Genomic DNA, 55,853 nt, shown 5'->3' on the forward strand with positions numbered 1-55,853 from the left:
CTTCTGGGTATTCAGGTCGACAATCATTGCACTGCCAGAGGCAATTTCAGGCTGGGCAGCGGTCGTGACAACGGCCGGTTGGGTACGCGCAACGGCCTGATTCAGCATGCCCTGAGCAGAGAACAGCAGAACCACACTTAATAAAGACAAACGAATTTTTGCAGGCATCGTAAACTTCAAGGCTGATAGTGGAGGGTGTGGAGGCCACACACCGCTTCCCGCGTCATTACGGGGGCTGGCGTACGCATAATACGTCGGATGTTAAGGATTTTCCTACAGGTTATTCGTTTCCGGGCGTTACCAACAGACCGCCGGTTTCCCGGCGGTACAGGCGGTCAGAAAAGCTGATAGCCATAGCCCCAGATCACCACGGTCATCGCCAGTAACACTTCAAACACCAGGATGCCAATGGCCAGCGTAGAGCCGGAAAGCCGCAGACTCTCTTCACGGTCAATACTCAGAAACAGCGGGATACCGACATACAGAAGATAGCCGGTGTAGGCCAGCGCCAGCGCGCCGACCAGTACACAGAGCCACACCAGCGGATAAAGAGCCACCAGCCCGCTGATAAACAGCGGCGTGGCCACATAGCCGGCAAACACCCGACAGCGCGAGAGCGAGGGTCGCTGCGGGTAGTCCCGCGCCATCCACCAGATAACCCTCCCCATCACCGCCACCCCCAGCAGGATCAGGGCATAAAACAGCACAGCCAGGGAAAAAGCGGTGGACAGTGACAGGGGGATAGTGCGTTCAATCCCAATATCCCAGCCGATCTGTGTGGTACCGATAAAGGCGCAGAGCACCGGGATCAGCGCCATCAGCAGGACGTGGTGAGTGTAATGGTGCGAGAGCGTTTCATTCTCTTGCTTAATGTCGCGCATCTCCCGACCCGGATGCGCAAGCAGTCCCCAGACATGGTTCATAGCGTCACTCCTCTGTACGACGGACCGCCAGCAGGCACTGTTCAGGGCGGCATCTCTTCAAGTATAAGCGGCTCTGCATAGTTTGTTTTTTAACCCGTGATGAAATGTATTAAGCACTTCATTACATGCAAAAAATAAAGCGCCTGACAGCACTGAGGCTGCAAGATTTGTTAAAAGGGTTAGACTTAGCGGCACAAATACACTGAGGAGTACCGGTTTTCTGATGGATGTGAATGCGCTGATTTCCCAGTATGGCTACTGGGCATTATTTATTGGCTGTCTGGCTGAAGGCGAAACCTTTACCCTGCTGGGCGGTGTCGCTGCCCATGAGGGGCTGCTGCGCTATGGCTGGGTGGTGCTGGTGGCGATGTGCGGCGGAATTTTGGGTGATACAGCCCTGTTCTTTATTGGCCGCCGCTACGGGGAACCGATCCTCCAGCGGTTCCGGAAACATCAGCAGCAGATCGATCGTGCTAACCGCTTAATCCGCAAACGCCCGGTTCTGTTCGTCATCGGCGTACGTTTTATGTACGGACTGCGCATTGTCGGGCCAATTATCATTGGTGCCAGCAGGCTGTCGCCGCGTAAGTTTTTACTGTTTAACCTGGTCGGCGCGGCGCTGTGGGCGGTCATTTTTGTCACCCTCGGCTATCTGGGCGGCCGGGTGATTGCCCCCTGGCTGCATCAGCTCGATCATCACCTGAAGCATCTGTTCTGGCTGCTGCTGGCGGTGGTCGTCGTGTGGGGAGTCCGCTGGGCGGTGAAACACCGCAACAAAACGCATAAACAGTAAAGATTAGCGACGCGGGATCAGGGAGATCAACCGCTCCCCGGCAGGTGCCGGAAAAAGTCCGCATAGGCCGGTGCCCTGACCTGTTCAAGCACTTCCGCCAGCTGTGTCAGCGGCGCATCCGACCAGTCAACGCGCAGATCAATCTCCGCATAAGGCCGTGTGTCCCACACTTTCAGCGCCGCAGAGCGGATACCCCGCTCATCCCCTCCGGCCTGCTGCGCTGCGTTTAGCGCCGCCAGCATCCGATCGGCCAGCGGCAGGCTGGCGGCGCGTTCAAACGCCGTCTGCATGGATACCAGCACGCGATCGCCTGCCAGCATATTGCCCGCTACGGCCAGTTGCCCCCCCGCCACGCTGCTGAACCAGGCCCCGCACAGGCTGCCGCTCCAGTGCGCTGTTGCCCCGGCGTTATCAACGATCAGTAACTGCCGCCGCTCGCGCGCCTCATCTTCTTTCAGCAACAGGTGCAGCGTCTGCTCCGCACTCAGTCCCGCCGTCAGCAGCTCCAGACCGCGAATACCGTACAGCGGATTCGTCAGGGCCTGAGTTGCGATTGCCCCGGTGCGGGCCCGGCCGTGGATCACCAGCGCCCCTACCGCCGGGCCGCCCGTAGCAGCGGCCGCCGCCAGCGCGCCGCTCTGCGCATCGCGTGCCACAATGGAAAAGGTCATTGCACCCTCCTTCTGTCAGGCAGATCAAATTTATATGGATAAATTATTGCACTTAACCCTATTTATACGCATAAATAACAAACAGGACAAACTTTGTTCATCCGCATGTCACACTGGTGCGGTGATCGCTCTGCTTAACGAGGACCGCTATGTTCAAATCGCTACGCACCGGGTTGCACTGTCTTACCGCCTGCCTTGCCCTGCTGACGCTGGCCCCCCAGGCCGGGGCTGAGTCGCCTCCCGGCGTGCTGGTCGTAGGCCAGGTGGCCGAACCGCAGTCGCTTGATCCTCAGGTGGCGACCGCCGCTAACGATTCACGCATTCTGGTGAATATTTACGATGGTCTGGTCCGTAATGCCCCCGGCTCACTCACCATTGAGCCGTCACTGGCCAGCCGCTGGGACATCAGCCCGGACGGGCGGCGTTATACCTTTCACCTGCGTGAAGGCGTGACCTTCCAGGATGGCACGCCGTTTAACGCCGGGGCGGTGAAATTTACTTTTGAACGGATGCTCAATAAGCAACATCCGTACTATCACACCGGCCCGTTTCCGCTGAGCTTCTTCTTCTCCTCCATCGATACCATCACCACGCCGGATGCGCAGACGGTAGTCTTTACGCTGAAGCAGCCTTTTGCTCCGCTGCTTTCCAATCTTGCCACGCCCGCCGGGCTGATTGTCTCCCCGGCCGCCGTGAAAAAATATGATAAAGACGTGGGCCGCCATCCGGTTGGCACCGGGGCCTTCCGTTTTGATGAATGGCAGGCGAATCAGCGCGTCGTCCTGACCGCGAATAAAGATTACTGGGACGGTGCGCCAAAGCTGGAAGCCGTGGTATTCCGTCCGATCACCGACGGCAACACCCGCACCGCAGAGATGCTCTCAGGGGGGATTGATGCCATGGTCGAGGTGCCACCGGATACGGTGAACACCTTTGCCGGTAATCCCCAGTTTCAGCTCCACCAGGCCGTCGGTCCGCACGTCTGGTTTCTGCTGCTGAACACCCGCGAAAAGCCGTTTAACGATAAACGCGTCCGCCAGGCGGTGAACTACGCGGTCAACAAGCAGGCGCTGGTCGACAACGTGTTGCAGGGGTCCGCGCAGGTGGCCGACGGCCCTATCCCGTCGGCGTTTACATGGGCCGCGAACAAAGACGTCAGTCCTTATCCGTATGACCCGGCCAAAGCCCGCGCGCTGCTGAAGGAAGCCGGAGCCGAAGGCGCCACGCTGAACTTCTTTGTCACCGAGGGCGGATCAGGCATGCTGGATCCGGTGCCGATGGCAACGGCCATTCAGGCCGATCTGAAAGCCGTGGGGCTGAACGTGAAGATCCAGACCTGGGAATGGAACACCTACCTGGCGAAAGTGAACGCCGGGCTGACGCCGCAGACCCAGATGGCAGAGATGGCGTGGATGACTAACGACCCGGATACGCTGCCCTTCCTGACGCTGCGACGCGACGCCTGGCCGGATAAGGGCGGCTTCAACTCGGGTTACTACAGCAACCCGCAGGTCGACACCCTGCTGGATGAAGCCCGCAGTACCAGCGATCAGCAGAAGCGTGGAGCACTGTATCGCCAGGTGCAGGCCATCGTTCACGACGACGCCCCCTGGCTGTTTGTCGCCAACTGGAAACAGAACGCCGTCACCACCCGCCAGGTGCAGAACTTTGCCCTGCAACCCAACTTCAACCTGATCCTGCATCAGGTCAGTAAACCCTGACGGAGGAGGCCTGCTATGTGGAGCTTTTTATTACGGCGTCTGATCGGGGTGATCCCGGTAATAATCGGGCTGTCGCTGATTGTTTTTCTGTTGATGGCGATGATCCCCGGCAACCCGGCACAGGCGCTGCTGGGGGCCTTTGCCACCCCGGAAAACGTCGCCCGCGTCAGCGCCGAGCTGGGTCTGGATAAACCGCTATGGCAGCAGTATTTTATCTGGGTTAACAACCTGCTGCACGGCGATTTCGGACGCTCCTACGTGCTGAATCGCCCGGTGATTGATGAAGTACTGGAGCGTCTGAACGCCACGCTGCTGCTCGGCGGCTGCGCCCTGCTGTTAAGCGTTGTTTTCGGCCTGCTGGCGGGAGTGACCTCCGCCGTACGTCAGTTTGGCTGGGGCGACAGAATCATCACCCTGCTGGTGCTGATCGGCATTTCGCTGCCCTCTTTTCTCATCGGCCTGCTGATGATTATGCTGTTTGCCGTCAGCCTACGCTGGTTCCCGGCCTCCGGGATGTTCGCCATTTACGGCGGCGGCGATGTGCTGGATCTGCTGCATCATCTGACCCTGCCCGCCATCACCCTGGCCATTGTCGCGACCGGGGTGATCGCGCGCCTGACACGTACCGCAATGCTGGAAGTCCTGCGCCAGGACTATATCCGCACCGCCCGTGCCAAAGGCGTCAGCGAGCGCCGGGTGATCTGGCGTCACGCCTTTCGCGTGGCTCTGGTGTCGGTGATCCCGGCCATTGGCATTCAGGCCGGGTTTGTGCTCGGCGGGGCGGTGTATATCGAAACCGTGTTTCAGTGGCCGGGCCTGGGGGCCATGCTGGTTAAAGCGGTCTCCACGCGCGATCTGCTGCTGGTGCAGGGCGGCGTGCTGGTGGCGGCCATTGCCTACGTACTGATTAATCTGCTGACCGACATCGTTCAGGCCTGTCTTGACCCGAGGGTAAAATCATGACTGTTAACACCTCCCCTCCCGCACGACGCACCGGCTGGTCGCTGTTGCTGCATAACCGCCTGGCGGCGCTGGGACTGCTGCTGCTGATTATCACCATCACTGCAGCGCTGCTCGCGCCACTGCTGCCGCTGCCGGACCCGGATGCCACCGATCTGCTTAAACGGCTGGCGCCGCCGCTGACGCCGGGTCATCTGCTGGGCACGGATGCACTGGGACGCGATATGCTGTCTCGCCTGTTGTGGGGTACGCGGGTGTCGGTAGCCGTCGGCCTGAGCGCCACCCTGCTGGCGGCGGTGTGTGGCACGCTGATCGGGCTGATTGCCGGTTACGCCGCCGGGCGCACCGACAATATTTTGATGCGGCTGATCGATATGATCATGGCCTTCCCGTATATATTACTGGCTCTGGCGATCGTCGCCGTCCTCGGCCCGGGGCTGCTGAATGCGCTGTATGCCATTGCACTGGTCAATATTCCTTTCTTTGCCCGCAACGTGCGTGGCCTGACCCTCGGCCTGCGCGAACGCGACTTTATTCAGGCAGCCAGGCTGTCCGGTAAAAACCACACCCAGATCCTGTTAACGGAAGTGCTGCCTAACGTCCTGCCGCTGATTGTCGTCACCCTCTCTACCACTATCGGCTGGATGATTCTGGAAACCGCCGGGCTGTCATTTCTCGGCCTGGGAACCCAGCCACCGGATGCAGATTTAGGATCGATGCTTGGCCAGGGGCGCAGCCAGCTGTTTATCGCTCCCCACGTCGCCCTGGTGCCGGGGGTAATGATCTTCCTGCTGGTGATTGGCTTTAACCTGCTTGGCGACGGCGTGCGCGATCTGCTGGATCCGCGCCTGAAGTCCGGCGCCCTGCTGCGTTCGCAGGCCATGACCACCGTCGACCGCGCGCAGATCCCGGCACGTGCCCACCCGGAGGCGCTGCTGGAAGTGGCCGGTTTACAGGTGGCCTTCAGCCGGGGTCAGCAACGCGTCCCGACGGTAAAAGGCATCAGCTTCCATTTACACGCCGGCGAGTGTCTCGGCCTGATCGGTGAGAGCGGTTCCGGAAAAAGCGTCAGTGCGCTGGCGATTATGGGGCTGGTTGCCTCCCCGCCCGGCGTGATCACCGGCGGTAGCATCTGGCTGGGCAACGAAGAGCTGCTGTCGCTCTCACCGGCGGCCATACAACAGCGGCGCGGCGTACGGGTGGCCTATATATTCCAGGATCCGCTGACATCACTGCACCCGCAGATGCGCATCGGCCAGCAGCTGGTTGAGGCGATCCAGTGCCACCAGCCGCTGAGTGCGGCGGCGGCACGCGCTAAGGCGATTACGCTGCTGGAAGATACCGGTATTCAGCACGCCGCAGAGCGCTTTGATGCCTGGCCGCATCAGCTTTCCGGCGGCCAGCGCCAGCGTGTCGGGATTGCCATCGCCCTGGCTAACGATCCGCAGGTGATTATTGCCGACGAACCGACCACCGCGCTGGACGTGACGGTACAGGCACGCATTCTGGCGCTGCTGAACGATCTGCGCCACAAACGCGGGCTGGCGCTGCTGTTTATCACCCATGACTTTGCTGTGGTCAGCGAGATGTGCGATCGGGTCGCGGTGATGCGTCATGGGGAAATCGTGGAAAGCGGCAGTACCGCCTCGGTACTGCAGGCTCCGCGCCACGACTACACGCGGCGGCTGATTGCCAGCGTGCCGCAGCGCGGCCAGGGCCGGGCCTTCCTGCAACAGATCCGTCAGCTGCACGCGCGGGAGACATCATGAAAAAAGTGATTGAAATACACGATCTGAAGAAAACCTATCACGGCCACGGTGGCTGGTGGCAGCGCAGTGCCTCCGTCGATGCCGTAAAGGGCATCAGCCTGGACCTCTGGCAGGGGGAAACGCTTGCGGTGGTGGGGGAAAGCGGCAGCGGCAAAAGCACCCTGGCACGGATGCTGGTCGGGCTGGAGTCTCCGACTTCAGGCAGACTGACCCTGCAGGGCGAGGATGCCCGCGTTCTGGCGCAGCGCGGCGTTCAGGCCTTTGGCAAAACCATCCAGTATGTGTTTCAGGACCCGGTGGCCTCACTGAATCCGCGCAAAACGATTCAGCAGATCCTCAGCGTCCCGCTGCAGCGCCTGTGCGGCTATCGGGCCAGTGCCTGTCTGCCTCGTCTGCAGCAACTCCTGACGGCGGTCAATATGCCTCACGACGCCCTGCACTGCTATCCGCACGAGTTTTCCGGCGGTCAGGCCCAGCGGCTGGCCATTGCCCGCGCACTGGCCGCAGAAGCCCGGATCCTGGTGCTGGATGAGCCCGTCAGCGCACTGGATGTCTCCGTACAGGCGCAGGTTCTACTGCTGCTGGAGGATCTCAAACAGCAGTTTGGCCTTTCTTACCTTTTTATCAGTCACGATCTGGCGGTGGTGGAATCGATTGCCGACCGCGTGGCGGTGATGAATTCTGGTACTATTGTGGAGTGCGCCGCCACACAAACGCTGTTCAGTGCCCCCGCGCATGAATACAGCCGTCAGCTGCTGGCCAGCGCGCCAGCCTGGCAGGCCACGCCGCCAGGCGTTCAGCCCACTTTCTGATATACAGGTGACCATGTCCTCAGTCTCCACGCCGCCCGATGCGGTAAAGCGTAAGCGAACCGACACCATTATCGATGCCATTAAGCAGAGCATTGTTGATGATAATCTGCTCCCCGGCGATCGTCTGCCGCAGGAGAAGGATCTGATGACCCGCTTTTCTGCCGGAAAGAGTACCGTACGCGAGGCGTTGAAAGCGCTGGAAGCACAGGGGCTGATCCGCACACGTACCGGCCCCGGCGGCGGTGCGTTTATCGACAGTATGCCGGAAGCCCGCGCCATGAGCCTGCTGTCAAACTATCTGTTTACCCGGGAACTGAGCATCAGCCATATCTATGCACTGCGTAAAACGCTGGAGCCCCAGGTGGCGGTCAGCGCCATCGGGCAGATTGACGAAGCCGGTTTTCAACATCTGCATCAGCTGATCCGCGTCTACGATCATGCGCCCGCCAGTGAGCAGGAGCGCTGGGATCAGCGCATGGCGGAGCTGGACTTTCACAGCGTGGTCGCCAGTTATTCCGCCAATCCGCTGCTGGCCTTCTTCTGCCGCTTCCTCCAGCGGCTGCTGAAAGATCTGGCGGTGTGCAAAGATATCTATCAGCAGCCGCAGCCGGTCGATCGCCGCCAGGGGATTGAGTATCAGTATCAGCTGATTGATGCGCTGCGCCGACAGGATGCCCCTGCCGTGGAGCGCATTATGCGTGACCACATGCACCACGCTGAACAGGCGATGCTGACCCTGCAGGCTACGCTGGAAGAACGTTTTTTACGTGACGATAGCTGACTTTACGCTTCGCTTTCTCTGGGGCCGCTATAGTTAAACGATGAATACGATAAAACGACACATAGAAGACCACGGTGTCATTGGCGATTTGCGCACCTGCGCACTGATCGCTACTGACGGTTCCCTCGACTATTTCTGCTGGCCCAACCTCGACAGCCCCTCCATTTTCACTGCCCTGCTCGACAGTGATGATGCCGGGATTTTCAGCCTCAGCCCGGACTGGCCAGATGCCCGCCGGATGCAGATCTACCTGCCCGATACCGCCATCCTGCAAACCCGCTGGCTGGACGATCAGGGGGTGGTGGAAGTCACCGACTATATGCCGGTATGCCAGCGGGAAGATCGCCTGCCGCGCATCATTCGCCGCATTAAGGTTGTCCACGGCACCGCCACCCTTAATCTGCGCTGCGCCCCGGTTCATGATTATGCCCGGGCGGCCACCATGGCCACCCTGCATGACGGGGCGGTAACCTTCCACGCTGACGGCCAGCCCACGCTGCGACTGACGGGCAGGGCTGATTTCGGGCTGGATAAGGCGGCAGCAGTGGCACAATTTACCCTGACGGCCGGCGAGTCGCGCGAGTTTATCTTCGGCGCGGATGAAGATCACCACCTGGATCATGCTAACGAAAACAGCAGTGACACCTGTTTTGATGCCACACTGGCTTACTGGCGGCACTGGAGCGCACAGAGCAGCTATCAGGGCCGCTGGCGGGAAATGGTGACTCGCTCGGCAATCACGCTGAAGCTGCTGACCTCATGGCAACACGGCTCCATCGCAGCAGCCGCGACGTTCGGCCTGCCGGAAGAGCTGGGGGGAGAACGCAACTGGGACTACCGCGCTTCGTGGATCCGCGATGCCTCCTTCAGCATGTATGCCCTGATGCGCCTGGGCTATGTGGACGAGGCGAAGCACTTCACTCACTGGGTGGCGCGCTGCGTGGAGAACAGTCACAGCGACGTGGAAAAACTCCAGATAATGTACCGCCTTGACGGTGGAACAGAGCTGCATGAGAGTGAGCTGCTTAATCTGTCCGGTTATGCCGGTTCCCTGCCGGTGCGCATTGGTAATGATGCATGGCACCAGTCACAGCTGGATATCTACGGCGAACTGATGGATGCCATCTACCTGGCAAATAAATACGGGGAAGCCATTTCCCAGCGCGGCTGGAACCACGTCAGCAGGATGATTGATTACGTTGCTGAACACTGGAACCAGACCGATGCCGGCATCTGGGAGATGCGCGGTGAACCCCAGCATTTTCTCCACTCGCGGCTGATGTGCTGGGTGGCGATGGATCGGGCACTCAGGCTGGGGGAAAAGCGCTCACTGTCGATGCCTGCCGAGCGCTGGGCCGCTGCCCGCGATGCGATCCGCACCGATATCTGGCAGAACTTCTGGCACAAAAATGGCCACTTTGTCGCGACACGCCACGGTGAATTTGTCGATGCCTCCATGCTGCTGATGCCGCTGGTACGTTTCGTCGGCGCGACCGATCCCGACTGGCTGGCGACGCTGGACGTCATTAAAGACAAGCTGGTCAGTGATGGCATGGTGCGGCGCTATAACGTGAGTGAAACCCCGGCTGACGGGCTTCAGGGCGAAGAAGGCGCGTTTGCCGCCTGCTCGTTCTGGTACGTAGAGTGTCTTGCCCGTGCGGGTCGGCTTGATGAAGCACACTTTGAGTTTGAGAAACTGCTAAATTACGCCAATCATGTCGGCCTGTACGCTGAAGAGTTTGACAGCCGGGGACATGCGCTGGGTAATACGCCACAGGCGTTAACCCACCTGGCGCTGATCAGTACCGCTTTCTTCCTTGACCGTAAACTCAGCGGAAAAGATCCACTGTGGCAACCCTGATACCCGCATTTTGCATCGCTGAAAGGGTGGCATTGCAGACAATTTATCGTAAAGATAGTTCAACAGGGAAAATGCTGGTTTCTTCTGGGACCATTATGCACATATAATGTGCAGCCGGTCACAGTTGGCCAGTATTGGGTCGTTTATCAACAGTCTACATGGCGCTACACCTGAAATTACTATGAAAAAGAACATTCGTGCGTTCGTCACCCTGATTCTGGCGGCAGCGGCTTTCAGCCACTCTGCCTTCGCTGTGGTTTACCCGCTTCCGGCCGCGAACAGTCGCCTGATTGGGGAAAATCTGGAAATTACCATCCCGCAGGATAGCAAACTTCCTCTGGAAGCATTCGCGGCTCAGTACCAGATGGGTCTGAGCAACGTGATGGAAGCTAACCCTGGCGTTGACGTCTATCTGCCCAAAGCCGGCAGTAAACTGATCATCCCTCAGCAGTTGATCCTGCCCGACGCCCCGCGCGAAGGTATCGTGATCAACAGCGCGGAGATGCGTCTGTATTACTATCCGAAAGGCACCAAAACCGTTGTGGTTCTGCCCATCGGCATCGGTGAGCTGGGGAGAGATACACCGGTGAACTGGACGACGACGGTTCAGCGTAAAAAAGATGGCCCGACCTGGACGCCAACCAAAAAAATGCATGAAGAGTACGCGGCACGCGGCGAATCTATGCCTGCGGTGTTCCCGGCTGGCCCGGATAACCCGATGGGTCTTTATGCCCTGTATATCGGTCGCCTGTATGCCATTCATGGTACCAATGCCAACTTCGGTATCGGCCTGCGTGTGAGTCACGGCTGCGTCCGCCTGCGTGCGGATGACATCAAATGGCTGTTCGATAACGTGCCGGTGGGAACGCGCGTGCAGTTTATTGACCAGCCGGTGAAAGCCTCGGTAGAGCCAGACGGCTCACGCTACGTGGAGATTCATAATCCGCTGTCGCAGACCGAAGAGCAGTTTGCTTCACGCGAGCCGGTGCCGCTGACATTGACTTCTGCCGTCAATAAAGTGGTTTCTGATGCCAGCGTGAACACCACGGCCATGGAAGACGCGTTGAAATCCCGTTCTGGTATGCCGGTGAAGGTGAATGGTACTGACAACCAGCCTGCTGCTCCGGTGGTTGTGCCTGAGCAGGCAGATGCGCTGCCTGCAGAAACCCCTGCCGCTCCGGCTACGCCAGAAAGTGGCGATGCCGCTGCGCCTGTCACGCCGGCCGCCCCGGAAAATACGGACACTGCGACGCCTGCGGCACCAGCCGCTGCGCCTGCCGGGGCAGAGACCTCAGCGCAGAACGCACCGACACTGACGCAACCCGGCCCGATTTACAGCACGCCGAAATCCTGATCTCCTGCTGTCGATTGCTCAACCCCTGCCCCTCACGGTGCAGGGGTTTTTTATTACCGTATGCGCTGTCTTTCAGAAAAAGATGACAAGCATAATATCTGCCAAAATAATGAAATTTTATTATTAATGCTATTTATCGAAACCGATAACACGCGATATCGTGCAAGTTACCCACATAACACAGCATTAAATGCTTCTCAAAACCGGACGCATTGGACTACCCTTGTCCTCGTGTTAGCACTCTCTTGCTAACGCTCTCGACAACAAATAGGTCTTAGAAAATATCCATTGTTTTCACTACTGTTTACTGGCTAAGTTGCCACTCACCAGTATTCCACCCGGGGGAGGTGATAAACCTTTCCCCGTTTTTTTACTCCCTGTCGCGACGACGCAGTACCAGCCAGGCAGCGACAGCGGTAAAAATTGTCACTAACACCACCAGCAGTAAAAATCCGTGCGGATTTGTTGCCAGCGGCACGCCCCCTACGTTCATGCCAAAGAAGCCGGCAACGAGGTTAATGGGTAGCGCCAGCACGGTGATCAGCGTCAGGGTAAACAGGGTACGGTTGCTCTGCTCCAGCTGTTGGGCAGCAATCTCTTCCTGCAGCAGGCGTATACGTTCCGTCAGCCCGTTAAGATCGTTCAGCACCACGGTAAACTCCTCGGTGAACTGGCGCAGTTCCTGGACAACATGCTGATGAAGCCAGCCGGGCGGCCGGTTAATCAGACGAAACAGCGCCGCCGGTTCGGGTGCCAGCAGGCGCTGAAAGCGCAGCAGCGTGCGGCGCAGACGCCCGAGCTCACTGCGGTTACTTTTAATATGCTGCCCGAGCAGCCGCTCTTCTATCTGATCCACGTACTGGTTAGACTGCCGCACTATCAGCGCCAGCACCTCTTCCTGTTCCGCCAGCAGCTGGGTCAGCAGGCCGGTGGAGGAGCGCAGCCCCAACGTATCCAGCTTGGCAACAAGCCGCTCAACCAGGCGCAGCGGCTTAAAACGGGCGCTCACCACCAGCCCGTCGCGACACCAGATCCACAGCGTGGCGCTTTCATCGCTGGTTTCACGGGCGTTAAAGGCCACATCATTCAGCACCGCCATCAGGGCATCGTTCTGCGGTTCAATGCGGGTACTGTGCGACCCCTGCTGGATCTCATCAAAAAAATCATCATCCACGTCGAAATGCGTTTTCAGCCAGCGTGCCGCCGCCGCGTGGTTAAGATTGACGTGCAGCCAGAGAAAACTGCCCTCCTCTGGGCCTCCGCTCCACGCTTCACAGGACTGCTGTACCGTCAGGCTTTCCGGTGCCAGACCATCGGTAAAACGGTAGCCGTAAATCAGGCCCGACACATCGTCACTAAAGTCAGGTTTTTGCCGGAGTAACGGCAGGTGTTGCGTCATCGTTTTTTCCGGTATGAGCACGTTATCGCGATGCTCCTATCCTGCCGCAGCCTGATGACCGTTTTGTTACCAGCCGCACCGCGTTTAAAAATATCCCGCAACGACGTCATTGTTCTGTCACATAACCTGCGTATCACCGAGTGTGGTTATCCCCTGTCCGACTTCTGCCGCTTAGCCGATGCCAGTGAGGTTATATGAGTGATAATGCCGCCCTGCAACGAGGCCAGCCCGCCCGCCCCGTTTATCCTGAAAACAGCCGTCGTTCGGTGATCATTTTTCTGCTGCTGTTAATCCTCGGTATCGCCTTTGCCGGGGTCAATCTGTTTAACGATGTCAGCGACTCCGGCGCAACCTTTACCAGCTATGTGCCTTTTTTGTTACTGGGTATGGCGCTGCTGATCGCGCTTGGCTTTGAGTTCGTCAACGGCTTTCACGATACCGCCAACGCTGTGGCCACCGTGATTTATACCCACTCGATGCCCCCGGGACTGGCGGTGGTGTGGTCCGGTTTCTTCAACTTTCTTGGCGTGCTGCTCTCCAGCGGCGTGGTCGCCTTCGGCATTATTTCCCTGCTCCCGGTGGAGCTGATCCTGCAGGCCGGAACCGGGGGCGGTTTTGCCATGGTCTACGCCCTGCTCTTTTCCGCGATTATCTGGAATCTGGGGACCTGGTGGTTCGGTCTGCCCGCCTCATCATCGCATACGTTAATCGGGTCGATCATCGGCGTGGGGGTGGCGAACGCCCTGATCCATGGTCGTACCGGCACCAGCGGTGTGGACTGGGGCCAGGCGCTGAAAGTCGGCTATGCGCTGGTTCTGTCGCCGGTTATCGGTTTTGTCTGTGCCGCCGCGCTGCTGCTGTTAATGAGAAAAGTGCTTAAAAATCGGGCGCTGTACACGGCACCTGAGGGTAACAAACCGCCCCCGGGCTGGATCCGCGGGCTGCTGATCCTCACCTGCACCGGGGTCTCCTTTGCCCATGGTTCAAACGACGGGCAGAAAGGCATGGGCTTGATTATGCTGATCCTGGTCGGCACGATGCCGATCGCTTACGCCCTGAACCGGTCGATTCCGGCAGACCACATTCCTCAGGTGGCTGCACTGGCAACGGTCACGCAGCAGGAGCTGCGCGCACTGACGCCGGATCAGACTTCCAGTATTTCCCCGCGTGAGGTGCTGACGGAATATGTGCGCACCGGGACCCTCGTTCCCGCCGTGCTACCGGCACTGGCAGATTTAACCGGCCGCATCGGCCAGCAAATTCGCCAGTACGGCGCGGTGGATAAGATCCCGGCGCAGGCAGTATCCAATACCCGTAATGATATGTACCTGACCTCAGAAGCCATTAAGCATCTTAAAAGCGACGAAAAGGTGCAAATCCCTGAGCAGACCCGACACAACCTGGATGCGTTCAGGGGCGAGCTGGACAATGCCACCCGCTACATCCCGTGGTGGGTGAAGGTGGTGGTGGCGATAGCCCTCGGGCTCGGCACCATGGTCGGCTGGCGGCGTATTGTCACCACTGTCGGTGAAAAAATTGGTAAGACTCACCTGACCTATGCACAGGGGGCCAGTGCAGAACTGGTGGCGATGACCACCATTGGCGCGGCCGATATCTTTGGTCTGCCGGTTTCGACCACGCATGTCCTCTCCTCCGGCGTGGCGGGGACGATGGCGGCTAACCGATCCGGCCTGCAGATGTCCACGCTGCGCAACCTGATGATGGCCTGGATACTGACCCTGCCCGTTTCCATTTTACTTTCGGCCAGCCTGTACTGGCTGTTTACCCATTTCTAACCGGGAGATGATGTATGGCTATGCAAGGTAACGATTTCTCATCTGAGACCTTTCACCACCGCTTACTGCAGGATTTTTACGACAGCTACGATGAAGAGCTGGAAATGGAGCTGGACGACCTGCGCTTCGGCAGTGAAGAGAAAATGGAGCCAGACGAAAAAGCCTGGCGTAAGCACTATTTCCGTGAACTGCTGCGGCTGCAGGGCGAGCTGGTGAAAATGCAGGACTGGGTGATGCGCACCGGTCACCGCATGGTCATTATCTTTGAAGGCCGCGATGCCGCAGGCAAAGGCGGGGTGATAAAACGCATCACCCAGCGCCTGAATCCGCGCACCTGTCGCGTTGCCGCCCTGCCCGCCCCGAACGATCGCGAGCGTACCCAGTGGTACTTCCAGCGCTATATTGCTCATCTGCCGGCGGCGGGTGAAATGGTGCTGTTCGACCGCAGCTGGTACAACCGCGCGGGGGTGGAACGGGTGATGGGTTTCTGCAACGAGCAGGAGGTGGAAGAATTTTTCCGCAGCGTGCCGGAGTTTGAAAGAATGCTGACGCGCAGCGGCATTCAGATCGTCAAATACTGGTTTTCCATCACCGACGAAGAGCAGGAGCTGCGTTTTCTCAGCCGCATTCACGACCCGCTTAAGCAGTGGAAACTCAGTCCGATGGATCTGGAGAGCCGCCGCCGCTGGGAAGAGTACACCGAGGCCAAAGAGGTGATGCTGTCGCGCACCCACATTGACGAAGCGCCATGGTGGGTGGTTCAGGGCGTGGACAAGAAAAAGGCCCGTCTGAACTGCATCAGTCATTTACTGCGCCAGGTGCCGTATGAGGACAGTGAAATAAAACCGATTACCCTGCCCGTACGCGAACGCAGCGAGGACTATCACCGCGCCCCGGTACCCAACGAGATGATCGTGCCGGAAGTCTATTAACCCTGGCGGGGCAACGCACGGTTGCCCCTTTTTACAGGTCGCAGCGGCTTGAAAAGTGATGGTCTTCCTACAGAAAAATACCTTACGCAGTCGATGCCAAACGGCGGGAGAGGATTCTGATTAGTGTGATGAGGTCATCACACAGGGAGAACCCACCATGAGATTTCATAATAAGGTTGCTATTGTCACCGGCGGGGCCAGCGGTATTGGTGCCGCAACCGTCACCCGCCTTGCCAATGAAGGTGCCAGCGTAGTGATTGCCGACCTCAATGACAAAGCGGGCCAGGCCTTCGCTCATCAGCTGACCGGGCAGGGATACAGCGTGCTGTTTGTTCATACCGACGTCACCGACCCGGCGCACAATGTGCAACTGATCGAAAAGACAGTGGCCCACTTTCACAGGCTGGATCTGGTGTTTGCTAATGCCGGCATCGACATCGACGCCCCGGCAGATCGTCTGGCGGTGGAACACTGGCAAAAAACCATTGATGTGAATCTGACCGGCGTCTTTCTGCTGAACCAGGCGGCTATCCGTTACTGGCTGGGGCAGCAGCAAACGGGGATCATCGTCAACTGTGGTTCGATTCACAGCTGGGTAGGCAGACACGGACTGACCGCTTACAGTGCGGCAAAAGGAGGCGTCCGGCTGCTGACCAAAACCTTGTCCAGCGACTACGCGGCGCACGGGATCCGCATCAATGCGGTGTGTCCCGGCTATATTGACACGCCGCTGCTGGAGAATCAGAGCGCAGAGGAAAAAAAGATCCTGCAGAAACGGCATGCTATTGGTCGCTTTGGCCGGCCGGAAGAAGTGGCCAGCGTGGTCGCGTTTCTGTTCAGCAACGACGCGTCATTTGTTAGCGGCGCGGCGCTTCTGGTGGACGGAGGCTATGTCGCGCAGTGATGCGCCAGGTGGGTTGACCGGGCAATCAGGTCAACCCTGCCCCTCGATTGCGCTAATCACCTGCGCAATCTCTGCCGAGGTTTGCTGCATCCTGACCTGCATAAACAGATCGGTCGCTTCGCTGTACTCTTTACGCAGATACCCCAGCCACTGTTTGATGCGCGCCATATGGTACAGACCGGTATCGCCCTGCTTCTCAAGCCTGACGTATTTTTGCAGCAGTTGCACCACCTGCGGCCACGGCATTCGCGCTTCGTTATATTTAATTACCCGGCTGAGGTTAGGCACATTGAGTGCCCCGCGTCCGATCATCACCGCGTCACAGCCCGTCGCCGCCATGCAGTCCTGTGCGCTCTGCCAGTCCCAGATCTCGCCGTTGGCGATCACCGGAATGGACAGCCGCTGACGAATATCGCCTATCGCCGCCCAGTTGATGGCCTCCGCACGGTAGCCGTCCGCTTTCGTACGGCCGTGTACGGCGAGCTCTGTCGCGCCGGCCTGCTGCACCGCATCGGCAATTTCAAACTGACGTGCGCCAGAATCCCAGCCCAGGCGAATTTTCACCGTCACCGGCAGGTGAGCAGGCACCGCCGCACGCATGGCCTTCGCGCCCTGATAAATCAGTTCGGGGTCTTTTAACAGCGTGGCACCGCCGCCGCTGCCGTTAACGGTTTTCGACGGACAGCCACAGTTGAGATCTACGCCCCAGGAGCCAAGCTCCACGGCACGGGCAGCATTCTCCGCCAGCCACTGCGGATACTGACCCAGCAGCTGGATACGCACGCGGGTACCTGACGGCGTGCGGCTGTCATGATCAAGTTCGGGGCAGAGACGCTGAAAACATTTCACCGGCAGGAGTGCATCCACCACCCGCAGAAATTCGGTAATACAGAGGTCGTAGTCGTTAACGTCGGTCAGCAGTTCACGCACCAGCGAATCGAGAACGCCTTCCATCGGGGCAAGTAATACGCGCATGGTAAACCTGTGGAGAGTGAAAAACAGGGGGAGGCGGGCGCCTCCCCCCGATCAATTAGCCGTTGTTACTTGGCGTAGAACGGCGCGGACGGGTTTTGTTGACGCGCGGTGCGCCAGCGTTGCCGCCTTCAGGACGGGCACCGCGTGCGGCACCAGTGCTGCTGCCGTTGGCATTGCCCTGACGACGTTCGCCGCTGTTGCCGCCACCGCCGTTACCGCTACGGTTGCCGCTGGCGCTGCGATCGCCGCTGCTGTTGCTACGCTGGCCTGGTGCGCCGCGACCGCGTCCACCGCCGCCACCGGCACCGCCACGCTGCTGCTGGCGACCGTTAACGATCGGTTCCGCTTTGATGCTCGGGTCGGGCTCATAGCCTTCAATCGCCATACGTGGGATTTCACGCTTCAGCACACGCTCGATATCACGCAGCAGCTTCAGCTCATCGACACAGACCAGCGACAGCGCTTCACCTACCGCCGCCGCACGACCGGTACGCCCGATACGGTGAACATAGTCTTCCGGTACGTTTGGCAGCTCGTAGTTAACCACGTGTGGCAATTCTTCAATGTCGATACCACGGGCGGCGATATCGGTCGCCACCAGCACACGAATTTTGCCTTCTTTAAAGTCGCTCAGTGCGCGGGTACGTGCACCCTGGCTCTTATTACCGTGGATCGCTGCGGCAGTAATGCCGTCTTTGTTCAGCTGTTCGGCCAGATGGTTAGCGCCGTGTTTGGTGCGGGTAAAGACCAGCACCTGCTGCCAGTTATCACGACCAATCAGGAAAGATAACAGCTCACGCTTACGCTTTTTATCCACCATATGCACATGCTGCGTCACCTGCTCAGAAGCGGTGTTGCGGCGGGCCACGGAGACCTGCTCCGGGTTGTGCAGCAGTTTTTCCGCCAGGATTTTGATCTCATCAGAGAAAGTGGCGGAGAACAGCAGGTTCTGACGCTTAGCCGGCAGTTTTGCCAGCACGCGACGGATATCGTGGATGAAGCCCATATCCAGCATACGGTCGGCTTCATCAAGGACCAGGATTTCAACCTGTGACAGGTCGAGTGCATTCTGGTGCTCAAGATCCAGCAGGCGACCCGGGGTCGCGACCAGTACATCCACACCGCCACGCAGCTTCATCATCTGCGGGTTGATGCTGACGCCACCAAAGACGACCAGCGAACGCATATCCAGATACTTACTGTATTCCTGCACGTTTTCGCCCACCTGAGCCGCCAGTTCGCGGGTCGGGGTCAAAATCAGTGCGCGCACCGGGCGACGGCCCTTCGGGTGCGGGTTGTTGCTGCTTAACAGCTGCAGCAGTGGCAGAGTAAAGCCTGCCGTTTTACCGGTACCGGTCTGAGCGCTGGCCATCAGGTCGCGGCCTGCCAGTACGACCGGAATGGCCTGACGCTGGATTGGCGTCGGCTCGTTGTAGCCCTGTTCTGCAACAGCGCGCAAAATATCGGCATTAAGGCCGAGAGAATCAAATGACATAAAGTTGACTGACTCCGGATCCGCCCTGACCGCATAGCGGTGTAGTTTCCAGGGGGAGAGTTGACGCCAGGATTACGCCTGACGCTTGAATGAGAGCACAAACCACGGTGCGGAAGCTCGGGATTATAACAGATCCGCCAGCAACACAGGGAGTTATTCTTATCGGGTTATCCGAAAATGCGCTACAGGCTGTAACAACACACAAAGGATCACTTGCCGCTATGCACAACGAATTAACATAAAGACACATTTTGTCATAAAAGGATTGTCCATGAGGCTGTTACTTCCCCTGCTCGCCCTGTTGTTGTTGGGACTGAATCTGCGGCCAGTGCTCGCCCTGCCCGGCCCGCTGCTAGCGGCCATCCAGCAGGACACACTGTTAACCAGCAGCGCGGCCGGTTTACTCAGTATGCTGCCGGTGATGGCCATGGGGCTGTGCGCGCTGGCGGGCAGCTATTTACAGCGCTGGCCGGGAACCTTTCGCGGCGTGCTGCTGGGGGCTGTGATTATTGCCGGTGCCTGCGCGCTGCGCGGCATCTGGTGGCAGCCCGCCGGACTGATTGCCACTGCCCTGCTGGCAGGCATCGGTATTGCGCTGGTGCAGGCCCTGCTGCCCGGCTGGATCAAGCAGCATTATCCGCAGCACAGCAGCCGTCTGATGGGGCTGTACACTACCGCGATCATGGGCGGGGCCGCACTGGCGGCGGCCAGCGCAGCCCCGCTGGCGCTGGCGATTAGCTGGCAGAGTACCCTCGCTCTGTGGGGGCTTCCTGCCCTGTTGGCAGCGGTAATGTGGTATTGCTGCGGGCAGACAAGTGCTCCGCGTCAGACCACGGCGGCCCCGGCCCCGCTCCACCGGCGCGCCTGGCTGCTGATGTTTTACTTCGGTATTGGCACCGGGGCCTATACGCTGGTGCTGGCCTGGCTGCCGCCGTTCTTCGTGCAGCAGGGCTGGTCACCCCAGCACAGCGGCTATCTGCTGGCCGGACTGACGCTGACCGAGGTGGTTGCCGGACTGCTGGTGGCGACGCTGATCCCACGCTTTCACGACCGCCGGCGCCTGTTACTGCCGGTTCTCGGGCTGCTGCTGGCCGGACTGATTTGCCTGATGCTGGCCCCTTCCACTCTGGCGCTGCTGGCGATACTCCTGCTGGGGCTGGGCATCGGCGCACTGTTTCCGCTGTCGCTGATTGTGACTCTCGATCAGGCTGAGACGCCGCAGCAGGCGGGAAAACTGATGGGGTTTGTCCAGGGGGGAGGCTATATGATTGCCAGCCTGATGCCGCTGCTGGCAGGCGTGATCCGCCAGATGCTGGGCGATTTACAGCAGGCGTTTAGCGTGATGGCGGCAGGCGTGGTGGTGTTGCTAATCATGACGCTGTGGCTGAAACCACAGGGAGAGAATGAATAAACGAACGGGCCACCGAAGTGGCCCGTTGAAGGTTTAGCGTGGACGCTGGCTTGGCTGCGTCCGCTCTTTCACCAGCAGTGACACCAGCGCAGGACCTGCCAGCATCACGACACCCGCCACACACAGCAGCAGGTTGTTATGGACAACCCGTGACAACACCAGCAGCACCAGCATCGCGGCACCAAAATAGTACGTGGTGGTCACGTCTTCCAGGAAATCGCCAATACGCCGCAGGCGCGGCATACGCTGGGTCAGTAACATCGCGGCAAATACGCTGGCATACATCGCCAGTAAAATCATGCTGACCTGCAGCAGGGCCTGATGTTTCCACCCCCACACCAGCGCGGCGATCAGCAGCAGGTGCAGTGCGATATGTACGCAGGTTTGTCCAGTGACAATCTGAATACGATTAGACCATTTCATGCTTTTCTCCCGGCATCTTCAACAGAGGATGCCCAAGCGGGTTACTGACCGGTGTCAGTAACAACTTTCCTCAGACTAACGTAGTTTTCGGAATATGCTGCAAATTAACGCATATCTCGCCACACTTTTGTGACAAAGACTACACTTTATCCTTCATTAATTCTGAAGGTAGTGTCATTAGTATGTCACAAAAAACGCAAGGATTTTCATTTAAAGTCCTGACGATAAACACACATATGGGTTTCAACGCCTTCAACCGCCGCTTTATTCTGCCTGAACTGCGCGATGCGGTGCGGGCCACCGGTGCGGATATTGTGCTGTTGCAGGAGGTGATGGGTAGTCATGCTCTGCACGAACTGAAGGTGGAAAACTGGCCTGAAACCCCCCATTACGAATTTCTGGCAGATACCATGTGGGAAGATTTTGCCTATGGACGTAACGCAGTCTATCCGGAGGGTCATCACGGGAATGCTGTGCTGTCACGCCTGCCGATCGTCGATTATCACAACCGGGATATCTCGGTTGAGGGAACGGAAAAACGCGGGATTTTACACTGCCAGATACAGGTGCCAGACTCTGCAGTCATACTGCATATTTTCTGCGTGCATCTTGGCCTGCGCGAAGCCCATCGCCAGCAGCAGCTGAAAAAAATGTGCCAGCTGGTAAACGCGCTGCCGAAAGATGCCCCCGTGGTGATTGCAGGTGATTTTAATGACTGGCGACAAAAGGCTAATGCGATCCTCAAGCGCGAAGCCGGAATGGAAGAGGTGTTCAGCCGTAAAAATGGCCGCCCGGCGCGCACCTTCCCTGCCCGCTTTCCGCTGCTGCGTCTTGACCGCATTTATGTCCGTAACGCGGGGATCAGTCACCCGCAAACCATTCCGTTACGGCCCTGGTCGCACCTGTCCGACCATGCGCCGCTTGCCGTGGAGATCCACTTATGAATATGGAATGGCGTGAAGGCAACCACATCAAACTGCTGGAAAATGGCGAAGAGTTCTTCCCCCGGGTGTTCGGCGCAATCCGTCGTGCAGAGCACAGTCTGCTGCTGGAAACGTTTATCCTGTTTAATGATGACGTCGGCCAGGCGCTTCATGCAGAGCTGCTGGCTGCCGCAGAGCGCGGGGTAAAAATTGAAATGATGGTGGACGGCTACGGTTCACCAGATCTGCCGGACGACTTTGTTCACAGTCTGACGACGCGGGGCGTACGGTTTATCTATTACGATCCGCGTCCCCCGCTGATGGGGATGCGCACCAACCTCTTTCGTCGTCTGCATCGCAAAATTGTGGTCATCGACGGCGTGATAGCCTTTGTCGGCGGGATTAACTACTCCGCCGAGCACAATGCCAGCTATGGCCCGGAGGCCAAGCAGGACTATGCGGTGGAAGTGAAGGGCCCCATCGTCGATGACCTCGCCCAGTACGTGCAGCAGCAGATGGGCAGTGAGCAAAAACTGCGGCACTGGTGGGATCACCGTTCACACCGTCCGGCGCGAAATAACAAGCCGGGCGATGCTCAGGCGCTGCTGGTCTGGCGCGATAACGATCAACACCGTGACGATATCGAACAGCACTACATCGAAATGCTGAAAACGGCGAAGCGGGACGTGATCATCGCCAACGCCTACTTCTTCCCCGGCTACCGCCTGCTGCGCGAGATGCGTCAGGCCGCTCGCCGTGGCGTACGCGTGCGGCTTATCGTGCAGGGTAAGCCGGACATGCCGATTGTCAAAGTGGGGGCGGAGCTGTTGTACAACTATCTGGTCGAAGGCGGGGTGGAGGTCTATGAATACTGCCGACGTCCCCTGCATGCCAAAATAGCGGTACAGGATGCGCAGTGGTCGACTGTCGGCTCCAGTAATCTTGACCCCCTGAGCCTGTCACTGAATCTGGAGGCCAATCTGATCATCCACGATCGTGATTTCAATCAGCAGATACGCGACAACCTGGAAGGCCTGCTGTCTGCAGACTGCCAGCGAGTCCTGGAAAGCCAGCTTCCAAAGCGGAACTGGTGGCAGTTAAGCAAAAATATTGTGGTGTTCCATTTCCTGCGCCACTTCCCGGCCATCGCCGGGTGGCTGCCTGCGCACACGCCGAGGCTTACCCAGGTGCCGACCCCGGTTCAGCCGGAGATGGAAACCCAGGATCGTATTGAAACCGAAAACGGCGAGGCAAAATCCTGATGGCCAACTCTTCTTTACTGTGGAAACGCACTCGCAAAGTCCTGACCGGATTGTTCTTCCTCGCCGTCATTGTGCTGCTGGTGGTCTATGCGCGCCAGGTGAACTGGGGCGACGTATGGGACGTGGTGATCAATTACAATCGCGTGGCTATTTTTGGATCGGTGGCGCTGGTGGTGGTCAGCTACCTGACCTATGGCCTGTATGACCTGATTGGCCGCGCCTACTGCGGGCACAAACTGGAAAAACGCCAGGTGATGCTGGTGTCCTTCATCTGCTACGCCTTCAATCTGACGCTCAGTACCTGGGTAGGCGGCGTGGCGATGCGCTATCGCCTTTACTCCCGGCTGGGGCTGGAGGGCAGCACGATCACCCGCATCTTTTCACTGAGTATTGCCACTAACTGGCTGGGGTATGTGCTGGTCGCCGGCGTGGTCTTCAGCGCAGGGATGGTCAGCGTGCCCGGTGGCTGGTTTATTGGCGCAGGCACCTTACGTATTACGGGCATCGCCCTGCTGGCCTTTGTTGTGGTTTATCTGGCGCTGTGTGCGTTTTCCCGACGCCGTCACTGGACCATCAAAGGGCAGAAACTTGCGCTGCCGTCGCTGCGTATGGCGCTGATTCAGTTTGCCGTATCCAGCGCTAACTGGCTGGTGATGGGGGCCATCATCTGGCTGCTGCTGATGCAAAAAGTCGATTTCCCTCAGGTGCTGGGGGTGCTGCTGATCAGCAGTATCGCAGGCGTGATTATTCATATCCCTGCCGGGATTGGCGTGCTGGAAGCGGTGTTCCTTGCCCTGTTACAGGGGGAGCCCATTTCGCACGGGGCGATCATTGCGGCACTACTGGCCTATCGCGTGCTCTATTTTATTGCCCCTCTCCTGCTGGCACTGGTGCTGTACCTGTGGCTGGAAAGCCGGGCGAAGTCCCTACGGGCAAAAAATCTGGCATAAAAAAGGGGCGACCCGGAAATGAAGGTCGCCCCTGGCCGCACGAATACAGGGGGCCGTGTTCCGGCCCCCTGCTTCGTTAACGACGGTTACCGAAAATACGCAGCAGCATCAGGAACAGGTTAATGAAGTCAAGGTACAGCGTCAGCGCCCCCATAATCGAGAAGCGACGCAGATTTTCTTTGTCCTCAACGTCAATCCCCTCACCAATGTTTTTCAGCTTCTGGGTGTCATAAGCCGTCAGACCTACAAACACCACCACCCCGATATAGGTCACTGCCCACATCAGCGCGGTACTTTTCAGCCAGATATTAACCAGCGAAGCCAACACAATCCCAATCAACGCCATAAACAGCATGCTGCCCATGCCGCTCAGGTCACGTTTGGTGGTGTAACCCCACAGGCTCATCGCCCCGAACATGCCGCCGGTCACCAGGAAGGTGCTGGCAATGGATGAATAGGTGTAAACCAGGAAAATACTGGCCATCGTCAACCCGGTCAGCGCCGAGTAGAGCATAAACAACCCGGTGGCCACGGCCCCGCTGAGCTTATGCACCATCCCCGACAGGACGAAAACCAGCCCCAGTTGCACAATGATCAGACCAAAGAAGGTGATGCGATTGGCAAAGACCAGTTCCATCACCTGCGGCGTATTGGCCGCAAACCAGGAAACAAAGGCCGTCAGCAGCAGACCACAGGTCATCCAGCCGTAAACCTGCGCCATATAAACAGACAGGCCGGTGCTGGCACGCTGCACGATTGAATCACTTGGACGTGGATATCGGTCCATGATGCTCCCCTTAAAAGGTGAATGAAAAAAACGGTGATATCTTTGCAAGTCTGGCACAGAGTCCCCTGCCAGCGCCAGCCTAATGCAGCCCTCTTTTTTCACATGTTGCCTGCCCATTGAAGATGCGAAGAAATAAATCCACGGTGGATAAAGATTGTGCATTTGTTGCCGATAGATCGCTCACAGGGAAGATTTTGTTACAGGAAGTCACAAAGCGATCACATTATTGTTCTATCGGGGGAAGTCAGATGCAAAGTCAGTCGGTTCCAAAAAAGAAAATGAGTACCCGTACGCTGATGCTGCTGACCGGGGTGCTGACGATCACCCTCGGTTTCAGTATAACCATCGGCCTGCTCAGCTGGCAGTCGAGCCAGCAGCAGAGGAAGCTGGCGGAAGATTATCTCGGGCAGATTGCCCAGAGCCAGGCGCTGGCTGTGCAGAATGAGCTGGACTATGCGCGCACCGTTGCCACCTCGATGGGACAAAGCCTGGTGGCCCTTCGCGCTTCCGGCATCACTGACCGTGCCGCCGCAGAGCAGCAGATGATCTACTCCCTGAAACTGAACCCTGACTACCTGTCTATGTCCGTGGTCTTTGAACCGGATGCCTTTGACGGCCGTGATGCCGAGTTCGCCAGCCAGCCGGGTTCACCGCCTGCAGGACGCTTTGCCCGTTTCGTTGACCGTGATCAGGCCGGTAATTACAAAGCCCACTTAATGGGTTCTTTCCTGACGCCGGGCCAGGGGGATTACTACCTGGTGCCGCGCAAACTTGAACGTGACACGCTGGCCGAACCCTACAGCTATGCCTATAACGGTGTTCCTACCCTGCTGACCTCCGTCTCTGCGGTGATTATTGATGACGGAAAGCTTAAAGCAGTGACCACCTCCGATATCTCACTGGCCTCGCTGCAACAGCGCGTCAGTAAAATCAAACCCTGGGAAGGCAGCGGCTACGCAATGCTGATTTCCACCGGCGGGAAAGTCGTCTCCAGCCCGGTGAAAGAGGATGCCGGTAAGCAGTACAAAGGCGAGACCGACGGATTCAGCAGCAAAATGATCCAGCGCTTCGATCCGGTACTGGGAGAAGAGGTACTGCAGACCTGGCGTCCGATCACCATCGGCAACAGCCAGACCTCCTGGTATCTCAGTATCGTTGCCCCGGTGGATCTGGTGATGGCCGCCGCTAACCGCCAGCTGATGTATGCGCTGATCATGATGGTGGTCAGTATTATCGTCGTCTGCGGTGTACTGGGCCTGATCTTCAGCCGTAAAGTGGCCAAGCCGATTGGCGGCGAACCGCGCCAGGCTGCCGATATCGCGCTGGCCGTGGCCGAAGGTGACCTGAGCGCCAGTATTCCGGTGAAGCACAATGATCAGCAGAGTATTTTCTTTGCCATGCACACCATGCAGCATCAGCTGCGCAATATGGTCGGTGAAATTATCTCGGCCAGCGACTCGGTTCGTCAGGGTGCAGAAGAGATTGCCAGCGGCAACCTTGATCTGGCCTCCCGCACTGAACAGCAGGCGGCCGCGCTGGAAGAGACCGCAGCCAGTATGGAACAGCTGACGGCCACGGTTAAACACAATGCCGATAACGCCCATCAGGCCACCGCGCTGACCGAAAATGCCACCGACATTGCCCAGCGCGGTGAACAGCTGGTGTCACAAGTGGTGCAGATCATGCAGCAGATCGATGAAAGTTCGCAGAAGATCGGCGCTATCACCAGCATCATTAACAGCATTGCATTTCAGACCAATATTCTGGCGCTGAACGCCGCCGTAGAAGCTGCCCGTGCCGGGGAACAGGGCCGTGGGTTTGCCGTGGTTGCGGCAGAAGTCCGCAATCTGGCCCAGCGCAGCGCCAGTGCGGTAAAAGATATTTCAGCGTTGATCAGTGAATCCACCCAGCGTGTCGATCACGGCGTCACGCTGGTGCAGAGTGCCGGTAAGACCATGCAGGAGATGACGCAGGCGGTGAACTCAGTGAAAACCATTATCGGTGAGATTGTTCATGCTTCCGATGAGCAGTCACAGGGTATTGGCCAGGTCACCGTGGCGGTGAACCAGATGGATGGTGCCACTCAGCAGAACTCCGCGCTGGTGCAGCAGATGTCTGCTGCTGCTGCATCGCTGGAAGATCAGGCGAAGACGCTGGCGCAGACAGTACAGATTTTCAAACTGCAAGCGGTATAAAGCTTCTGCATGATCAGGGCTGACCCGACATAAGGTCAGCCCCAGCATCCCAGCCTGACTGCTGGTGCCGGGCTTCTTTCCGCCCGGCCCCTGGTCGGGCATATTCTGGTCAGCGTGGTTAATTACGCTGCAGACAACTCTGATAGCGGCTGTTCACGCGTTGGGCAAACCATGCGGTGGTCAGGTTGCGCGTAATCTTCGGACTTTCCAGCTTGATCCCCGGCAGCACTGCTCGCGGCAGCTTTTTCCCGGCATCTTTATCGGCCAGGGCAAAAACAGACTGCCACAGATCGGTTTTCTCGAAGTCGATACTCTCCCCTTTTTCCAGCGCGCGGCGGATCGCCCGGTCGCTGTAATCCAGCTGCCTGATCGTGCGCACGGCCTTTTCAGTTGAACCTGCGCTGTCCGATCCGTAGTTAATCAGGTCACCGTCCAGCGCCAGCTTAATGCCGCTCAGGCGCGAAACGGCCGCCTGAAATGCTGCATTGCGGCTGGCATACCAGCCGGCATTGAAGTCAGCAAAACGATACAACGGCGAGGGATAGTTCGTCGGATAGCCGAGCAGATGTCGGGTGCCAAACCACAGGCCACCCCGGCGGGAAAACACTTCACGCCGCAGGGATCCTTCAACCTGGTACGGGTAGCCTTTGGCATTAGCCTCGGCAAACGCGATGCTGACCTGCATCGGCCCGCCAGTATGGATCGGATTCAGATTGCCAAACAGCTTCTGACCCATCGGCACCATATCAATGAAGTCATCAAATACTGCACTCAGCTCTTTCTCACTTTTGACGTGATCCAGCCGGTACGCATAGCTCTTGCCGTCCGGCGAGTTGATCATCAGCGCGGTGCGCACCAGGAACGACGGGATATGCAGCTGCGCGGCGCGGCGGTCAATTTCGGCCCAGGCTATCCTGGGCAGGCCCGGCACCGTGGCGTCTGCGCTGAAGTTGGACTCCTGTGCGGTCACCGCAATCACCGCACACAGATTGCTGGCATCAGGGGAAATAGCCTGGCTGTTAAAGGCGACGTAGATATCACGCGCCCAGCCTTCACGATCGTTGACGCCGGAGGGCAGCAGGCGGGATATCCGGGCTTTAACATCGGCCGGTCGTGCGGTGGCGGCCGTCTCTGAGGTCTTATTGCTGCAGCCCGCCAGCGCCAGCAGCGCCAGCGGCAGAAGAGCCGGTCTGAAGAAAAAGCGCATGTCGCTCCTTAAGCCTGCGAAAATTGAAAGGGGCGTTATTTCCAGCGATCCGCAGCCTGGCGATCGCTGTCGCGCGAGTCAACCCAGCGGTCGCCTTCGGGCGTCGCTTCCTGTTTCCAGAACGGCGCGCGCGTCTTTAACTGATCCATAATAAATTCCGCCGCACTGAATGCAGCGCCGCGATGTGCGCCGCTGACCCCGACCAGGACAATTTCATCCCCGGGAAAAAGCTCGCCAATGCGGTGAACCACCGTCATGCGCTGCACCGGCCAGCGCTGACGCGCTTCATCAACAATCTCCGCCAGCGCTTTTTCGGTCATGCCCGGATAGTGCTCCAGCCTCAGCGCACGGACGTTATCGCCCAGATTATGATTGCGCACCTTACCGGTAAAGGTCACCACCGCACCGTCAAGGTCAGAGGCGGCCAGCCACTGATACTCGTCGCTCATGCTGAAGGGGGCACAGCCCACGCGAATACGGGTCTGCTCGTCCATATCAGCCTCCCGTGACCGGCGGGAAGAAGGCGACTTCATCCCCGGCCTGAAGCGGATGCTGCAGGCATACCAGCGTCTGATTAACTGCGGCGAGCAGCTTACCCGACTCCAGCGCCAGCGCCCAGCGCTCCCCCTGCTGCGCCAGGTGGTTGCGCAGCGCTTCCACATCTGGATAGTTCGCAGGTATTGTCAGATGATCGGTGCCAACCAGCTCACGCACCTGGGCAAAAAACAGCACATTAATCATGGTGCACCGCCTCGAAATCGCCGGATTTTCCACCACTTTTACTCAGCAGGCGGCACTGTTCGATGGTGATATCTTTCTGCACGGCTTTGCACATATCGTAGATGGTCAGCGCCGCCACCGAGGCAGCCGTCAGCGCTTCCATCTCCACGCCCGTTTTCCCGGTCAGACGACAGAGTGAGACGATCCGTACACGCTGGTGTTCCGGCTCGGCGCTCAGGGACACTTCCACCTTACTCAGCATCAATGGATGGCACAGCGGGATCAGCTCCCAGGTACGTTTAGCGGCCTGGATACCGGCGATCCGGGCAGTGGCAAACACATCCCCTTTGTGATGGCTGCCGTCGATGATCATCTGCAGCGTGTCAGGGTGCATCACCACAAAAGCCTCTGCCCGTGCTTCGCGCACGGTGTCCTGTTTGGCGGAAACATCCACCATATGCGCCTCTCCGGCAGCATTAATATGCGTTAATTTAGACATTTATAATTTCTTCACGTGCGAGACAAAATGACAGGGGCGGGTACGGGCATCCAACTGGTCCTGGATGATGCGCTCCCAGGCCAGCTGGCAGCCCCCGGTGGAGCCTGGCATGGCAAAAATCAGCGTTTCATTTGCCAGGCCCGCCACTGCACGGGACTGCAGGGTTGACGTGCCGATATCTTCGTAGGAAATCATGCGGAACAGCTCGCCAAACCCCTCAATTTCTCGGTCGAACAGCGGCAGCAGCGCTTCCGGCGTACAGTTTTTTTCGTTAAACCCGGTGCCGCCATTAATCAGCACCACCTGAACGTCACTACTGGCTATCCAGCGGGACACCACGGCACGGATGCGGTAACGGTTATCAGCGACAATGGCCCGATCCACCGCGTGGTGCCCCGCTTCCGTCAGCGCTTCGCGCAGGTAGTCACCGGAGCTGTCAGTTTCAGCGGTATGGCGATCGGAGACAGTTAACACCGCAACGTTAAGAGGGAGAAAATCCGTTGTACCTTTGCCCATAAAAACTCCTTAGCTTAACCGCCGATAAATGAAAGGTTTTGGGTAATACCGGTATGACCCTGATGCAGAAAGTGCGTCTCTTTTTTGGTCGTCAGGCTGCCGGCAATCCGCGCCTGCAGCTCCGCCTGCTGACTGTCATCAGCCAGAAGATCGCGCAGTGGCACGCCGCCGTCACCAAACAGGCAGAGATGCAGTTGACCGGTGGCAGAGACACGAAGGCGGTTACAGCTGGCGCAAAAATCTTTTTCATAGGGCATGATCAGGCCAATTTCACCCTGATAATCGGCATGACGAAACACCTGCGCGGGGCCATCGCTGCGCGCGCGCTGCTGCTGCACCCAGCCCTGGCGCAGCAGCTGGTCGCGGATCACCTGGCCGGAGACATGGTGACGACGAAACAGCGATCCGCCATCGCCGGTTTCCATCAGCTCAATAAAGCGCAGCTGGACAGGACGGTCGCGCACCCAGGCAAGGAACGTATCAAGACTATGGTGATTAACATCCCGCATCAGCACGGTATTGACTTTCACCTGACTGAAACCGGCATCAAAAGCCGCATCGATACCGCGCATCACCTCATCAAATTTATTCTGCCCGGTAATGGCATGAAACTGACGCGCGTCAAGGCTGTCGACACTGACGTTCAGCGCCGTCAGGCCGGCGGCCCGCCACTTGCCGATATCCCGCTGCAGGCGGTAACCATTGGTGGTAAGGGCTATCTGGCGAATCGAGGGGTTGTCGCGGACGGCCGCGATGATATCGGTGAAATCACGTCGCATTGAGGGCTCGCCGCCGGTGAGGCGCACTTTTTCCGTTCCCGCTGCCGCAAAGGCACGAGTGACACGACGGATCTCATCCAGTGAAAGGAAGCTTTTGTTCTGCGCGCCCTGGGGTTTATAGCCGTCAGGCAGGCAGTATGTGCAGCGGAAATTGCACACGTCAGTAATCGACAGACGCAGGTAGTAGAACCTGCGCGCGAAGTTATCAGTAAATTGTGGCACCTGTGACACCTTTCCAGATAGGGAGATGCAGTCATTTCTTTCTGCACCCTGGCAACTCAGAGGTTGCGGCCAGGACACCATATCCCAAAGGACCCAGGTGTCAGGGCTTAAGTGTGACTTGCCGGACATCGGCAAATCGTGATGGGCAAATGTTAGCGCTATTATTCCGTCGTTACCAGTAAGGTTTTTCGCTATATATTATGATATATAACGCATTTTCCCGGCCTTTTCCCGCAGGAATAGCGTAAAATAAACGGCATAAACAGTGGCCGAACATAACAAATGGATATTATGCGAAATCGCACCTTAGCTGACCTCGACCGCGTGGTGGCATTAGGCGGAGGACACGGCCTGGGCCGTGTGATGTCTGCCCTCTCGCCTCTGGGTTCCCGTCTGACCGGGATTGTCACTACCACTGATAATGGTGGCTCCACCGGGCGTATCCGCCGTTCGGAAGGGGGGATCGCCTGGGGCGATATGCGCAACTGTCTGAACCAGTTGATTGCCGAACCCAGCGTGGCGTCAGCCATGTTTGAGTATCGCTTTGCCGGCAACGGCGAACTGGCCGGGCATAATCTGGGCAATCTGATGCTGAAAGCCCTCGATCACCTCAGCGTCCGCCCTTTTGAGGCGATTAATCTGATCCGTAATCTCCTGAAGGTGGATGCGTTTCTGATCCCGATGTCCGAGCAACCGGTCGACCTGGTGGCGCTGGATAACGAAGGCCATCTGGTGTACGGCGAAACTGAAATTGACCAGCTGACGCAGCCACCGCAGGAGCTGATGCTCTCACCCAAGGTCAGCGCCACGCGTGAAGCGGTGGAGGCAATTGGTGAAGCAGATCTGATCCTGATTGGGCCCGGCAGTTTTTATACCAGCCTGATGCCGGTTCTGCTGCTGCCGGAGATTGCTCAGGCCATGCGCCGGACGCCGGCCACCATGGTATTCATTGGCAATCTGGGTAAAGAACTCAGCCCGGCTGCGGCAACACTGACGGTTCCTGATAAGCTGGCGATGATGGAGAAGGCGATAGGCAAACGGGTCATTGATGCGCTGGTGCTGGGGCCGAAAGTGGACAGCAGCCAGATTGACGGGCGGCTGATTATTCAGGAGCCGCTGGAGGCCGGGGATATTCCTTATCGTCACGACCGACAGTTGCTGCGCCTGGCGCTGGAGCACGCCGTTCAGGCCATGGTGTGACAGGCCGCCGGTCATCAGGCAGCGGGACGGGATAAGGGAAAAAGGCTCTCCCGACAAAAAAACAAGAGACAAACAGACGGGGCCGATCGTTTTTCCGATCGGCCCTTTGTATTATGACGCGGCAATAAACAGCTCACGTACCTGATGCAGCTGGTCGCGAACCTGGGCTGCTTCTTCAAACTCCAGGTTTTGCGCATGTTTCTGCATCTGCGCCTCCAGCTGATGGATGCGTTTTTGCAGCCCCTGTGGCGAGAGGTCAACATAGGCCGGATCGTCCTCAACAATGCTGCGTCCTTTCATACTGCGCACTTTCGCTTTGTTTTTCGCCAGCCCCTGCCCTAACTCCAGAATATCAGCAATCTTCTTGTTGAGGCCCTGCGGCACAATACCGTGCTCCAGGTTGTACTGCTCCTGCTTTTCACGGCGGCGTTCCGTCTCACTGATGGCGCGCGCCATAGACGGGGTGATTTTGTCACCGTAAAGAATCGCCTTTCCGTTGAGATTACGTGCTGCACGCCCGATGGTCTGGATCAGCGAGCGCTCTGAACGCAGGAAGCCCTCTTTATCCGCATCGAGGATCGCCACCAGCGAGACCTCGGGCATATCCAGCCCTTCACGCAGTAAGTTGATCCCCACCAGCACGTCAAATTCCCCCAGACGCAGGTCGCGGATAATTTCCACGCGCTCAACGGTGTCGATATCCGAGTGCAGGTAGCGCACACGTTCACCGTGCTCTTCCAGATATTCCGTCAGGTCTTCGGCCATACGCTTGGTCAGCACCGTCACCAGCACGCGCTCGTTAATCACCACGCGTTTGCGGATTTCCGACAGCAGGTCGTCAACCTGGGTTCCAACGGGACGGACTTCGATTGTCGGATCCAGCAGGCCGGTAGGTCGTACCACCTGATCCACCACGTCCCCGCCCGACTTCTCCAGCTCATAGTTACCGGGTGTGGCCGAGACATAAATCGTCTGCGGGGCCAGCCCCTCAAACTCTTCAAACTTCATCGGACGGTTATCCAGCGCGGATGGCAGGCGGAAGCCGTACTCCACCAGCGTCTCTTTACGCGCCCGGTCCCCGCGATACATCCCGCCGATCTGCGGAATGGTGACGTGGGATTCGTCAATCACCAGCAGGCCATCGGCGGGCAGGTAGTCGAACAGGGTTGGCGGTGCTTCACCCGGCCCGCGACCAGACAGATAGCGGGAGTAGTTTTCGATACCGGAGCAGTAGCCCAGCTCGTTCATCATCTCCAGATCAAACTGGGTACGCTGACTGAGGCGCTGCTCTTCCAGCAGCTTATTGTTGGCCAGCAGCACCTGCTTGCGCTCTGCCAGCTCGACTTTGATCTCCTCCATCGCCTGCAGGATACGCTCACGCGGCGTCACATAGTGCGTTTTCGGATAGATGGTATAACGCGGGATCACGGAGTCAATCTGGCCGGTCAGCGGGTCAAAGATAGACAGGCGCTCCACTTCCTCATCAAACAGCTCCACGCGCAGCGCATAGTCGTCGGACTCTGCCGGGAAAATATCGATAACCTCACCGCGCACGCGGAAGGTGCCGCGCTGGAAGGCCTGATCATTACGGGTATATTGCAGCTCTGCCAGTCGGCGGAGGATTGCGCGCTGGTCAATGACCATCCCGCGCGTCAGATGCAGCATCATCTTCAGGTAGAGGTCAGGATCGCCCAGACCATAGATTGCAGAAACCGAGGCCACCACAATGACATCGCGTCGTTCCAGCAGGGCTTTGGTCGCTGACAGTCGCATCTGCTCAATATGTTCGTTTACCGAGGCGTCTTTCTCGATAAAAGTGTCCGAACTGGGCACATAGGCTTCAGGCTGGTAATAATCGTAATAAGAGACAAAGTACTCAACGGCATTATCAGGAAAGAATTCCTTCATTTCGCCGTACAACTGGGCCGCCAGCGTCTTGTTCGGTGCCAGTACCATCGTAGGACGGTTAAGGTCGGCAATCACATTGGCCACGGTGAACGTTTTACCCGATCCGGTTACGCCCAGCAGTGTCTGGTGCGCCAGCCCGTCTTCCAGCCCCTCTTCAAGACGGCGGATGGCTTCCGGCTGGTCGCCAGAAGGTTTGAAATCGGAGTTGAGTTTAAAGACTTTGCTCATTAACAGGCTACCTGATGAAGATGTGCGCGAACCGGACTCTAATTCTACTCTGCCGTGACGATTTTGCCAGAAAAAAAGACTGGATAAATTCACAGTTGTTTTTCATACTGTTTCACGTAACAGCATAGCCGCACTTTTGCTGCTCGTTGCGCAAACGTATGCGGTCAGTGCCGGAATGGCTTATCCCCAGACAGTTTCTTTTTTTAACATTTGTCAATAGCGTCCCGGCAAAAGCCAGGCGGGATGATGGGCGAAAACTCCACTGTATTGATTTTAAGTAACCTGTTGATTTTAATATTTATTAATCAAAAGCCGAGTTTCGCAGCAACCCGAGCCTAAGCCGCGTCCGCTCTCGCCTTGCGCAGGTTTTCAGATGCTAATGCACAAGGTTATCCACAGGAATAGTGGATAACTGTTTTCAGCGCCTGACCTGTCTGATATGTATAAATCGTCCCCATGCGTTCCTCCGCCCGCCAAATATTTTTTTTTCCTTTTTTTTTGCCGCGATCGCGGCCGTTTTCCAGGCAGAAAGCCAGACTTATACACCGTATTTCTGGCGGTCAGCCACGCTCCCGCTTCCCGGACGGGCCCGGCCCCGATCGGGCGACAGACCGTTGCACCATCACCGCCCAGGCAACAGCACTACCCCGGTGCAGAACGACCCCTTACCGCCTTGAATGTTTAGCAACGCTGACCTTTTCTCGCCGTGAAGGCGATCGCGGTCTGTCTTTCTGGCCTTTATCCGAACTGGCCTGCTATTTGCAAGATTAGCGTTACCGCCTCACCTGTCAGGACACCAGAGCGAGGCACCTAAAGCCGCGGGCGTGATATTCACGCCGGACTGTTTGCCAGACGACACAGAGCGTAAGCAATACAGATGCGATCGATAACTGTCTGGAGGGAGAGTGTCAGATGCTCAGTTTACGTTCTGTTAATCAGTTTTACGGGCAAAACCATATTTTGTGGGATGTCGATCTGGATCTGCAGCCCGGCTCCTGTACCGGTATTATCGGTCGTCAGGGCATGGGAAAAACCACCCTGGTCAACTGCATTATGGGGCACCTGCCCATTAACAGCGGGTCGATGATCTGGCAGGACGATAACGGCCCGCCGCAGGATCTGCTGTTGCAGCCCATGGAGCAGCGTGCCTCGCTGGGGATTGGTTATGTGCCGCAGGGCCGCCATATTTTCTCGCAGATGACCATTGAAGAGAACCTGCAAATCGCCCTGCTGGCGGGGGCTGGTATGGCACGTCATCGGGCCATACCGCCAATGGTTTACGATCTCTTTCCGCTGCTGTATTCCCTGCGCCACCAGCGCAGCGGCGAACTGCCGATCGACCAGCAGCAGCAGTTAGCGCTGGCGCGTGCGCTGGTGCTGCAACCGAAACTGCTGATTCTGGATGAGCCGACGGAGGGGATGTCACCGTGGCTGGAGGAGGAGATGGGTAATCTGATCCATCGTCTGAATCACGACTTCGGCATGACCATCCTGCTCCTGGAGCAGCGTCTGTCGTTTATCCGTCGGGTGGCAGACTATTTCCTGCTGCTGCATCGCGGACGTAACGTCGCTCACGGCACGGTGGCTCAGTTGGATGACAGCATGGTCAACACGTGGCTGACGGTGTGATGACAGCGCTTAGAACGGGAAAGAAGAGGGAGGGCGACCGGATAAATGGTCGCCCCGACAAGTTCATACCGGATGTATCAGGGTAAGGTGATAAAGCGCCCCACGTCGGTAAAATTGCGCCCGTGCAGATGCGGGATCTCCCCCAACAGCGGCGCGTCAAGGCGCCGGATCAGCGTCTCCAGATATTCCTGATGCCGTTTTCCCGGCGGCTGGATGCCGTTGGCAATCCATCCGGCCAGCGGCAGCCCCGCCACCTTTATCGCCTGAGCGGTGAGCAGTGCATGATTGATACACCCCAGTTTTATCCCCACTACCAGAATGACCGGTAGCTGCTCCTGCTGCACCCAGTCGGCAAACGTCAGCGTGGCAGAGAGCGGGGTAAACCATCCGCCCGCCCCCTCGGTCAGTACCCAGTCAGCCTGCTGTGAAATCACCTCAAGGCCCGCTGACAGCTGCATGCTGGTGATGGGCCGGTGCTCTTCTGCACTGATGATATGCGGCGAAGTCGGCTCAAGAAATGCCAGCGGATTGACCATCGCATAAGGCAGCCTGACCGCACTGAAGTGCTGTAAGGCCAGGGCATCCTCATTGCGGATCCCGTCCGGGGTCATTTCACTGCCGGAGGCAACCGGCTTATAGCCCGCACAGCGATAGCCCGCCGCCTGCGCTGCCTGTAACAGCGCACAGCTGGCGACGGTTTTCCCCACTTCCGTATCCGTTCCGGTAACAAACCAGCGTTTACTCACGTTCCATAACTCCTGAAACCAGTTGATAACTCAGCAGACAACCGCGTGCATCACGCGGCCAGCTGGCTTCCAGCCGCTGCAGATGGCCCCGACTCAGTCCCTGCCCACCACGCCCCTGGTGCAGATGGGTCGCGCCGATCCCTTTTAATGACCGCAGCAGGCTGAGCACGTCCGGAAACGCCAGCGTCAGCGTGTAGGGCGTCAGGGTCAGATTCATCCCTGCCCCCGCCTGTTCCAACTGCTGAAGCCGGGCAAACTGGTTGACCGGCGCGCGTTCACCCAGCGGCCAGGCGTACTGAACCTCCCTCAGGGAGCCGTCGAGCAGCGTGGAGAACAGCACCTGCCCGCCGGGGCGGGTTACGCGCCACAGCTCTTTCAGCGCCTGGGGCAAGTCGCTGCACCACTGGATCGCCAGATTGCTCCAGCAGCGATCGAAGCTGGCCCCGGCAAACGGCAGTGCCTCTATATCCCCGGGCTGATAGCAGTCAGCGGCCTGGCTGAGTGCCGCCTGCTGCAGCATTTTTTCTGACAGGTCAAGTGCGGTAACGTGGTGCCCGGTGCTGCGCCAGCGCTGGCTGAACCAGCCGGTACCGCAGCCTGCATCCAGCACCCGCAGCGCCTGGCCAGGGCGGGCCAGGGCCAGCAGATGCTCTCCACACTGCCGCTGGAGGTCAGCATGGCGGTTATAGCTTTGCGCCGCACGGCCAAAGGCCGCAGCCACGGCCTGTTTATCGACGGTCTGCAGCATACAGTGCCTCCAGAAGCTGATCGATGTCATCCCGGGAATGGGCCGCACTGAGGGTGATGCGCAGCCGTGAAGTGCCGGGCGGTACGGTGGGCGGCCGGATAGCATTCACCCAGCAGCCACGTTCGCGCAGTTGCTGTGACAGCCGCAGCGCAGCCTGCTCTTCTCCGACAATCAGAGGCTGAATCGCACTGTCCGACGCCGAAAGCGACCAGGCCCCCCCTCCCGCATGCTGACGAAAGTAGCGGATATTGTCCGCCAGCGTCCTGCGGAGATCGTCCCCCTGACGGACAGCTCGCAGCGCAGCATGAATGGCGCAGACCTGCGCCGGAGGCATGGCAGTGCTGTAAATCAGATGGCGGGCAAACTGCAGCAGATACTCCGCCGTGTCGTCATTGCACAGCAATGCCGCCCCGCTCACGCCGAAGGCTTTGCCAAAGGTGACGATCAGCAGCTCCGCTTTCACGCCCTGCTGCCAGCCACTGCCGCGCCCCTGCTCACCGCAGACGCCGACACCGTGAGCGTCATCCACCAGCAGCCAGCTTCCGCTGCGTTGTGACAGTGCATGCAGCGCCGCCAGCGGTGCGCGGTCACCGTCCATGCTGAAGATCCCTTCTGTCACCACCAGCGTTTCGCCCGGGGTGTCGCCGGCCAGCAGCGTTGCCAGCGCGCCGGGCTGATTATGGGCGAAGCGACGCAGCGTGGCCGGACTGAGGCTGGCCGCCTCCAGCAGAGAGGCATGACAGAGCTTATCGGCGAAGATTCGATCGGTTTTCGCCAGCATTGCCGCGATCACCGCCTGATTAGCCGAAAATCCTGACATAAACAGCAGGCCGCGATCGTAGCCAAGCCAGTCGGCCAGTTCCTCCTCCAGGGCAGCCTGCGGCGCCCGGTAGCCGGTAACATGCGTCGATCCCCCCGCGCCGACGCCGTAACGTTCCGCCCCCTGCTGCCAGGCGCTGACGATGCCGGGGTCATGGCTCAGTCCGAGATAGTCGTTCGCGGAGAAGTTGAGATAGTCCACCCCGGCCACCTGCAGACGGCGCGCATCGCCCTGCTGGCTGGCGTGGCGCTGTCGATACTGACCGCGCTGGTGTCTGGCGGTCAGGGCCTGCGTCAGGCGTTGTGACCAGCTCATTACACCGCCGCGTTATAAAACAGATCGGTATCGGCCTGCATCAGCTGCGCTGTCAGCGCCTGCTGCTGCTCGTTATCACCGCTGTCGGTCACGCTGTCCTGTGGGTTGAGACCCAGCTTACGGAACAGCACCCGATCTTTGTCTTCTTCCGGATTCGGCGTCGTCAGCAGTTTGCAGCCGTAAAAAATCGAGTTAGCCCCGGCCATAAAACACATCGCCTGAGTCTGCTCACTCATCTGTTCGCGCCCGGCAGAGAGCCGCACGTGGGAGCGCGGCATCATAATGCGCGCCACCGCGATGGTGCGGATAAAGTCGAACGGGTCGACATCGTCATTATCCGCCAGCGGAGTGCCTTTCACTTTGACCAGCATATTAATCGGCACGCTTTCCGGCGGAGTCGGCAGGTTGGCCAGCTGCACCAGCAGCCCGGCACGGTCGCTGACCGTTTCGCCCAGCCCGACAATGCCACCGGAGCAGACTTTGATACCGGCGTCACGCACCTGCCCGAGGGTGTCCAGCCGCTCCTGATAGCTGCGGGTAGTGATAATACTGCCGTAAAACTCCGGCGAGGTATCAAGGTTGTGGTTGTAGAAATCCAGTCCGGCCTGCGCCAGGCGCTGCGCCTGCTGCTGGCTGAGGGTGCCGAGGGTCATGCAGGTTTCCATGCCCATCGCTTTGACGCCCTGCACCATCTGTTCCAGGTAAGGCATGTCGCGCTCATGGGGATTTTTCCACGCGGCCCCCATGCAGAAGCGCCCGGATCCGGCTGCTTTGGCTTTACGCGCCGAACTGAGCACCTCCTCCACCTCCATCAGGCGCTCCGACTCCAGCCCGGTTTTGTAACGGGCGCTTTGCGGACAATATTTGCAGTCTTCCGGGCAGGCCCCGGTTTTAATCGACAGCAGCGTACTGACCTGCACCTGACGCGGGTCAAAATGCTGACGATGCGTCTGCTGGGCTTCAAACATCAGTTCGAGAAAAGGCTTATCAAACAGCGCCTGTGCCTGAGAGAGGGTCCAACGTGTTGCCATTGCTTGCTCCAAAAAAGTCTGTCATTTGTCTTCACGGCCTGGTTATACTTGTAAACTAAATTTTTTATTTTTGGTTTACAAGTGATTTTATGACCCCAGACGATCTTGCCTTTGACCGTGACCATATCTGGCACCCCTACACGTCCATGAGCCAGCCGCTGCCCTGTTATCCGGTGGTGGCCGCCGCCGGCACGTCGCTTCAGCTGGCGGACGGTCGGGAGCTGGTCGACGGCATGTCCTCCTGGTGGGCCGCGATCCACGGCTATAACCATCCGCGTCTTAACCGGGCGCTGCAGACCCAGATGGCGCAGATGTCTCACGTGATGTTTGGCGGGATCACCCATCCGGCCGCCGTGTCGCTGTGCCGCCGTCTGGTCGCGATGACGCCCGCCCCGCTGTCGTGCGTGTTCCTTGCGGATTCGGGATCGGTGGCGGTCGAAGTGGCGATGAAAATGGCGCTGCAGTACTGGCAGGCAAAAGGGGAAAAGCGTCAGCGCTTTCTCACCCTGCGTAACGGTTATCACGGGGATACCTTTGCCGCCATGTCGGTATGCGACCCGCAGAACAGCATGCACAGCCTGTATCAGGGCTACCTGCCGGAACACCTGTTCGTTCCCGCTCCGCCGAGTATTGACCAGCCATGGCAGGAGCAGGACGCCGACGCCCTCGAACAGGCCATAGCGACCCATCATCACCAGCTGGCGGCGGTGATCCTCGAACCCATCGTGCAGGGAGCGGGCGGAATGCGCTTTTATCACCCGCGCTATCTCCGTCGGGTGCGTGAGCTGTGCGATCATTACCAGCTGCTGCTGATCGCCGATGAAATTGCCACCGGCTTTGGCCGCACCGGTAAACTGTTTGCCTGTGAACATGCGGCTATCAGCCCGGACATCCTCTGCGTGGGCAAGGCGCTGACCGGGGGCACAATGACCCTGTCGGCCACCCTGACGACCCGGCAGGTGGCCGAGACCATCAGCAATGGCGAAGCGGGCTGCTTTATGCACGGGCCGACGTTTATGGGTAACCCGCTGGCCTGCGCCGTGGCGTCGGAAAGCCTGGCCATGCTGCAGGAAAATCACTGGCCGGCGCAGGTCAGCGCCATTGAGCGTCAGCTCAGTGTCGCGCTTCTGCCGTTGCGTGACAGCCCGGAGGTGGCTGATGTGCGCGTGCTGGGCGCGATTGGGGTGGTGGAGACCCACCGGCCGGTGAATATGGCGGCGATGCAGCAGTTCTTTGTGCAACAGGGTGTGTGGATCCGCCCCTTTGGCCGGCTGATCTATCTGATGCCTCCGTATGTGATCTCACCCGGGGCGCTGGCCCGGTTAACGGACGCGGTCGCCGCCGCCGTAGCACATCCTGCCCTGTTTAATTATCTGAAATAAAGGCACCCTCCAGGCAGCCATCTCTGTGATGGGCTAGACTTTTACCAGGTTTTTTTGCGGCTTACTGCCGCATATCAGGAGATAACATGCCACAAGATAAACATACCAATCGTCGGCTGTTGCTGGCATCGCGCCCGCACGGTGCGCCGACCCCAGCCAATTTCCACCTGGAATCCCAGCACGTTCCCACCCCTTCGCAGGGCGAGGTACTCCTGCGCACCGTCTGGCTGTCGCTGGACCCGTACATGCGCGGACGGATGAGCGATGCCCCTTCTTACGTCCCGCCCGTTGCCGTCAATGAGGTGATGTGTGGTGGTACGGTGTCGATAGTAGAACGTTCAGAGCATCCTGACTTCGCCGCAGGCGACTGGGTGCTGGGCTACAGCGGCTGGCAGGATTTTGCCCTGTCCACCGGTGAAGACCTGGTGAAACTCAGCGGCCCGGTGCTGAAGCATCCTTCATGGGCGCTGGGTATGCTCGGTATGCCGGGCTTCACGGCCTATATGGGGCTGCTGGACATCGGTAACCCGCAGGCCGGGGAAACCGTCGTGGTGGCGGCCGCCACCGGAGCCGTGGGCTCGCTTGTCGGCCAGATTGCCAAACTGAAGGGCTGTCATGTTGTCGGGATCGCCGGGGGTGCGGAGAAATGCCGTTATGCCGAAGAAGTGCTGGGCTTCGACCGCTGCCTCGACCACCGCGATGACAACCTGGCTGAACAGCTTGCCCGCCACTGTGCCGATGGCATCGACGTCTACTTCGAAAGCGTGGGAGGCAAAGTGTTTAATGCCGTCCTGCCGCTGATGAATACCAAAGGACGTATTCCGGTCTGTGGGCTAATCGCCGACTATAACAGCACCGGCGCAAGCGACGGTCCGGATCGCCTGCCGCAGCTGCAGAGTGCCATCCTGCGCAAACGCCTGCGCGTGGAAGGCTTTATTATTAATCAGGATTACGGCCACCGCTTTGATGAGTTCTTCCGTCAGATGAGCAAGTGGGTCGCTGAAGATCGTCTGGTCTTCCGCGAAGATATTATCGATGGTCTGGATAATGCACCGGAAGCCTTCATCGGCATGCTGCAGGGCAAAAACTTTGGCAAGCTCGTGGTTCGCGTGGCAGGAGATAAACCGCAATGAAACTGTTAATGGTACTGACATCACACGACAAGCTGGGCGATACCGGCCATAAAACCGGATTCTGGCTGGAAGAGTTTGCTGCACCCTATTATGTCTTCCGCGATGCGGGGATTTCGGTGGTGCTGGCTTCCCCTGCCGGAGGGCAGCCGCCGCTTGACCCGGTCAGCGATGCGCCCGATGCGCAAACCAGCGATACCGAGCGTTTTCGCAATGACATTGCCGCGCAGCAGGCGCTGGCCAATACTCAGCGGCTGGATGCAATCGACCCCGGCGAATTTGACGCCGTATTTTATCCCGGTGGTCACGGGCCGCTGTGGGATCTGGCCGAAGACCCGACCAGTATTCAGCTGATCGAAACGCTGTTCGCCAACGGTAAGCCCGTCGGCACCGTCTGCCACGCTCCCGGCGTGCTGCGTCACGCGAAAAAGCCGGACGGCACGCCGCTGGTCGCCGGCAAACGTGTCACCGGTTTTACCAACAGTGAAGAAGAGGCCGTTGGCCTGACGGATGTGGTACCTTTCCTGGTGGAAGACGAGCTGAAGAAGCTGGGCGGTCAGTTTGAGCGCACCGATGACTGGGGTGTGTACGTACTGACCGATGGCCATCTGGTTACCGGACAAAACCCGGCCTCTTCCGCTGCCGCAGCCGAAGAGCTGCTTAAGTTACTTCACCAATAACAGGGTGCTCACCCCGGCTGCGGGGTGACATCACATCTGAAGGTTAAGGAGATGGAATGAAGCTAGTCAGCCAGGATTTCAACGACGGCGATAAATTACCGGAACGCCAGGTGCTGAATGCCATGGGTTACCAGGGGGAAAATCTGTCGCCACATCTGGCCTGGGACGAGGTGCCTGCAGGGACGAAAAGTTTTGTCGTCACCTGCTACGATCCTGACGCGCCAACCGGTTCCGGCTGGTGGCACTGGGTGGTGGCTAACCTGCCCGCTGACACGCGGGAGCTGGCGGCGGGTGCCGGTTCCGGCAAAGCGGATCTGCCGGCCGGTTCAGTACAGACCCGTACCGATTTTGGCAGCGCGGGCTACGGCGGCGCGGCACCGCCGAAGGGCGAATCTCACCGCTATATTTTCACCGTTCACGCGATAGATACTGATCGTCTCGAAGTGGATGAGAACGCCAGTGGTGCGATGGTGGGCTTTAACGTTCATTTCCATTCGCTGGGCAGTGCTTCCATAACGGCGATGTATTCATAAATCAGAGCGACCTGCAGGGCGACGAGGAAAGCAGGTCGCCCTGCAGCTGATGTCACTTTCGCCGCAAGGCTGACCTTCTGTTTCGCCCGGCCTCTTAATCCAGCGCGTGGATCACGACCCACATTGGCCCCTGCCCTACAGCATACCGCGCCAGCGGCTGCAACAGACCGCGATCGGCGGTGATTTTATACACTTCAATATGATGTGATTTCTGTCCGGCGGCCACCAGGTACTGCCCGCGGTTATCAATATTAAAGCCGCGCGGCTGGGTTTCCGTCGGCTGATGGCCTTCAACGGTCAGGGTGGCGCCATCCGCGCTGATGCTGAACGAGGTAATAATGCTGGCGGTACGGTCGCAGCTGTACAGATGGCGGCCATCTGGCGTGATATGAATATCAGCCGCCCAGCGGGTATCACTGAATCCTTCCGGCATCATATCCAGGCTCTGCACTTTCTCCACGTCACCTTTGCTTAAGTCCCAGACGTCAACGGTACTGTCCAGTTCGTTAACGCAGTAGACGTAACGCTGATTCGGGTGGAACGCCATATGACGCGGACCCGCCCCGGGCTTCGTTTTCAGTTCAGACTGTGCACACGGCGTCAGTTCACCGCTGTCAGACAGGCTGAACAGCGCAATGCGGTCCTGCTTCAGCGCCGGAACAAACAGCGTCTGGTTCGTCAGGTCGATGTTCGCAGAATGACAGCCATCCAGACCGCTCACGGTCTGCACGGGCGCCCCCGGCAGGCCATCGGCACCGATCGGGCTGACGCTGACGAAAGCATCGTTGTAGGAACCGACGAAAATAAAGCGGCCCTCACGATCGGTCGAGATGTGCGTCGGGCTGCCTGCCAGGGGCGCATGACCGGCTTCTTTCAGTTTGCCGTCAGCCTCAATACGGTAGGCGACGATGCGGAAATCCGGGCGTACACCCACGTAAAGAAACTTCTTGTCCGGGCTGACCACCATGGGCTGTACCTGGCCAGGCGCATCAACAACCTGTAGCAGCGTCAGTGCGCCCGCATCATTCATCTGCCAGGCGTGGATCTGATGGCTCTCAGGGCTGGCGGTATAAACAACTTGTTTCATGAATGCTCCTTGTTCTGAACGGAAAATCGGTGAGTGGTAAAGTATTCACCACCGTCGTCGGACTTACTTGCCATCTGTACCGTCAGTTTTGTGGCTGACGTCACAAGGTGTACACTTATTGACTTCTTTTGAGCCACGGGAACTGTTATGAGCTATCGCATCATCGCCCTCGATCTGGACGGCACGCTGTTAACCCCTACCAAAACCATTCTGCCAGAATCACTGGAAGCCCTCAAAAAAGCGCAGCAGGCCGGCATAAAAATCCTGATCGTGACCGGACGCCATCATGTGGCCATCCATCCTTTTTATCAGGCACTGGCGCTGGATACACCTGCAATCTGCTGTAATGGCACTTATTTGTATGATTATCAGGCGAAAAAGGTTTTAGACAGTGACCCGCTGCCGAAAGATCAGGCGTGCCGTGTGATTGAGATGCTCGACAGTGCCGGCATCCACGGCCTGCTGTATGTGGATAACGCCATGCTCTACCAGACCGAAACCGGTCACGTGACCCGGACGATTAACTGGGGGCTGTCGCTGCCGGAAGCCCAGCGTCCGACATTCTTGCAGGTCAACAGCCTGAGTGATGCAGCAAGAGATGCGCAATCGATCTGGAAATTCGCCCTGTCGCATGCCGATACTGCCGCACTGCAGCAGTTTGCGGAAACGGTCGAAGCCGAAATGGGGCTGGCCTGCGAATGGTCATGGCATGACCAGGTGGACATTGCGAAAGCGGGTAACAGCAAAGGGAAGCGGCTGGCGCAGTGGGTGGCCGCCAGTGGCTATCAGATGAGCGATGTTATCGCCTTTGGGGATAACTACAACGACCTGAGTATGCTGGAAACCGTCGGGCTGGGCGTGGCGATGGGCAATGCCGACGACGCCATCAAAGCGCGGGCGAAGCGTGTGATCGGCACGAACCTGGAGCCCGGCATCGCAGAAACGATCTACCGGGAAGTGCTGTAATCAGGTGGTGATAGAAACGCTTTTGATTTGAGCGAACAGCCACATATTCGGTTTGATCATCAGTTCATCGCGAGCCCAGGGCGTGATCCGCGCCCACAGCTCGCTCTGCCCCACCAGTAGCTTCACTTCCACCTGGTTGTCGATCTCCAGCAGTTCGCCAACCTGGGCGGGGATCACGTTGCGAATGCTGCTGTTCACCGGTGGCTTCAGCACCAGCGAAACATCAGCGGCCTGAATGCGGATACGCAGCGGCGTACCCGCCGGAGCGTCAACGCGGTTAACCCAGATATGCTGATCGCCCAGCGACAGCGCCGTCATCTGATAGTGCGGATGCTGCTCCAGCACCTGCACGCGCAGAATACTGCTCTGATCACTTTTTGGCAGCCACGGGCGCATTGCGCTGCTGCCCCAGACGCGCTCCAGCGGCCCCAATGCCTTCACTTCTCCCCGATCCAGTACCATGACATTATCGGCCAGATGCAGCAGCTCATCCAGACTGTGGCTGACGTAGAGGATCGGCGTGGCAACCTGGCGCGCCAGCTTTTGCAGCCAGGCCAGCAGTTCCCGTTTGCGCGGCAGGTCAAGCGAGGCCAGCGGTTCATCCATCAGCAGCATTTCCGGTGCGGTCAGCAGTGCACGGCCAATGGCAACGCGCTGTTTTTCTCCACCTGACAGCGACCACGGGAAGCGGTCAAGCAGCATTTCCAGCCCCAGCAGCTGCACCAGCGCATCAAACTGCGGGCGCATGCTTTTTGCCATGCCGTATTCCAGATTGCCACGCACGCGGTAGTGCGGGAACAGGCGCGCATCCTGAAAAACATAGCCAATGCGGCGCTTTTCCGGCGGTAGCCAGAGCGCGGTGGCGGTATCGCTCAGCACCCGATCGTTCAGCGTGATGCTACCCTGCTGGGGCACGGTCAGCCCGCCGATGGCATTAATCAGTGACGTTTTGCCGGCACCGGAAACGCCAAAAATGGCCGTTACGCCGCTGGCAGGCACGCTGGCCTTCACTGTCAGGGTGTGTTCGCCCTGCCGTTGGATAAAATCAAGGATCAGCATCAGAGCCCTAAACGCTTACGACCCCAGCGGGTCAGCCATTCGGAAAGAAGCAGGGAAACCAGCGCCAGCAAAATGGCAATGACGCACAGACGTGCCGTCGCGCCCTCTGCGCCCGGTGTTTCAATCAGCGTATACATGGCTGACGGCAGCGTGCGCGTCTCCCCCGGAATATTCGACACGAAGGTGATGGTGGCGCCAAATTCGCCCAGCGAACGGGCAAACGCCAGTACCGTACCGGCAATAATACCCGGTAGCGTCAGCGGCAGGGTGATGGTTAAAAATACCCGCCAGCGCCCGGCCCCCAGCGTGCGTGCAGCCTGTTCCAGTTTACTGTCAACTGCCTCCAGCGCCAGGCGAATGGCGCGCACCATCAGCGGGAAAGCAATGACCGCCGAGGCCAGCGCAGCTCCGCGCCAGCTGAAAGCAAAGCTGAAGCCAAACCAGTCATACAGGTATTGTCCGATAAACCCGCGCCGCCCGAACCCCAGCAGCAGCAGGTAGCCCACCACCACCGGCGGCAGCACCAGCGGCAGATGGATCAGGCTGTCGAGCAGGGTTTTTCCCGGGAACTGCCGGCGCGCTAACAGCCAGGCCATCAGGATCCCAAAGGGCAGACTGCAGGCGACGGCCACCAGGGAAACTTTCAGGCTCAGGGCGACGGCCTGCCACTCGGGATCGCTCAATATCATCTTTCAGGTGCAAATCCATATTGTCTGAATACGGCCGCAGCTTGCGGGCCTTTCAGGTAGTTGTAGAAAGCGGTGACGCTGGCACGGTGATGACCTTTTACGATAGCCATCGGGTACTCCACGGGTTTATGACTGGCCTCCGGGAAGAGGCCGACCACAGTGACTTTTTTGCTGGCCACGGCATCTGAACCATACACAATGCCGTAAGGCGTTTCATCCCGCTCGACCAGCGCCAGCGCCGCCCGTACGCTGTTGCTGCGCGCCATCAGGGGTGAAAGCTCATCCCATGCGCCCAGGTTCTGCAGCGCTTCACGGGCATAAATCCCGGCCGGAACATGATCCGGGTCGCCAACCGCCAGGCGCTGGCCTTTCAGCAGGCCTTTCCAGTCGGTACTTTTACTGATGCTGACCGCCTGCGGCTGACTGGCCGTCGGTGCAACCAACACCAGATCGTTACCCAGCAGGGTAACACGACTGCCCTCTTCGATGGTTTGCTTCGCCACCGCATAGTCCATCCACTGCTGGTCAGCAGAGATAAACAGATCCGCCGGTGCACCCTGTTCAATCTGGCGCGCCAGCGTAGAAGAGGAGGCAAAGGAAGAGACCACATTGACCGACGTCTCCTTACCGTACTGGCTGGCAATGACATCCAGCGCATTGGTCAGTGATGCGGCAGCGAAGACGGTGATCTTCTCAGCGGCCATCGCGTGGCCTCCCAGGCTCAGGCTAATCGCGGCAGCGATGATCCAGTGGTTCCCTTTTACAGACATCGTTTTTCTCCAGCAGGTTCGTTATGTACTGAATGATATAACGATAATCTGGGAAATGTAACGGTATTTATCGGCATGACGTGGGAGAAGTTTAGCGGTGTGAGCAACGAAAACGCCCGGCATTGCCGGGCATTATAAATAGAGGGTGAGATTTACTGGATAGTCTGGCTTTTCTTCGCCTGCTGGTCGTCACGATGACCAATTTTGGAAATAACGTTAAACACTTCGCCCAGGCCCCAGATCAGACCGAGGATAATCGCCATTACGATCGGCACCATGATAATGGCAACGGCCAGGCCTTTAAGTAACTCCAGCATGGAAACCTCATCTTGCTGATCAAAAAAACCATTGTAGCGACAGCCGCTAATAAAGCACTGACCTTTTGTGCCTTCGTGCGCAAATTATTTCGCCAGGGCTGATAGAATCAGCAGAGACTTTTTACATTTTCCCTGGCGGAGTTCCTATGCAGGCCGATATTTCCCTGATCCTTAAACACCAGCAACGGCTGTTTGCCGACCCGCGCCGCATTGAACTTCTGCGTCAGATCAAAGAGAGCGGCTCGATCAGTCAGGGCGCAAAACTGGCAGGCATCAGCTATAAAAGCGCCTGGGATGCCATCAACGAGATGAACCAACTGGCCGATCGTACGCTGGTGGATCGTGCCACTGGCGGTAAAGGCGGCGGCGGCGCGGTGGTCACCGCCTACGGTGAACGGCTGATCCAGCTCTATGCGCTGCTCGGGCAAATTCAGCAAAAAGCATTTGATGTACTCCAGGATGACGCGCCTCTCGGCAGTCTGCTGGGAGCCATTGCACGTTTCTCGCTGCAAACCAGCGCCCGCAATCAGTTCTTCGGCACCATTGTGGCGCGCGACAGCCACCCGGTGCAGCAGCACGTGACCGTGCAGCTGGCCGACGGTGTGACGCAGATTCAGGTGGCGCTGACGGCACAGAGCGCTAATCGCCTGCAGCTGGAAAGCGGTAAGGAAGTGCTGGTATTGATTAAAGCGCCGTGGATTACGGTCAGCGGGGGGCATGAACAGGCAGACAATCAGTTGCCCGGCACCGTGAGTCAGATTGAACAGGGTGAAACGCACAGTGAGATCCTTATCGCACTGACCGGCGGAGAAACCCTCTGCGCCACCGTGGAAAATCAACAGATTGCCCGGCAAAAACTCCAGCCGGGCGCGGCAGTAACAGCATATTTTAATGCCGATCGCGCTATCATCGCGACGCTGCTCTGAATCAGTGGCCCGCGTTTGACATCCAGCGGCAGGAAGCCCCTAATGGATTAATGATGCAGATAATGGGATAAACAATGGCAATGTTGCAAATCACGCAAGGTATCTTTCGCCTGAATGATACCCGAACGCTTAACCTTAATGACCTGACCGTGACCGCTGGCGAGAGCTGGGCTTTCGTGGGAGCCAACGGCAGCGGTAAGTCCTCGCTGGCACGGGCCCTCTCCGGCGAACTGTTGCCCGCCAAAGGACGGGTGAACAGTACGTTTCTGCGCACCACCCGGCTGTCGCTGGAGCAGTTACAGAAACTGGTGGCCGACGAATGGCAGCGTAATAACACCGATATGCTCAGTGCAGACGAAGAGGATACCGGCTTAACGGCCGCAGAAATCATTCAGCTTGAGGTGCGCGATCCCGCCCGCTGTCAGCAACTGGCGGCACAGTTTGGTATTGAATCGTTACTGACCCGCCGCTTCAAGTACCTCTCCACGGGCGAAACCCGCAAAACGCTGCTCTGCCAGGCGCTGATGGCGCAGCCCGATCTGCTGATCCTTGATGAGCCTTTTGACGGACTGGACGTGGCGTCACGCGGCAATCTCGCCAGCGTGCTTGGCAGTCTGCAACGGCAGGGCATCACCCTGGCTCTGGTCCTTAACCGTTTTGATGACATCCCCGATTTCATCGATCGGGTGGGTGTGCTGGCAGAATGTACCCTCACGCATACCGGCGACCGCCAGGCCATCCTGGCAGAGGCACTGGTGGCCCAGCTGGCGCACAGCGAGCAGCTGGCAGGGATGACGCTGCCGGAAGCCGATGACGCCACAGCCATTCCCGCACTGGCGGAAGACGCCCCGCTGATCGCGTTGCGCGATGGCGTTGTCTCTTATAACGACCGTCCTATCCTGCACAGCCTCAGTTGGCAGGTCGGACGCGGCCAGCACTGGCAGATAGTCGGCCCTAATGGCGCCGGAAAGTCGACCCTTCTCAGCCTGGTAACCGGCGATCACCCCCAGGGATACAGTAACGACCTGACGCTGTTTGGCCGCCGTCGGGGCAGTGGAGAAACCATCTGGGATATTAAGCAGCATATCGGCTATGTCAGTAGCAGCCTGCATCTTGACTACCGCGTCAGCAGCAGCGTGCGCAACGTCATACTCTCCGGCTTTTTCGATTCGATCGGCATTTATCAGGCCGTCTCTGACCGCCAGCAGGCGCTGGCCGGGGAGTGGCTGGCGCTGCTGGGGATGAGCGGTGACGTTGCCAACTCGCCTTTCCACGCGCTCTCATGGGGCCAGCAGCGTTTAGTGCTGATCGCCCGTGCGCTGGTCAAACATCCGGCGCTGCTGATCCTCGACGAACCTCTGCAGGGGCTGGATCCTATTAACCGTCTGCTGGTGCGCCGCTTTGTCGACGTGCTGATTGGTGAAGGGCGAACGCAGCTGCTGTTTGTCTCACATCACGCCGAGGATGCGCCGCAGTGCATCACCCACCGTCTGAGCTTTATCGCTGAGGGTGACGGCTACCGCTACACCCAGGAACAGCTGTAACCTTTTTAACGCCTGCACGGGGCGACCGGAAAAAAGGCTGTCCCCTCGACCGCCCCCTGCCGGGGCTGACCTTTTTTTCGGTCAGCCCTCCATATAAGTGTAACCGCTACCATTATTAACCTCCCCTTGCCTGATTATCTCTCAGCGCCGTGCTATCTTTGTTGATAGTTAGGAATATTCAGCTTGTGTAAACGATTCCATTTATACAGACTCGATCACGCTTTCCGCCTGCGCATTGTGCTATTTTTCTTTACAGCATATACAGGCATAAACCCGGTTATCAGGACTCATCATGCAGAAATTTAATCCGGTCGATCACCCTCATCGCCGTTACAACCCGCTGACCGATCAGTGGATTTTAGTTTCCCCCCACCGCGCCAAGCGTCCGTGGCAGGGGGCGCAGGAAACCGCCTCGCAGGAAAAACTGCCCGCGCACGATCCTGACTGTTTCCTTTGTCCGGGAAATACCCGGGTGACCGGGGACAAAAATCCCGATTACACCAGCACCTATGTCTTTACCAATGACTTTGCTGCGCTGATGACGGACACCCCGGATGCCCCCGAAAGCGACGATATGCTGATGCGCTGCGAAAGCGCACGCGGCACCAGCCGGGTCATCTGTTTTTCCCCCGACCACAGCAAAACCCTGCCAGAACTGGCGCTTGAGGGACTGGTCGACGTGGTGAAAACCTGGCAGGAGCAGACCGCCGATCTGGGACAACATTACCCGTGGGTGCAGGTGTTTGAGAATAAAGGTGCAGCGATGGGCTGTTCCAATCCCCACCCGCATGGCCAGGTGTGGGCGAACAGTTTTCTGCCGAACGAAGTCAAACGTGAGGATGACCTGCAGCGCGCCTGGTTCGACAGACACCACTCGCCGATGCTGGTTGACTACGCTGCGCGTGAGCTGAACGACGGCAGCCGCACGGTCGTTGAAACCGAACACTGGCTGGCAGTGATCCCCTGGTGGGCCGCCTGGCCGTTTGAAACGCTGCTGTTGCCAAAAACGCACATCAAGCGCCTGACCGATTTGACCGACGAACAGCGCACCGATCTGGCGCTGGCGCTGAAAAAACTGACCAGCCGCTATGACAACCTGTTCCAGTGCTCTTTCCCCTACTCTATGGGCTGGCACGGGGCACCGTTTAACGGCGAGGCCAACGATCACTGGCAGCTCCATGCCCATTTCTATCCACCGCTGCTGCGTTCTGCGACAGTGCGTAAATTTATGGTCGGCTATGAAATGCTGGCTGAAACCCAACGTGATTTAACGCCCGAGCAGGCAGCAGAACGTCTGCGCGCCGTGAGCGATATTCATTTCCGTGAGGCGGAATAACCATGAGTTTACAGAACACTACCCAACAGATTTTTACCACCGCTTTTGGCTATGTCCCGACCCACACGCTTCAGGCTCCGGGACGCGTCAACCTGATCGGTGAGCACACCGACTACAACGACGGCTTTGTGCTGCCCTGCGCCATTGACTACCAGACGGTGATTGCCTGTGCAAAACGCAGCGACCGCCAGGTGCGGGTAATTGCCGCCGACTATGAGAATCAGCAGGATATCTTCTCTCTGGATGAAGAGATCGTCAGCCATCCCCATCAGATGTGGTCGAACTACGTGCGCGGCGTAGTAAAACACCTGCAGAAGCGTGCGCCGCAGTTTGGCGGCGTGGATATGGTGATCGCGGGTAATGTGCCCCAGGGCGCGGGCCTCAGTTCTTCGGCCTCGCTGGAAGTGGCGGTAGGCACCGTGTTTAAACAGCTTTATGCGCTGCCACTCGACGGTGCGGCAATCGCGGTCAATGGCCAGGAAGCCGAAAATCAGTTTGTGGGCTGTAACTGCGGGATTATGGATCAGCTGATCTCCGCACTGGGTGAAAAAGACCACGCGATGCTGCTCGACTGCCGCACCCTGAGCACGCGTCCGGTGCCGATGCCATCGGATATCGCGGTGGTGATCATTAACTCAAACTTCCGCCGCAGCCTGGTAGGAAGCGAATACAACACGCGCCGCCAGCAGTGTGAAGCCGGGGCGAAGTTCTTCGGTAAAACCTCGTTGCGCGATGTAGAACTGAGCCAGTTCACCGCACAGCAGGATGAGCTTGACCCGCTGGTGGCGAAACGTGTGCGCCATGTGTTGACGGAAAATGCCCGTACCCTCGAAGCCGCTGACGTCCTGGCGCGCGGCGACCTGGCACGCATGGCTGTGCTGATGGCCGAGTCACACGCCTCAATGCGCGATGATTTTGAAATTACCGTTCCGCCTGTCGATCAACTGGTCGGCATCGTTAAAAACACCCTCGGTGAACGCGGCGGCGTGCGTATGACCGGCGGGGGATTCGGCGGCTGTATCGTGGCACTGATGCCTTTTGAGCTGGTGGATACGGTGAAAGCCGCGGTGGCAGCACAGTACGAAGCGGTCTCCGGCATTAAAGAAACGTTCTATGTCTGTAAAGCGTCAGCAGGAGCGGGCCCATGCTAAAACCCAACTCTCACGCCCCTGACGGACAACCCTGGCACATCACCACCCTGCGCAACCGCAACGGTATGGTTGCCACGTTTATGGACTGGGGGGCCACCTGGCTTTCTGCCCGCGTGCCGATGGGCGACGGACACGTACGCGAAGCGCTGCTGGGCTGCGCCACCCCGTCAGATTATCTGCAGCAATCCGCCTATCTGGGAGCTACAGTCGGCCGCTATGCCAACCGCATTGCCGGTGCACGCCTGAAGCTGAACGGTGAGGAGATTGCGCTGACCGCCAATCAGGGAACGCATCAGCTGCACGGTGGCCCGGACGGCTTCCATAACCGCCGCTGGCAGATCGTCTGCCAGAGCGACAGCGAAGTGGAATACCGCCTTGATTCGCCGGACGGCGATCAGGGCTTCCCCGGCACACTGCTGGTCAGGCTGCGTTATCATCTGGACGATAACAATACGCTGTCAATCCGCTATGACGCGACCGTGGACAAAGCCTGCCCGGTCAACCTGACCAACCACGCTTATTTTAATCTCGATGCGAAACATGGTGATGCGCTCCAGCACCGGTTGCAGCTGAATGCCGAACGCTATCTGCCCGTCGACAGCGAAGGGATCCCCAATGCGCCGCTAAAATCCGTGGCAGGGAACAGCTTTGATTTTCGTCAGCCAAAAACTCTCGCTCAGGATTTTCTGCAGGATGATGACCAGCGTGCGGTAAAAGGCTATGACCACGCTTATCTGTTAAACAGCACCCCGGACTCGCCAGCGGCTACGCTGTGGTCTGCTGACGGTAAACTGCAGCTTAACGTGTTCACCAGTGCCCCGGCATTACAGCTTTACAGCGGGAATTATCTGGAAGGCACGCCGGCACGTGAACAGGGGGTCTATACTGCTTTCCAGGGTATTGCGCTGGAAAGCGAGTTCTTACCCGATTCGCCAAACCATCCTGAGTGGCCGCAGCCTGACTGCTGGTTGCAGCCGGGTGAATCGTATCAGTCGGTTACCCGTTACCAACTGACGCCGGTTTGACAGAGCGCATGAAAATCGCGCATCGCGAGCGTTCCGGGCTTACGCGCTGCGCAGAATTCAGCTATGGTAATGCACATTAAAATTGCCGCGGGGTTAATGACGGCAGTTTACCGGTCACCATTATCATAGAAACGTTAAGTTATTAAGGAGTTAAGCTATGGCTGTAACTAAGCTGGTTCTGGTACGTCACGGCGAAAGCCAGTGGAACAATGAAAACCGTTTCACCGGTTGGTATGACGTTGATCTGTCAGACAAAGGCCGCACCGAGGCGAAAGCCGCCGGTCAGCTGCTGAAGAAAGAAGGTTTCACCTTCGATTTCGCTTACACTTCTGTGCTGAAACGTGCCATCCATACGCTGTGGAACATTCTGGATGAAGTGGATCAGGTCTGGCTGCCAGTGGAAAAATCCTGGCGTCTGAACGAGCGTCACTACGGTGCGCTGCAGGGCCTGGATAAAGCAGAAACCGCGCAGAAATACGGTGATGATCAGGTGAAGCAATGGCGTCGTGGTTTTGCCGTGACCCCACCAGAGCTGGACCGCGCTGATGAGCGTTTCCCTGGCCACGACCCACGTTACGCTTCACTGACCGCTGAACAGCTGCCTACCACAGAAAGCCTGGCGCTGACCATTGACCGCGTACTGCCTTACTGGAATGAGTCTATCCTGCCACGCATGAAAAGCGGTGAGAAAGTGATCATTGCTGCTCACGGTAACTCACTGCGTGCACTGGTGAAGTACCTGGACAACATGAGTGAAGAAGAGATCCTTGAACTGAACATCCCAACGGGCGTGCCGCTGGTGTATGAGTTCGACGAAAACTTCAAGCCTATCAAACATTACTACCTGGGTGATGCTGACGAGATTGCTGCGAAAGCAGCCGCTGTGGCTAACCAGGGCAAAGCGAAGTAATTTTTCGCGAGAACAAAAAACCCGCCATCCGGCGGGTTTTTTTATGCGTACAGGCTGAGTCAGCCGCGACGCGCTTTTACCGCACCGGCCAGCTGACGCAGGACAGCTTCCGTATCTTCCCAGCCAATGCAGGCGTCAGTCACGCTTTTGCCGTACACCAGCGGTTCGCCGCTTTCCAGACTCTGATTTCCTTCCACCAGATGGCTTTCAATCATCACGCCGATAATCGCGCTGTCGCCGGCGGCGATCTGCTGTGCCACATCTGCGGATACCTCAAGCTGCTTTTTAAACTGCTTGCTGCTGTTCGCATGACTGAAATCGATCATGATCTGTGGGTCGAGACCGGCTTTTTCCAGCCCTGATTTTACGGCGCTGACATGATCAGCACTGTAATTGGGTTCTTTGCCGCCGCGCAGAATGATATGGCAGTCTTCATTACCCGCCGTCTCGACAATCGCTGAATGGCCATATTTAGTGACAGAAAGGAAGCAGTGTGGCGCGCTGGCTGCACCAATGGCGTCAATCGCCACTTTGATGGTGCCGTCGGTGCCATTTTTAAAACCTACCGGACAGGAAAGACCGGAGGAGAGCTCACGGTGTACCTGAGATTCTGTGGTGCGTGCACCAATGGCGCCCCAGCTCATCAGATCTGCCACGTACTGTGGGGTGATCATATCAAGGAA

General features: G+C 58.2%; 54 protein-coding genes and 1 riboswitch (2 of these 55 running past the window's edge). Of the genes, 29 read left to right on the forward strand and 25 right to left on the reverse strand.

Annotation, left to right across the window (positions count from 1 at the left end; all coding sequences use genetic code 11):
* Positions 1 to 168 carry the 5' portion of a D-alanyl-D-alanine endopeptidase gene (gene pbpG / locus K6L24_RS14735; protein ID WP_062746535.1) on the reverse strand. Its footprint begins 783 nt before the window's first position, so 168 of the gene's 951 nt are visible here — the first part of the coding sequence; the start codon lies at positions 166 to 168; its stop codon lies beyond the left edge, outside the window.
* Positions 169 to 335: 167 nt separating this feature from the next.
* The gene (locus K6L24_RS14740) at positions 336 to 923 is read right to left on the reverse strand and encodes a Yip1 family protein (RefSeq protein WP_118664401.1); all 588 of its coding nucleotides are present in this window, start codon (positions 921 to 923) and stop codon (positions 336 to 338) included.
* A gap of 223 nt (positions 924 to 1,146) precedes the next feature.
* On the opposite strand from K6L24_RS14740, the gene K6L24_RS14745 reads away from it, so the two are divergent.
* Complete coding sequence (locus K6L24_RS14745; protein WP_222681605.1) at positions 1,147 to 1,716, forward strand: DedA family protein; 570 nt, start codon at positions 1,147 to 1,149, stop codon at positions 1,714 to 1,716.
* Positions 1,717 to 1,742: 26 nt separating this feature from the next.
* Here K6L24_RS14745 and K6L24_RS14750 read toward each other — a convergent pair whose 3' ends face one another.
* On the reverse strand, positions 1,743 to 2,387 hold the full coding sequence (locus K6L24_RS14750; RefSeq protein ID WP_062746529.1) for a DUF1028 domain-containing protein: 645 nt from the start codon (positions 2,385 to 2,387) through the stop codon (positions 1,743 to 1,745).
* A 149-nt stretch (positions 2,388 to 2,536) separates the two neighbouring features.
* On the opposite strand from K6L24_RS14750, the gene K6L24_RS14755 reads away from it, so the two are divergent.
* The 7 genes from K6L24_RS14755 to K6L24_RS14785 all read left to right on the forward strand — a co-directional run bounded on the left by K6L24_RS14755 (position 2,537) and on the right by K6L24_RS14785 (position 11,645).
* Entirely contained in the window at positions 2,537 to 4,108 is a 1,572-nt protein-coding gene (locus tag K6L24_RS14755) for an ABC transporter substrate-binding protein (RefSeq protein WP_222681606.1), read from the forward strand.
* Positions 4,109 to 4,123: 15 nt separating this feature from the next.
* Positions 4,124 to 5,071 (forward strand): ABC transporter permease, encoded by a 948-nt coding sequence (locus tag K6L24_RS14760; protein ID WP_062746525.1) that lies wholly within the window; start codon positions 4,124 to 4,126, stop codon positions 5,069 to 5,071.
* Entirely contained in the window at positions 5,068 to 6,837 is a 1,770-nt protein-coding gene (locus tag K6L24_RS14765; protein ID WP_222681607.1) for a dipeptide/oligopeptide/nickel ABC transporter permease/ATP-binding protein, read from the forward strand. The genes K6L24_RS14760 and K6L24_RS14765 overlap by 4 nt, the downstream gene beginning before the upstream one ends.
* Complete coding sequence (locus tag K6L24_RS14770; RefSeq protein ID WP_187509566.1) at positions 6,834 to 7,649, forward strand: ATP-binding cassette domain-containing protein; 816 nt, start codon at positions 6,834 to 6,836, stop codon at positions 7,647 to 7,649. Before K6L24_RS14765 ends, K6L24_RS14770 begins: the two co-directional genes overlap by 4 nt.
* A 13-nt stretch (positions 7,650 to 7,662) precedes the next feature.
* Positions 7,663 to 8,430 (forward strand): FadR/GntR family transcriptional regulator, encoded by a 768-nt coding sequence (locus K6L24_RS14775; RefSeq protein ID WP_062746518.1) that lies wholly within the window; start codon positions 7,663 to 7,665, stop codon positions 8,428 to 8,430.
* A gap of 40 nt (positions 8,431 to 8,470) precedes the next feature.
* Entirely contained in the window at positions 8,471 to 10,291 is a 1,821-nt protein-coding gene (locus tag K6L24_RS14780; RefSeq protein ID WP_222681608.1) for a glycoside hydrolase family 15 protein, read from the forward strand.
* A gap of 181 nt (positions 10,292 to 10,472) precedes the next feature.
* Positions 10,473 to 11,645 carry a L,D-transpeptidase family protein gene (locus tag K6L24_RS14785; RefSeq protein WP_062746513.1) on the forward strand — a complete coding sequence of 391 codons (1,173 nt, stop codon included), beginning with the start codon at positions 10,473 to 10,475 and terminating at the stop codon, positions 11,643 to 11,645.
* 370 nt (positions 11,646 to 12,015) lie between these two features.
* On the opposite strand, the gene K6L24_RS14790 is transcribed toward K6L24_RS14785, so the two are convergent.
* Entirely contained in the window at positions 12,016 to 13,044 is a 1,029-nt protein-coding gene (locus K6L24_RS14790) for a CorA family divalent cation transporter (protein WP_062746510.1), read from the reverse strand.
* A 194-nt stretch (positions 13,045 to 13,238) separates the two neighbouring features.
* Between K6L24_RS14790 and K6L24_RS14795 the strand changes: the two genes are divergently transcribed.
* The 3 genes from K6L24_RS14795 to K6L24_RS14805 all read left to right on the forward strand — a co-directional run bounded on the left by K6L24_RS14795 (position 13,239) and on the right by K6L24_RS14805 (position 16,676).
* Entirely contained in the window at positions 13,239 to 14,840 is a 1,602-nt protein-coding gene (locus K6L24_RS14795) for an inorganic phosphate transporter (protein ID WP_118664404.1), read from the forward strand.
* A gap of 14 nt (positions 14,841 to 14,854) precedes the next feature.
* Complete coding sequence (ppk2, locus tag K6L24_RS14800) at positions 14,855 to 15,772, forward strand: polyphosphate kinase 2 (protein WP_062746503.1); 918 nt, start codon at positions 14,855 to 14,857, stop codon at positions 15,770 to 15,772.
* Between the two features lie 157 nt (positions 15,773 to 15,929).
* The gene (locus K6L24_RS14805; RefSeq protein WP_062746500.1) at positions 15,930 to 16,676 is read left to right on the forward strand and encodes an SDR family NAD(P)-dependent oxidoreductase; all 747 of its coding nucleotides are present in this window, start codon (positions 15,930 to 15,932) and stop codon (positions 16,674 to 16,676) included.
* Between the two features lie 30 nt (positions 16,677 to 16,706).
* Here the strand turns inward: K6L24_RS14805 and dusC are convergent, their stop codons facing one another.
* Positions 16,707 to 17,651: a tRNA dihydrouridine(16) synthase DusC gene (gene dusC / locus K6L24_RS14810; protein WP_062746498.1), complete on the reverse strand. Its 945-nt coding sequence runs from the start codon at positions 17,649 to 17,651 to the stop codon at positions 16,707 to 16,709.
* Between the two features lie 55 nt (positions 17,652 to 17,706).
* The gene (rhlE, locus tag K6L24_RS14815) at positions 17,707 to 19,146 is read right to left on the reverse strand and encodes an ATP-dependent RNA helicase RhlE (protein WP_062746496.1); all 1,440 of its coding nucleotides are present in this window, start codon (positions 19,144 to 19,146) and stop codon (positions 17,707 to 17,709) included.
* Positions 19,147 to 19,417: 271 nt separating this feature from the next.
* Between rhlE and K6L24_RS14820 the strand changes: the two genes are divergently transcribed.
* Entirely contained in the window at positions 19,418 to 20,557 is a 1,140-nt protein-coding gene (locus tag K6L24_RS14820; RefSeq protein WP_118664405.1) for an MFS transporter, read from the forward strand.
* Between the two features lie 33 nt (positions 20,558 to 20,590).
* Here the strand turns inward: K6L24_RS14820 and K6L24_RS14825 are convergent, their stop codons facing one another.
* Complete coding sequence (locus K6L24_RS14825; RefSeq protein WP_062746492.1) at positions 20,591 to 20,980, reverse strand: YbhQ family protein; 390 nt, start codon at positions 20,978 to 20,980, stop codon at positions 20,591 to 20,593.
* Positions 20,981 to 21,162: 182 nt separating this feature from the next.
* Here K6L24_RS14825 and K6L24_RS14830 point away from each other — a divergent pair, with 182 nt between their 5' ends.
* Genes K6L24_RS14830 through K6L24_RS14840 form a run of 3 tightly spaced genes read left to right on the forward strand, consistent with a single transcriptional unit; the run spans position 21,163 to position 24,115 of the window.
* Positions 21,163 to 21,924: an endonuclease/exonuclease/phosphatase family protein gene (locus K6L24_RS14830; protein ID WP_062746490.1), complete on the forward strand. Its 762-nt coding sequence runs from the start codon at positions 21,163 to 21,165 to the stop codon at positions 21,922 to 21,924.
* The gene (clsB, locus tag K6L24_RS14835) at positions 21,921 to 23,165 is read left to right on the forward strand and encodes a cardiolipin synthase ClsB (RefSeq protein ID WP_062746487.1); all 1,245 of its coding nucleotides are present in this window, start codon (positions 21,921 to 21,923) and stop codon (positions 23,163 to 23,165) included. The genes K6L24_RS14830 and clsB overlap by 4 nt, the downstream gene beginning before the upstream one ends.
* Positions 23,165 to 24,115 carry a lysylphosphatidylglycerol synthase domain-containing protein gene (locus K6L24_RS14840; RefSeq protein WP_062746485.1) on the forward strand — a complete coding sequence of 317 codons (951 nt, stop codon included), beginning with the start codon at positions 23,165 to 23,167 and terminating at the stop codon, positions 24,113 to 24,115. The genes clsB and K6L24_RS14840 overlap by 1 nt, the downstream gene beginning before the upstream one ends.
* A gap of 76 nt (positions 24,116 to 24,191) precedes the next feature.
* On the opposite strand, the gene K6L24_RS14845 is transcribed toward K6L24_RS14840, so the two are convergent.
* The gene (locus K6L24_RS14845; RefSeq protein ID WP_062746483.1) at positions 24,192 to 24,902 is read right to left on the reverse strand and encodes a Bax inhibitor-1/YccA family protein; all 711 of its coding nucleotides are present in this window, start codon (positions 24,900 to 24,902) and stop codon (positions 24,192 to 24,194) included.
* A 248-nt stretch (positions 24,903 to 25,150) separates the two neighbouring features.
* Here K6L24_RS14845 and K6L24_RS14850 point away from each other — a divergent pair, with 248 nt between their 5' ends.
* Entirely contained in the window at positions 25,151 to 27,097 is a 1,947-nt protein-coding gene (locus K6L24_RS14850; RefSeq protein ID WP_222681609.1) for a methyl-accepting chemotaxis protein, read from the forward strand.
* A gap of 118 nt (positions 27,098 to 27,215) precedes the next feature.
* Here the strand turns inward: K6L24_RS14850 and K6L24_RS14855 are convergent, their stop codons facing one another.
* The 6 genes from K6L24_RS14855 to moaA form a co-directional block, all read right to left on the reverse strand.
* The gene (locus K6L24_RS14855; protein ID WP_137269594.1) at positions 27,216 to 28,304 is read right to left on the reverse strand and encodes a DUF1615 domain-containing protein; all 1,089 of its coding nucleotides are present in this window, start codon (positions 28,302 to 28,304) and stop codon (positions 27,216 to 27,218) included.
* 35 nt (positions 28,305 to 28,339) lie between these two features.
* On the reverse strand, positions 28,340 to 28,798 hold the full coding sequence (moaE, locus tag K6L24_RS14860) for a molybdopterin synthase catalytic subunit MoaE (protein ID WP_062746476.1): 459 nt from the start codon (positions 28,796 to 28,798) through the stop codon (positions 28,340 to 28,342).
* A 1-nt stretch (position 28,799) separates the two neighbouring features.
* Positions 28,800 to 29,045 carry a molybdopterin synthase sulfur carrier subunit gene (moaD, locus tag K6L24_RS14865; protein WP_062746474.1) on the reverse strand — a complete coding sequence of 82 codons (246 nt, stop codon included), beginning with the start codon at positions 29,043 to 29,045 and terminating at the stop codon, positions 28,800 to 28,802.
* Positions 29,038 to 29,523, reverse strand: a complete 486-nt coding sequence (moaC, locus tag K6L24_RS14870; RefSeq protein ID WP_062746471.1) for a cyclic pyranopterin monophosphate synthase MoaC — start codon at positions 29,521 to 29,523, stop codon at positions 29,038 to 29,040. Before moaC ends, moaD begins: the two co-directional genes overlap by 8 nt.
* A complete protein-coding gene (gene moaB / locus K6L24_RS14875) occupies positions 29,524 to 30,039 on the reverse strand; it encodes a molybdenum cofactor biosynthesis protein B (RefSeq protein ID WP_062746469.1) in 516 nt (171 codons plus the stop codon).
* A gap of 14 nt (positions 30,040 to 30,053) precedes the next feature.
* Positions 30,054 to 31,040 (reverse strand): GTP 3',8-cyclase MoaA, encoded by a 987-nt coding sequence (gene moaA / locus K6L24_RS14880; RefSeq protein ID WP_062746735.1) that lies wholly within the window; start codon positions 31,038 to 31,040, stop codon positions 30,054 to 30,056.
* A riboswitch (molybdenum cofactor riboswitch) is annotated at positions 31,031 to 31,166 on the reverse strand. It overlaps the preceding gene by 10 nt.
* A gap of 165 nt (positions 31,167 to 31,331) precedes the next feature.
* Here moaA and K6L24_RS14885 point away from each other — a divergent pair.
* Complete coding sequence (locus tag K6L24_RS14885; protein ID WP_062746733.1) at positions 31,332 to 32,240, forward strand: gluconeogenesis factor YvcK family protein; 909 nt, start codon at positions 31,332 to 31,334, stop codon at positions 32,238 to 32,240.
* Between the two features lie 111 nt (positions 32,241 to 32,351).
* Here K6L24_RS14885 and uvrB read toward each other — a convergent pair whose 3' ends face one another.
* Positions 32,352 to 34,376: an excinuclease ABC subunit UvrB gene (uvrB, locus tag K6L24_RS14890; protein WP_062746467.1), complete on the reverse strand. Its 2,025-nt coding sequence runs from the start codon at positions 34,374 to 34,376 to the stop codon at positions 32,352 to 32,354.
* A 912-nt stretch (positions 34,377 to 35,288) separates the two neighbouring features.
* Here uvrB and K6L24_RS14895 point away from each other — a divergent pair.
* Entirely contained in the window at positions 35,289 to 36,005 is a 717-nt protein-coding gene (locus K6L24_RS14895) for an ABC transporter ATP-binding protein (protein ID WP_062746465.1), read from the forward strand.
* 77 nt (positions 36,006 to 36,082) lie between these two features.
* On the opposite strand, the gene bioD is transcribed toward K6L24_RS14895, so the two are convergent.
* From bioD to bioB, 4 genes are read right to left on the reverse strand one after another with little or no spacing between them, the layout of a single operon-like run.
* Positions 36,083 to 36,751 (reverse strand): dethiobiotin synthase, encoded by a 669-nt coding sequence (gene bioD, locus K6L24_RS14900; RefSeq protein ID WP_222681610.1) that lies wholly within the window; start codon positions 36,749 to 36,751, stop codon positions 36,083 to 36,085.
* Entirely contained in the window at positions 36,744 to 37,499 is a 756-nt protein-coding gene (gene bioC, locus K6L24_RS14905; protein WP_137269593.1) for a malonyl-ACP O-methyltransferase BioC, read from the reverse strand. Before bioC ends, bioD begins: the two co-directional genes overlap by 8 nt.
* Entirely contained in the window at positions 37,480 to 38,634 is a 1,155-nt protein-coding gene (bioF, locus tag K6L24_RS14910; protein ID WP_222681611.1) for an 8-amino-7-oxononanoate synthase, read from the reverse strand. Before bioF ends, bioC begins: the two co-directional genes overlap by 20 nt.
* Positions 38,634 to 39,665, reverse strand: coding sequence for a biotin synthase BioB (bioB, locus tag K6L24_RS14915; protein ID WP_062746458.1), 1,032 nt, complete (start codon positions 39,663 to 39,665; stop codon positions 38,634 to 38,636). Before bioB ends, bioF begins: the two co-directional genes overlap by 1 nt.
* A gap of 89 nt (positions 39,666 to 39,754) precedes the next feature.
* On the opposite strand from bioB, the gene bioA reads away from it, so the two are divergent.
* The 4 genes from bioA (at position 39,755) to K6L24_RS14935 (ending at position 43,390) form a co-directional block, all read left to right on the forward strand.
* Positions 39,755 to 41,047, forward strand: a complete 1,293-nt coding sequence (gene bioA, locus K6L24_RS14920; RefSeq protein ID WP_222681612.1) for an adenosylmethionine--8-amino-7-oxononanoate transaminase — start codon at positions 39,755 to 39,757, stop codon at positions 41,045 to 41,047.
* Between the two features lie 86 nt (positions 41,048 to 41,133).
* Positions 41,134 to 42,180, forward strand: a complete 1,047-nt coding sequence (locus K6L24_RS14925) for an NADP-dependent oxidoreductase (protein WP_118664416.1) — start codon at positions 41,134 to 41,136, stop codon at positions 42,178 to 42,180.
* Positions 42,177 to 42,857: a type 1 glutamine amidotransferase domain-containing protein gene (locus tag K6L24_RS14930; RefSeq protein ID WP_187509559.1), complete on the forward strand. Its 681-nt coding sequence runs from the start codon at positions 42,177 to 42,179 to the stop codon at positions 42,855 to 42,857. Before K6L24_RS14925 ends, K6L24_RS14930 begins: the two co-directional genes overlap by 4 nt.
* Positions 42,858 to 42,913: 56 nt before the next feature.
* On the forward strand, positions 42,914 to 43,390 hold the full coding sequence (locus tag K6L24_RS14935) for a kinase inhibitor (RefSeq protein ID WP_062746450.1): 477 nt from the start codon (positions 42,914 to 42,916) through the stop codon (positions 43,388 to 43,390).
* A 94-nt stretch (positions 43,391 to 43,484) separates the two neighbouring features.
* On the opposite strand, the gene pgl is transcribed toward K6L24_RS14935, so the two are convergent.
* Positions 43,485 to 44,477 (reverse strand): 6-phosphogluconolactonase, encoded by a 993-nt coding sequence (pgl, locus tag K6L24_RS14940; RefSeq protein ID WP_222681613.1) that lies wholly within the window; start codon positions 44,475 to 44,477, stop codon positions 43,485 to 43,487.
* 147 nt (positions 44,478 to 44,624) lie between these two features.
* On the opposite strand from pgl, the gene K6L24_RS14945 reads away from it, so the two are divergent.
* Positions 44,625 to 45,443 (forward strand): pyridoxal phosphatase, encoded by an 819-nt coding sequence (locus tag K6L24_RS14945; protein WP_187509557.1) that lies wholly within the window; start codon positions 44,625 to 44,627, stop codon positions 45,441 to 45,443.
* Here K6L24_RS14945 and modC read toward each other — a convergent pair whose 3' ends face one another.
* The 4 genes from modC to K6L24_RS14965 all read right to left on the reverse strand — a co-directional run bounded on the left by modC (position 45,444) and on the right by K6L24_RS14965 (position 48,278).
* Positions 45,444 to 46,502, reverse strand: coding sequence for a molybdenum ABC transporter ATP-binding protein ModC (gene modC / locus K6L24_RS14950; protein WP_118664444.1), 1,059 nt, complete (start codon positions 46,500 to 46,502; stop codon positions 45,444 to 45,446).
* Positions 46,502 to 47,191 carry a molybdate ABC transporter permease subunit gene (modB, locus tag K6L24_RS14955; RefSeq protein WP_062749340.1) on the reverse strand — a complete coding sequence of 230 codons (690 nt, stop codon included), beginning with the start codon at positions 47,189 to 47,191 and terminating at the stop codon, positions 46,502 to 46,504. Before modB ends, modC begins: the two co-directional genes overlap by 1 nt.
* Positions 47,188 to 47,961, reverse strand: coding sequence for a molybdate ABC transporter substrate-binding protein (gene modA, locus K6L24_RS14960; RefSeq protein WP_118664445.1), 774 nt, complete (start codon positions 47,959 to 47,961; stop codon positions 47,188 to 47,190). Before modA ends, modB begins: the two co-directional genes overlap by 4 nt.
* A 152-nt stretch (positions 47,962 to 48,113) precedes the next feature.
* The gene (locus K6L24_RS14965; protein WP_072277518.1) at positions 48,114 to 48,278 is read right to left on the reverse strand and encodes an AcrZ family multidrug efflux pump-associated protein; all 165 of its coding nucleotides are present in this window, start codon (positions 48,276 to 48,278) and stop codon (positions 48,114 to 48,116) included.
* Positions 48,279 to 48,424: 146 nt separating this feature from the next.
* Here K6L24_RS14965 and modE point away from each other — a divergent pair, with 146 nt between their 5' ends.
* The 6 genes from modE (at position 48,425) to gpmA (ending at position 55,170) form a co-directional block, all read left to right on the forward strand.
* Positions 48,425 to 49,204, forward strand: coding sequence for a molybdenum-dependent transcriptional regulator (gene modE, locus K6L24_RS14970; RefSeq protein WP_222681614.1), 780 nt, complete (start codon positions 48,425 to 48,427; stop codon positions 49,202 to 49,204).
* Positions 49,205 to 49,278: 74 nt separating this feature from the next.
* Entirely contained in the window at positions 49,279 to 50,748 is a 1,470-nt protein-coding gene (gene modF / locus K6L24_RS14975; protein WP_191927221.1) for a molybdate ABC transporter ATP-binding protein ModF, read from the forward strand.
* Positions 50,749 to 51,040: 292 nt separating this feature from the next.
* Entirely contained in the window at positions 51,041 to 52,084 is a 1,044-nt protein-coding gene (galT, locus tag K6L24_RS14980; RefSeq protein ID WP_062749350.1) for a galactose-1-phosphate uridylyltransferase, read from the forward strand.
* Positions 52,085 to 52,086: 2 nt separating this feature from the next.
* On the forward strand, positions 52,087 to 53,235 hold the full coding sequence (gene galK, locus K6L24_RS14985) for a galactokinase (protein ID WP_222681615.1): 1,149 nt from the start codon (positions 52,087 to 52,089) through the stop codon (positions 53,233 to 53,235).
* Positions 53,229 to 54,260 carry a galactose-1-epimerase gene (gene galM / locus K6L24_RS14990; RefSeq protein ID WP_062749354.1) on the forward strand — a complete coding sequence of 344 codons (1,032 nt, stop codon included), beginning with the start codon at positions 53,229 to 53,231 and terminating at the stop codon, positions 54,258 to 54,260. Before galK ends, galM begins: the two co-directional genes overlap by 7 nt.
* Before the next feature lie 157 nt (positions 54,261 to 54,417).
* Positions 54,418 to 55,170, forward strand: coding sequence for a 2,3-diphosphoglycerate-dependent phosphoglycerate mutase (gene gpmA / locus K6L24_RS14995; RefSeq protein WP_048916699.1), 753 nt, complete (start codon positions 54,418 to 54,420; stop codon positions 55,168 to 55,170).
* 59 nt (positions 55,171 to 55,229) lie between these two features.
* Here gpmA and aroG read toward each other — a convergent pair whose 3' ends face one another.
* Positions 55,230 to 55,853: the 3' portion of a 3-deoxy-7-phosphoheptulonate synthase AroG gene (gene aroG / locus K6L24_RS15000; protein ID WP_191927224.1), read on the reverse strand. The gene runs 429 nt beyond the window's last position; only the last 624 of its 1,053 coding nucleotides appear in the window; the start codon falls outside the window, past its right edge; the stop codon is at positions 55,230 to 55,232.

It is taken from the genome of Erwinia persicina, assembly GCF_019844095.1.
Lineage (GTDB): Bacteria > Pseudomonadota > Gammaproteobacteria > Enterobacterales > Enterobacteriaceae > Erwinia > Erwinia persicina.

Excerpts from the sequence above, each read along its gene's own strand:
- K6L24_RS14740 (WP_118664401.1), bottom strand. The coding sequence starts at position 923 with ATGAACCATGTCTGGGGACTGCTTGCGCATCCGGGTCGGGAGATGCGC.
- K6L24_RS14745 (WP_222681605.1), top strand. The coding sequence starts at position 1,147 with ATGGATGTGAATGCGCTGATTTCCCAGTATGGCTACTGGGCATTATTT.
- K6L24_RS14750 (WP_062746529.1), bottom strand. The coding sequence starts at position 2,387 with ATGACCTTTTCCATTGTGGCACGCGATGCGCAGAGCGGCGCGCTGGCG.
- K6L24_RS14755 (WP_222681606.1), top strand. The coding sequence starts at position 2,537 with ATGTTCAAATCGCTACGCACCGGGTTGCACTGTCTTACCGCCTGCCTT.
- K6L24_RS14760 (WP_062746525.1), top strand. The coding sequence starts at position 4,124 with ATGTGGAGCTTTTTATTACGGCGTCTGATCGGGGTGATCCCGGTAATA.
- K6L24_RS14765 (WP_222681607.1), top strand. The coding sequence starts at position 5,068 with ATGACTGTTAACACCTCCCCTCCCGCACGACGCACCGGCTGGTCGCTG.
- K6L24_RS14770 (WP_187509566.1), top strand. The coding sequence starts at position 6,834 with ATGAAAAAAGTGATTGAAATACACGATCTGAAGAAAACCTATCACGGC.
- K6L24_RS14775 (WP_062746518.1), top strand. The coding sequence starts at position 7,663 with ATGTCCTCAGTCTCCACGCCGCCCGATGCGGTAAAGCGTAAGCGAACC.
- K6L24_RS14780 (WP_222681608.1), top strand. The coding sequence starts at position 8,471 with ATGAATACGATAAAACGACACATAGAAGACCACGGTGTCATTGGCGAT.
- K6L24_RS14785 (WP_062746513.1), top strand. The coding sequence starts at position 10,473 with ATGAAAAAGAACATTCGTGCGTTCGTCACCCTGATTCTGGCGGCAGCG.
- K6L24_RS14790 (WP_062746510.1), bottom strand. The coding sequence starts at position 13,044 with ATGACGCAACACCTGCCGTTACTCCGGCAAAAACCTGACTTTAGTGAC.
- K6L24_RS14795 (WP_118664404.1), top strand. The coding sequence starts at position 13,239 with ATGAGTGATAATGCCGCCCTGCAACGAGGCCAGCCCGCCCGCCCCGTT.
- ppk2 (WP_062746503.1), top strand. The coding sequence starts at position 14,855 with ATGGCTATGCAAGGTAACGATTTCTCATCTGAGACCTTTCACCACCGC.
- K6L24_RS14805 (WP_062746500.1), top strand. The coding sequence starts at position 15,930 with ATGAGATTTCATAATAAGGTTGCTATTGTCACCGGCGGGGCCAGCGGT.
- dusC (WP_062746498.1), bottom strand. The coding sequence starts at position 17,651 with ATGCGCGTATTACTTGCCCCGATGGAAGGCGTTCTCGATTCGCTGGTG.
- rhlE (WP_062746496.1), bottom strand. The coding sequence starts at position 19,146 with ATGTCATTTGATTCTCTCGGCCTTAATGCCGATATTTTGCGCGCTGTT.
- K6L24_RS14820 (WP_118664405.1), top strand. The coding sequence starts at position 19,418 with ATGAGGCTGTTACTTCCCCTGCTCGCCCTGTTGTTGTTGGGACTGAAT.
- K6L24_RS14825 (WP_062746492.1), bottom strand. The coding sequence starts at position 20,980 with ATGAAATGGTCTAATCGTATTCAGATTGTCACTGGACAAACCTGCGTA.
- K6L24_RS14830 (WP_062746490.1), top strand. The coding sequence starts at position 21,163 with ATGTCACAAAAAACGCAAGGATTTTCATTTAAAGTCCTGACGATAAAC.
- clsB (WP_062746487.1), top strand. The coding sequence starts at position 21,921 with ATGAATATGGAATGGCGTGAAGGCAACCACATCAAACTGCTGGAAAAT.
- K6L24_RS14840 (WP_062746485.1), top strand. The coding sequence starts at position 23,165 with ATGGCCAACTCTTCTTTACTGTGGAAACGCACTCGCAAAGTCCTGACC.
- K6L24_RS14845 (WP_062746483.1), bottom strand. The coding sequence starts at position 24,902 with ATGGACCGATATCCACGTCCAAGTGATTCAATCGTGCAGCGTGCCAGC.
- K6L24_RS14850 (WP_222681609.1), top strand. The coding sequence starts at position 25,151 with ATGCAAAGTCAGTCGGTTCCAAAAAAGAAAATGAGTACCCGTACGCTG.
- K6L24_RS14855 (WP_137269594.1), bottom strand. The coding sequence starts at position 28,304 with ATGCGCTTTTTCTTCAGACCGGCTCTTCTGCCGCTGGCGCTGCTGGCG.
- moaE (WP_062746476.1), bottom strand. The coding sequence starts at position 28,798 with ATGGACGAGCAGACCCGTATTCGCGTGGGCTGTGCCCCCTTCAGCATG.
- moaD (WP_062746474.1), bottom strand. The coding sequence starts at position 29,045 with ATGATTAATGTGCTGTTTTTTGCCCAGGTGCGTGAGCTGGTTGGCACC.
- moaC (WP_062746471.1), bottom strand. The coding sequence starts at position 29,523 with ATGTCTAAATTAACGCATATTAATGCTGCCGGAGAGGCGCATATGGTG.
- moaB (WP_062746469.1), bottom strand. The coding sequence starts at position 30,039 with ATGGGCAAAGGTACAACGGATTTTCTCCCTCTTAACGTTGCGGTGTTA.
- K6L24_RS14885 (WP_062746733.1), top strand. The coding sequence starts at position 31,332 with ATGCGAAATCGCACCTTAGCTGACCTCGACCGCGTGGTGGCATTAGGC.
- uvrB (WP_062746467.1), bottom strand. The coding sequence starts at position 34,376 with ATGAGCAAAGTCTTTAAACTCAACTCCGATTTCAAACCTTCTGGCGAC.
- K6L24_RS14895 (WP_062746465.1), top strand. The coding sequence starts at position 35,289 with ATGCTCAGTTTACGTTCTGTTAATCAGTTTTACGGGCAAAACCATATT.
- bioC (WP_137269593.1), bottom strand. The coding sequence starts at position 37,499 with ATGCTGCAGACCGTCGATAAACAGGCCGTGGCTGCGGCCTTTGGCCGT.
- bioF (WP_222681611.1), bottom strand. The coding sequence starts at position 38,634 with ATGAGCTGGTCACAACGCCTGACGCAGGCCCTGACCGCCAGACACCAG.
- bioB (WP_062746458.1), bottom strand. The coding sequence starts at position 39,665 with ATGGCAACACGTTGGACCCTCTCTCAGGCACAGGCGCTGTTTGATAAG.
- bioA (WP_222681612.1), top strand. The coding sequence starts at position 39,755 with ATGACCCCAGACGATCTTGCCTTTGACCGTGACCATATCTGGCACCCC.
- K6L24_RS14925 (WP_118664416.1), top strand. The coding sequence starts at position 41,134 with ATGCCACAAGATAAACATACCAATCGTCGGCTGTTGCTGGCATCGCGC.
- K6L24_RS14930 (WP_187509559.1), top strand. The coding sequence starts at position 42,177 with ATGAAACTGTTAATGGTACTGACATCACACGACAAGCTGGGCGATACC.
- K6L24_RS14935 (WP_062746450.1), top strand. The coding sequence starts at position 42,914 with ATGAAGCTAGTCAGCCAGGATTTCAACGACGGCGATAAATTACCGGAA.
- pgl (WP_222681613.1), bottom strand. The coding sequence starts at position 44,477 with ATGAAACAAGTTGTTTATACCGCCAGCCCTGAGAGCCATCAGATCCAC.
- K6L24_RS14945 (WP_187509557.1), top strand. The coding sequence starts at position 44,625 with ATGAGCTATCGCATCATCGCCCTCGATCTGGACGGCACGCTGTTAACC.
- modC (WP_118664444.1), bottom strand. The coding sequence starts at position 46,502 with ATGCTGATCCTTGATTTTATCCAACGGCAGGGCGAACACACCCTGACA.
- modB (WP_062749340.1), bottom strand. The coding sequence starts at position 47,191 with ATGATATTGAGCGATCCCGAGTGGCAGGCCGTCGCCCTGAGCCTGAAA.
- modA (WP_118664445.1), bottom strand. The coding sequence starts at position 47,961 with ATGTCTGTAAAAGGGAACCACTGGATCATCGCTGCCGCGATTAGCCTG.
- K6L24_RS14965 (WP_072277518.1), bottom strand. The coding sequence starts at position 48,278 with ATGCTGGAGTTACTTAAAGGCCTGGCCGTTGCCATTATCATGGTGCCG.
- modE (WP_222681614.1), top strand. The coding sequence starts at position 48,425 with ATGCAGGCCGATATTTCCCTGATCCTTAAACACCAGCAACGGCTGTTT.
- modF (WP_191927221.1), top strand. The coding sequence starts at position 49,279 with ATGGCAATGTTGCAAATCACGCAAGGTATCTTTCGCCTGAATGATACC.
- galT (WP_062749350.1), top strand. The coding sequence starts at position 51,041 with ATGCAGAAATTTAATCCGGTCGATCACCCTCATCGCCGTTACAACCCG.
- galK (WP_222681615.1), top strand. The coding sequence starts at position 52,087 with ATGAGTTTACAGAACACTACCCAACAGATTTTTACCACCGCTTTTGGC.
- galM (WP_062749354.1), top strand. The coding sequence starts at position 53,229 with ATGCTAAAACCCAACTCTCACGCCCCTGACGGACAACCCTGGCACATC.
- gpmA (WP_048916699.1), top strand. The coding sequence starts at position 54,418 with ATGGCTGTAACTAAGCTGGTTCTGGTACGTCACGGCGAAAGCCAGTGG.